General features: G+C 47.1%; 46 protein-coding genes and 1 pseudogene (2 of these 47 only partly in view). 26 read left to right on the forward strand and 21 right to left on the reverse strand.

Features of this window, described 5'->3' with window-relative positions; all coding sequences use genetic code 11:
- Positions 1-557: the 5' portion of a ring-cleaving dioxygenase gene (locus tag MKY42_RS06195; protein WP_339849688.1), read on the reverse strand. The gene continues 418 nt to the left of window position 1, outside the view; the window shows 557 of its 975 coding nt (coding positions 1-557); its start codon is at positions 555-557; its stop codon lies beyond the left edge, outside the window.
- A 284-nt stretch (positions 558-841) separates the two neighbouring features.
- Between MKY42_RS06195 and MKY42_RS06200 the strand changes: the two genes are divergently transcribed.
- Entirely contained in the window at positions 842-1,603 is a 762-nt protein-coding gene (locus tag MKY42_RS06200) for a TIGR02206 family membrane protein (protein WP_339849691.1), read from the forward strand.
- A gap of 569 nt (positions 1,604-2,172) precedes the next feature.
- Here the strand turns inward: MKY42_RS06200 and MKY42_RS06205 are convergent.
- Positions 2,173-2,967 (reverse strand): SDR family NAD(P)-dependent oxidoreductase, encoded by a 795-nt coding sequence (locus MKY42_RS06205; RefSeq protein WP_090894031.1) that lies wholly within the window; start codon positions 2,965-2,967, stop codon positions 2,173-2,175.
- Positions 2,968-3,124: 157 nt separating this feature from the next.
- Positions 3,125-3,382, reverse strand: a complete 258-nt coding sequence (locus MKY42_RS06210) for a YqkE family protein (RefSeq protein WP_024632484.1) — start codon at positions 3,380-3,382, stop codon at positions 3,125-3,127.
- Positions 3,383-3,510: 128 nt separating this feature from the next.
- Here MKY42_RS06210 and MKY42_RS06215 point away from each other — a divergent pair, with 128 nt between their 5' ends.
- Positions 3,511-3,693 (forward strand): hypothetical protein, encoded by a 183-nt coding sequence (locus MKY42_RS06215; RefSeq protein ID WP_024632483.1) that lies wholly within the window; start codon positions 3,511-3,513, stop codon positions 3,691-3,693.
- Positions 3,694-3,875: 182 nt separating this feature from the next.
- Here MKY42_RS06215 and MKY42_RS06220 read toward each other — a convergent pair whose 3' ends face one another.
- Positions 3,876-4,523: a peptidylprolyl isomerase gene (locus MKY42_RS06220; RefSeq protein ID WP_339849699.1), complete on the reverse strand. Its 648-nt coding sequence runs from the start codon at positions 4,521-4,523 to the stop codon at positions 3,876-3,878.
- 257 nt (positions 4,524-4,780) lie between these two features.
- On the opposite strand from MKY42_RS06220, the gene MKY42_RS06225 reads away from it, so the two are divergent.
- Entirely contained in the window at positions 4,781-5,992 is a 1,212-nt protein-coding gene (locus MKY42_RS06225) for an MFS transporter (RefSeq protein ID WP_076290204.1), read from the forward strand.
- 174 nt (positions 5,993-6,166) lie between these two features.
- Here the strand turns inward: MKY42_RS06225 and MKY42_RS06230 are convergent, their stop codons facing one another.
- From MKY42_RS06230 to MKY42_RS06240, 3 genes are all read right to left on the reverse strand, one after another.
- The gene (locus tag MKY42_RS06230; protein ID WP_090894038.1) at positions 6,167-6,361 is read right to left on the reverse strand and encodes a hypothetical protein; all 195 of its coding nucleotides are present in this window, start codon (positions 6,359-6,361) and stop codon (positions 6,167-6,169) included.
- Positions 6,362-6,399: 38 nt separating this feature from the next.
- Complete coding sequence (locus tag MKY42_RS06235; RefSeq protein ID WP_090894040.1) at positions 6,400-6,777, reverse strand: hypothetical protein; 378 nt, start codon at positions 6,775-6,777, stop codon at positions 6,400-6,402.
- A 196-nt stretch (positions 6,778-6,973) separates the two neighbouring features.
- Positions 6,974-7,135: a hypothetical protein gene (locus tag MKY42_RS06240; protein ID WP_017690239.1), complete on the reverse strand. Its 162-nt coding sequence runs from the start codon at positions 7,133-7,135 to the stop codon at positions 6,974-6,976.
- A 146-nt stretch (positions 7,136-7,281) separates the two neighbouring features.
- On the opposite strand from MKY42_RS06240, the gene MKY42_RS06245 reads away from it, so the two are divergent.
- Together MKY42_RS06245 and MKY42_RS06250 are read left to right on the forward strand one after the other, a co-directional pair.
- A complete protein-coding gene (locus MKY42_RS06245) occupies positions 7,282-7,563 on the forward strand; it encodes a hypothetical protein (protein WP_063564602.1) in 282 nt (93 codons plus the stop codon).
- Positions 7,564-7,726: 163 nt separating this feature from the next.
- The gene (locus tag MKY42_RS06250; protein ID WP_090894042.1) at positions 7,727-9,628 is read left to right on the forward strand and encodes a HAMP domain-containing sensor histidine kinase; all 1,902 of its coding nucleotides are present in this window, start codon (positions 7,727-7,729) and stop codon (positions 9,626-9,628) included.
- A 77-nt stretch (positions 9,629-9,705) separates the two neighbouring features.
- Here MKY42_RS06250 and MKY42_RS06255 read toward each other — a convergent pair whose 3' ends face one another.
- Together MKY42_RS06255 and MKY42_RS06260 are read right to left on the reverse strand one after the other, a co-directional pair.
- Positions 9,706-9,948, reverse strand: a complete 243-nt coding sequence (locus MKY42_RS06255) for an NHLP leader peptide family RiPP precursor (protein ID WP_090894046.1) — start codon at positions 9,946-9,948, stop codon at positions 9,706-9,708.
- A 54-nt stretch (positions 9,949-10,002) separates the two neighbouring features.
- Positions 10,003-10,950 (reverse strand): hypothetical protein, encoded by a 948-nt coding sequence (locus MKY42_RS06260; protein ID WP_339849712.1) that lies wholly within the window; start codon positions 10,948-10,950, stop codon positions 10,003-10,005.
- Positions 10,951-11,170: 220 nt separating this feature from the next.
- Between MKY42_RS06260 and MKY42_RS06265 the strand changes: the two genes are divergently transcribed.
- Positions 11,171-11,905 (forward strand): hypothetical protein, encoded by a 735-nt coding sequence (locus MKY42_RS06265; protein WP_090894051.1) that lies wholly within the window; start codon positions 11,171-11,173, stop codon positions 11,903-11,905.
- 50 nt (positions 11,906-11,955) lie between these two features.
- Here MKY42_RS06265 and MKY42_RS06270 read toward each other — a convergent pair whose 3' ends face one another.
- Together MKY42_RS06270 and MKY42_RS06275 are read right to left on the reverse strand one after the other, a co-directional pair.
- Positions 11,956-13,206 carry an acyltransferase gene (locus MKY42_RS06270; RefSeq protein WP_339849715.1) on the reverse strand — a complete coding sequence of 417 codons (1,251 nt, stop codon included), beginning with the start codon at positions 13,204-13,206 and terminating at the stop codon, positions 11,956-11,958.
- A 170-nt stretch (positions 13,207-13,376) separates the two neighbouring features.
- Entirely contained in the window at positions 13,377-14,366 is a 990-nt protein-coding gene (locus MKY42_RS06275; RefSeq protein ID WP_090894055.1) for an LCP family protein, read from the reverse strand.
- Between the two features lie 182 nt (positions 14,367-14,548).
- Here MKY42_RS06275 and MKY42_RS06280 point away from each other — a divergent pair, with 182 nt between their 5' ends.
- The 5 genes from MKY42_RS06280 to MKY42_RS06300 all read left to right on the forward strand — a co-directional run bounded on the left by MKY42_RS06280 (position 14,549) and on the right by MKY42_RS06300 (position 24,930).
- Entirely contained in the window at positions 14,549-15,100 is a 552-nt protein-coding gene (locus MKY42_RS06280; RefSeq protein WP_090894057.1) for an undecaprenyl-diphosphatase, read from the forward strand.
- 213 nt (positions 15,101-15,313) lie between these two features.
- Positions 15,314-17,050 (forward strand): methyl-accepting chemotaxis protein, encoded by a 1,737-nt coding sequence (locus MKY42_RS06285; RefSeq protein ID WP_090894059.1) that lies wholly within the window; start codon positions 15,314-15,316, stop codon positions 17,048-17,050.
- 329 nt (positions 17,051-17,379) lie between these two features.
- On the forward strand, positions 17,380-20,373 hold the full coding sequence (locus MKY42_RS06290) for a glycoside hydrolase family 9 protein (RefSeq protein ID WP_339852748.1): 2,994 nt from the start codon (positions 17,380-17,382) through the stop codon (positions 20,371-20,373).
- A gap of 77 nt (positions 20,374-20,450) precedes the next feature.
- Positions 20,451-23,726 (forward strand): glycoside hydrolase family 48 protein, encoded by a 3,276-nt coding sequence (locus tag MKY42_RS06295; protein ID WP_090894061.1) that lies wholly within the window; start codon positions 20,451-20,453, stop codon positions 23,724-23,726.
- Between the two features lie 424 nt (positions 23,727-24,150).
- On the forward strand, positions 24,151-24,930 hold the full coding sequence (locus MKY42_RS06300; protein ID WP_090894063.1) for an NlpC/P60 family protein: 780 nt from the start codon (positions 24,151-24,153) through the stop codon (positions 24,928-24,930).
- 87 nt (positions 24,931-25,017) lie between these two features.
- Here the strand turns inward: MKY42_RS06300 and MKY42_RS06305 are convergent, their stop codons facing one another.
- Positions 25,018-25,926 (reverse strand): ArsR family transcriptional regulator, encoded by a 909-nt coding sequence (locus MKY42_RS06305; protein WP_090894066.1) that lies wholly within the window; start codon positions 25,924-25,926, stop codon positions 25,018-25,020.
- 376 nt (positions 25,927-26,302) lie between these two features.
- Here MKY42_RS06305 and MKY42_RS06310 point away from each other — a divergent pair, with 376 nt between their 5' ends.
- Positions 26,303-27,808 (forward strand): alpha-N-arabinofuranosidase, encoded by a 1,506-nt coding sequence (locus MKY42_RS06310; protein WP_339849730.1) that lies wholly within the window; start codon positions 26,303-26,305, stop codon positions 27,806-27,808.
- 355 nt (positions 27,809-28,163) lie between these two features.
- Here MKY42_RS06310 and MKY42_RS06315 read toward each other — a convergent pair whose 3' ends face one another.
- A complete protein-coding gene (locus MKY42_RS06315) occupies positions 28,164-28,937 on the reverse strand; it encodes an MBL fold metallo-hydrolase (protein ID WP_090894070.1) in 774 nt (257 codons plus the stop codon).
- Positions 28,938-29,064: 127 nt separating this feature from the next.
- Between MKY42_RS06315 and MKY42_RS06320 the strand changes: the two genes are divergently transcribed.
- Entirely contained in the window at positions 29,065-29,496 is a 432-nt protein-coding gene (locus MKY42_RS06320) for an Lrp/AsnC family transcriptional regulator (protein ID WP_339849734.1), read from the forward strand.
- A 12-nt stretch (positions 29,497-29,508) separates the two neighbouring features.
- On the opposite strand, the gene MKY42_RS06325 is transcribed toward MKY42_RS06320, so the two are convergent.
- The 3 genes from MKY42_RS06325 to MKY42_RS06335 form a co-directional block, all read right to left on the reverse strand.
- Positions 29,509-30,024 carry an STM3941 family protein gene (locus MKY42_RS06325; protein ID WP_339849736.1) on the reverse strand — a complete coding sequence of 172 codons (516 nt, stop codon included), beginning with the start codon at positions 30,022-30,024 and terminating at the stop codon, positions 29,509-29,511.
- Positions 30,025-30,126: 102 nt separating this feature from the next.
- Positions 30,127-31,872 (reverse strand): ABC transporter ATP-binding protein, encoded by a 1,746-nt coding sequence (locus MKY42_RS06330; protein WP_339852750.1) that lies wholly within the window; start codon positions 31,870-31,872, stop codon positions 30,127-30,129.
- A 106-nt stretch (positions 31,873-31,978) separates the two neighbouring features.
- On the reverse strand, positions 31,979-33,721 hold the full coding sequence (locus tag MKY42_RS06335) for an ABC transporter ATP-binding protein (RefSeq protein WP_339849738.1): 1,743 nt from the start codon (positions 33,719-33,721) through the stop codon (positions 31,979-31,981).
- A 357-nt stretch (positions 33,722-34,078) separates the two neighbouring features.
- Here MKY42_RS06335 and MKY42_RS06340 point away from each other — a divergent pair, with 357 nt between their 5' ends.
- From MKY42_RS06340 to MKY42_RS06375, 8 genes are all read left to right on the forward strand, one after another.
- Complete coding sequence (locus MKY42_RS06340; protein WP_179265598.1) at positions 34,079-35,002, forward strand: S-layer homology domain-containing protein; 924 nt, start codon at positions 34,079-34,081, stop codon at positions 35,000-35,002.
- Positions 35,003-36,199: 1,197 nt separating this feature from the next.
- Positions 36,200-37,171 (forward strand): ABC transporter permease subunit, encoded by a 972-nt coding sequence (locus MKY42_RS06345; RefSeq protein ID WP_063564588.1) that lies wholly within the window; start codon positions 36,200-36,202, stop codon positions 37,169-37,171.
- Between the two features lie 16 nt (positions 37,172-37,187).
- On the forward strand, positions 37,188-38,096 hold the full coding sequence (locus MKY42_RS06350) for a carbohydrate ABC transporter permease (protein ID WP_179265597.1): 909 nt from the start codon (positions 37,188-37,190) through the stop codon (positions 38,094-38,096).
- A gap of 41 nt (positions 38,097-38,137) precedes the next feature.
- Complete coding sequence (locus MKY42_RS06355; protein WP_064640230.1) at positions 38,138-39,733, forward strand: extracellular solute-binding protein; 1,596 nt, start codon at positions 38,138-38,140, stop codon at positions 39,731-39,733.
- Positions 39,734-39,766: 33 nt separating this feature from the next.
- Positions 39,767-41,053 (forward strand): alpha-L-fucosidase, encoded by a 1,287-nt coding sequence (locus MKY42_RS06360; protein WP_339849749.1) that lies wholly within the window; start codon positions 39,767-39,769, stop codon positions 41,051-41,053.
- A 63-nt stretch (positions 41,054-41,116) separates the two neighbouring features.
- Positions 41,117-42,139: a carbohydrate-binding family 9-like protein gene (locus tag MKY42_RS06365; RefSeq protein ID WP_339852752.1), complete on the forward strand. Its 1,023-nt coding sequence runs from the start codon at positions 41,117-41,119 to the stop codon at positions 42,137-42,139.
- Between the two features lie 7 nt (positions 42,140-42,146).
- A complete protein-coding gene (locus MKY42_RS06370) occupies positions 42,147-44,780 on the forward strand; it encodes a transglutaminase domain-containing protein (protein ID WP_339849752.1) in 2,634 nt (877 codons plus the stop codon).
- 6 nt (positions 44,781-44,786) lie between these two features.
- Positions 44,787-45,833 carry a glycoside hydrolase family 18 protein gene (locus MKY42_RS06375; RefSeq protein ID WP_179265593.1) on the forward strand — a complete coding sequence of 349 codons (1,047 nt, stop codon included), beginning with the start codon at positions 44,787-44,789 and terminating at the stop codon, positions 45,831-45,833.
- Between the two features lie 114 nt (positions 45,834-45,947).
- Here the strand turns inward: MKY42_RS06375 and MKY42_RS06380 are convergent, their stop codons facing one another.
- The 3 genes from MKY42_RS06380 to MKY42_RS06390 form a co-directional block, all read right to left on the reverse strand.
- A complete protein-coding gene (locus tag MKY42_RS06380) occupies positions 45,948-48,248 on the reverse strand; it encodes a helix-turn-helix domain-containing protein (RefSeq protein ID WP_339849755.1) in 2,301 nt (766 codons plus the stop codon).
- 344 nt (positions 48,249-48,592) lie between these two features.
- A complete protein-coding gene (locus tag MKY42_RS06385) occupies positions 48,593-50,110 on the reverse strand; it encodes a glycoside hydrolase family 43 protein (protein ID WP_339849758.1) in 1,518 nt (505 codons plus the stop codon).
- Positions 50,111-50,119: 9 nt separating this feature from the next.
- On the reverse strand, positions 50,120-51,808 hold the full coding sequence (locus tag MKY42_RS06390; protein WP_339849760.1) for an ABC transporter substrate-binding protein: 1,689 nt from the start codon (positions 51,806-51,808) through the stop codon (positions 50,120-50,122).
- A 254-nt stretch (positions 51,809-52,062) separates the two neighbouring features.
- Between MKY42_RS06390 and MKY42_RS06395 the strand changes: the two genes are divergently transcribed.
- The gene (locus MKY42_RS06395; RefSeq protein WP_339849762.1) at positions 52,063-52,926 is read left to right on the forward strand and encodes a helix-turn-helix domain-containing protein; all 864 of its coding nucleotides are present in this window, start codon (positions 52,063-52,065) and stop codon (positions 52,924-52,926) included.
- A gap of 63 nt (positions 52,927-52,989) precedes the next feature.
- Here the strand turns inward: MKY42_RS06395 and MKY42_RS06400 are convergent.
- A pseudogene (locus tag MKY42_RS06400) lies at positions 52,990-53,127 on the reverse strand (thymidylate synthase); the annotation flags it as partial.
- A gap of 188 nt (positions 53,128-53,315) precedes the next feature.
- On the opposite strand from MKY42_RS06400, the gene MKY42_RS06405 reads away from it, so the two are divergent.
- Positions 53,316-53,663, forward strand: a complete 348-nt coding sequence (locus MKY42_RS06405; RefSeq protein ID WP_074093855.1) for a metalloregulator ArsR/SmtB family transcription factor — start codon at positions 53,316-53,318, stop codon at positions 53,661-53,663.
- A 30-nt stretch (positions 53,664-53,693) separates the two neighbouring features.
- Positions 53,694-54,209, forward strand: coding sequence for an SRPBCC domain-containing protein (locus MKY42_RS06410; protein ID WP_090894100.1), 516 nt, complete (start codon positions 53,694-53,696; stop codon positions 54,207-54,209).
- A gap of 80 nt (positions 54,210-54,289) precedes the next feature.
- On the opposite strand, the gene MKY42_RS06415 is transcribed toward MKY42_RS06410, so the two are convergent.
- Positions 54,290-55,207, reverse strand: a complete 918-nt coding sequence (locus MKY42_RS06415; RefSeq protein ID WP_090894102.1) for a winged helix-turn-helix transcriptional regulator — start codon at positions 55,205-55,207, stop codon at positions 54,290-54,292.
- 354 nt (positions 55,208-55,561) lie between these two features.
- On the opposite strand from MKY42_RS06415, the gene MKY42_RS06420 reads away from it, so the two are divergent.
- A complete protein-coding gene (locus tag MKY42_RS06420) occupies positions 55,562-56,521 on the forward strand; it encodes a glycoside hydrolase family 43 protein (RefSeq protein WP_177185777.1) in 960 nt (319 codons plus the stop codon).
- Between the two features lie 133 nt (positions 56,522-56,654).
- On the forward strand, positions 56,655-57,671 hold the 5' portion of the coding sequence (locus tag MKY42_RS06425; protein WP_339849776.1) for a sugar ABC transporter substrate-binding protein. It continues 324 nt past the right edge of the window; 1,017 of the gene's 1,341 nt are visible here — the first part of the coding sequence; it begins with the start codon at positions 56,655-56,657; the stop codon falls past the right edge of the window.

A 57,671-nucleotide genomic window follows, 5' to 3' on the forward strand; every position in this document is an offset into this window, starting at 1 on the left:
TAACTTCCTTTCGCTCTGAAACCAAGCAGTTCGGTAAGAACCGGAGCGGTAAGGGAAGCATCTCTTACCGTAAGATGGATAGGACCAAGACCTACAATGCCATATTCGGCAGGCACCGGGCTCTGATCCCATGGTTTACCCCCAGCGACACCTGCATTGTTTTCATCCGAGACCAGAATCAGACGTTGTCCTTCAAAATCTGTGAACGAGAGCGTGGCACGACCACCCCGTTCAACGATCTCTCCATGTGGGACTTCGAATTCGTCAAAACGCTGCTGCCAGTACGTAAGTGCAGCATCACTTGGAACACGCAGTGACGTTGCGGAGATGCTGTTTACGCCTTCACGAGTCTGTCCGGCCATCGGAATCTCGAAGAAGGTAAGTTCAGTACCCGGATTGCCTTTTTCATCGCCGTAGAAGAGGTGGTAAACGGACACGTCATCCTGGTTGACTGTTTTTTTGATCAATCGCAATCCCATGACGTTGGTGTAGAACCGATAATTCTCAGCGGCGTGTGCGGTCAGTGCAGATACATGGTGAAGTCCTTTGATTTGCATTATAAATTCCTCCTGGTTATATATGTTCAACTTAATGAGTATTTACCCGTTATCGTGTAAATGTTTAGAAGAACATATATATGCTGTTTTATAATATTTCCGTTAAGATAGTTACTAACTTTTAGTTTGTTTTGTTGTTGAATTTATCTTAACATAAAGATATTTAAAATACAATCCTATTTTAGAATTCCATCTGGACAGTCTGTTCATTCAATGTCAAAATGAAAAAGTTAACATTAAAGAGATATATTGTGTTTGTGTAATGAGAAGGAGGGAAGAGGCGCATGGCTTATCCCCAGTGGCTGGACCCTTACGATGCCGAACCGTTTATGCTGTTTTCCACTTCACACCTGTGGGCGATCAGCCTTATTGCTGCATTAATTATATCGATGTTCCTGTTTCGAAATTTGCTGCGGTCCTGGGCACCGAATACACGCCGTACCTTTCGGATCGCTCTGGCATGTGTCATGTTCGGCTGTGAAATTGTGCTTCAGCTCTGGTATATATATGGGGATGTGTGGAGTCTGCAAACTTCATTGCCACTGGAGCTATGCAGTCTGTCACTATTGTTATCGGCGCTGCTATTGTTGACACGCAGCCGACTGCTGCATTCAGCATTGCTGTTCGCAGGAATAGCAGGAGCCTTGATGGCAATCGTAACGCCTAATCTCGGTTATGCTTATGCACATTTTCGGTTCATTCAATTTTTTACTGCTCACGCTTGTATTATTCTGGCGTTGCTCTATATGACTTGGGTGGAGCAGCTTCGTCCAAGCTGGAGATCTGTGTTGGGTTCGATGATGTTCGTGAATGTGGCTGCGTTGGTTGTATACGGTGTGGATATCGTGCTTGACGCCAATTATATGTTTCTCAGACACAAACCGGATACGCCTTCAGTGCTCGATATGTTGGGTCCCTATCCCTTGTACATTCTTGGGGAGGAGTTGTTAGCAGTAGTCATGTTCTCTCTGATGTACATCCTGCTCTTTGCGATTCCGGAGCGGCTGAATAATCGAGTGAAAAGAGGAAAGAGTTCTGCGCTCTAGGTATGTCTTCAAACTCAGACAAGCTATACAATGATGGAGGTCGGGTTCCAAAAAGTCTTGAAGTCGGGGCTGGCTGATTCTCACCGAATGGCCAGATGATTTTCTAAGGAACACAGGGCGTCTTATTTGGCCTTTAGGCTCTCTTTTTAAATTGTAAAGAACATCAGACACGTTATTTCCCAAAATCTCTTGGCAAAAACGCTGCAACCGGCTTTTTATTCTGATATAACGTGTCTTAAGTTTCTTAGATTTCTGCGGACGCTTCAAATCCTTGAATAAGACGCCTCAGATTCGTTAGCGTTTGCTCGTTCATGATGAAGGGCGCATGCTCGAACATTCAAAATACAGCTCACTTGCGTACGCTGGACACGCTCGGGAACGCTTCTCTATTCAACAGATTTGAAGACAAGCCCTGGTTAACAATTCATTCAAAACCAGGGAGGAAGCGACGAGTTTTTCCTTCGTTCTTCTATATATATTTCAAACCAAACATCCCGCTGCGTTCTGGATATCCAGGCCGTTTGCGGGATGTTCGGTAGTTAACTCCATATGGAGTATGTTCCTAATTTTTATCCGCGGAGCAAAGATTCCGCTCCATCCACGTAAATCCGGGTACCGGTCACATGGGAAGATTCATCGGAAGCGAGGAAGAGCACCAGATTGGCGACTTGCTTCGACGTTCCAGGTTCACCTTTGAGTGGATGTTCATGACCTTCGGGAAATTCAACCGGGATCTGTACTTCTTTTAGATCGTCCGAAGGATAGGTGTTGTCATCGATGTTCGTATCGATGGCTCCCGGGCAAACGGCGTTGACACGGATCTTGTAACGAGCCAGTTCCAATGCAGCCATCTTCGTAAAAGCCGTCTGACCTGCCTTGCTGGAAGCGTATGCAGAGAAGCCAATACCAGAGAATACACGGTTACCGTTGATGGAGCTCGTGATAATAATGCTTCCTCCGCGGTCCTTCAAATGGGGTATGGCGTACTTCACAGTTGCGAACGTGCCGCGCATATTGATGCCCATCGTTTGATCCCAGTCCTCAGGTTCCATCGTTTCAATCGGAGCCATCGTGCCGTTGATGCCCGCATTGGCAAATACAATATCAAGCTGGCCTGCTTGCTCTGCCGCCTGATTGATTGCTTTCTGCACATTGTCCGGTTTGGATATATCACATTCAATAACGTGGGCTTCTCCGCCTGCGTTCTCAATCGTCTGTTTGGTTTCCTCTGCATTCTCCGGGGTCCGGTCCAGCATGAACACTTTGGCTCCGTGCTCAGCGAAACGAATGGCTGTCGCCTGACCAATTCCTGAGCCACCTCCGGTTACAATCGCCACTTTTCCTTGCAAACGTTGTTCAGTCATCCTGATCCCTCCGTATTGTATGAATTATCAGTAACTCTCTATCTCTACATACCCGACTTAAGAGTCATGAATCATACGCATTACACAAAAAAACAGGACCGTTGAACGGCCCTGTATCTATAATTTAGATATCAAGATGATCTGATTGCTGAAAAAGTTACTTGTGTTTCTTCCAGTCCATCGAACTGTTATTCAACAGGTACTCAAAATCATTATCTTTTCGCTTCTGTTCAGCTTTACGCGCTTCTTCCGCCTGCAGGCGCTCCTGCTCTTTGCGGTCTGCCTCGGCAGCCTTGGCTTCATCCGCCTGAGCTTTCAGTTTTTCTAGCACATCACTGCTCAGCAGATCCTTTAGTGTGGTCGGTTTATCCTGTGCTGCTTTGGGAGCAGGGGTGTGTTTTTTGGATTTTGCCATAGAATAATCTCCTCTCAAAAACATAAATCAGCTTCCATTCTCGTTCAGTAAACATATTATATCAGGTTCACCATACCCATTCCATGAAATCGCGGAACAAAAGCAGGAGATAGGGGGTTGCGTGACGAATGAAAACGGGTATAAATTCATATATTATTACCGATACTGCGACTATTCCCTGGAGAAAGGAGTCGTTGTTCGTGGAAGTAAACCGTAGTTTACTGAAAGGGCTTGCATGGGGTGTTGCTTTCAGCTGTCCGCTATGGATTGCGATCATCGGTTGGTTGCGTTTGATGGGATGGATGTATTGAAATCAGCGGGTTGCAGAGCTGCTGCATATAGAGTTGTGCCTGAAGAGGGCATTTTTTATAAAGTCATTCGTGTAAACGCTAACATTGAATAAAGCTCTGCCTTGCGTGCATACGCAGGACAGAGCTTTTGTTTGTCTTACAGGTTGTGAATCAAGATGAATTACTAAGATCCGTTTCAAAGTTTAAGGCATTTTTACCGGTTCAGGATATTCCAGACCGTGGGTGTCAACAGTGACTTTTTTCATCACCTGATCGGTAACCGGTTTGTCTTTTTCGCCTATTTCCTGAGCAGCGATTCCATCAACGACGTCCATACCTTCTGTCACTTTACCGAATGTGGCATAGGCATTATCCAGATAATCAGCATCCGCTAACATGATGAAAAACTGGGAGCCTGCGGAGTCCAAATCATTTGTCCGTGCCATAGAGATGACTCCACGCGTATGATTCAGATGGTTTTTGTGACCATTAGATGTAAACTCACCTTTGATGGTATATCCTGGGCCACCCGAACCATCACCGTTTGGATCGCCACCCTGAATCATGAACCCTGGAATGACGCGGTGAAAGATCAGGCCGTCATAGAAACCTTTATTCGCCAATGAGATGAAATTGTTCACCGTATTTGGAGCAATCTCCGGATAGAGCTCGATGACGATTTTCTGACCATCTGACATTTCAATTGTGGCGACAGGATTTGGGCCAGTAGGCTCCACTGGAGCAGGTGTTTCCGTCGCGCCACTTGAAGGGCGCCCACAACCACTAATGACGATAAGCAGCATCGCTAGAACCAGCGACATAGCTGTTGTTTTTTTCCACCGAAAAGACATGAGAACGTTCCCCCTTGCATCTCTGCATAATATGTTTAGTCCGAATTATTGTCGGATAATTCCTCAACTATCATACCGTTTTTGCGGACAAAATGGCAATGCAAGTCAGGATATTGTGGGCGATAAGGGATGGTGTAAATGCTTACAGAGGTGTAAAATAAGGAAAATGCTTCCGCAGTCAGGGACGTACGGGTCTGTTCCGTCCGCTCCAATACACGGCAGTCCCGGCGTCAGTAACGGAAAGGGCGTGCGGGTATATGGACTTCTCGTGGAAGCGTAATCTGGTGATTTTGTGGATTGGTGTATTTTTTTGCAGCACCGCTTATTCAATCTCCATCCCATTTCTGCCTTTGTTTCTGAGTGGCGATCTGGGCGTTCGTGATCACCTGGAGTTCTGGTCCGGGCTTGCCTTTGGCATTACATTTCTGGCAAGTGCGCTGGTGTCTCCCTTCTGGGGATCACTGGCTGACAAATACGGGCGCAAGCCAATGCTGATCCGGTCGGGATACAGCCTTGCGGTTTTGTATTTGATCAATTATTTTGTGCAGGACCCCTATTCACTAATCGTGGTTCGTTTGTTTCAGGGATTGCTCGCGGGATTTGTTCCCGCAGCGATTGCACTGGTCGGTACCAACACACCGGAAGAGAAGACAGGGTATGCACTCGGTATCATGTCTACAGCCGGAGCAACAGGAGGGATAATTGGCCCGTTAATTGGCGGGGTGGTAAGCCACTATTATGGCAACCGCAATGCGTTTTTATTTTCCAGCATCGTTGTATTGGTCTCGGCGTTGATCGCAACCTTCTGGGTCAAAGAAGAGAATTTTAACCGGAACAAGGCACGTTCTCATGTGATGGACGACATACGCGAAGCCAGGGCCAATCGATTGTTTATTACGGTGCTTGGCATGATGGGTATATGTACCTTCTCCGTGATGATTCTGGAGCCATTATTGACCGTATACGTGATGGAAATGGGCATTCAGCCCGATCGTGCTTCTCTCAGCTCAGGGATAATTTTCTCTGCGGTTGGTGTAGCTACGGTCATTATGGCGCCGCGCTGGGGTAAAATCGGTTCGCGAATCGGGTATGGGAAAGTACTGATCATTGGCCTCGTTGGAGGGGCGATTGGTAACCTGCTGCAGTTTTTCACTACAGGTTATATTGGATTCGGCATATTGCGTTTTGTATATGGATTGTTCTTTGCTGCGGTGTTCCCGGCGATTAATGCAATGATTGTGCAAGTGACCGAACCTGGCTTCCGGGGAAGAGCATTCAGCCTGAATCAATCAGCTTCCCAGATCGGTACGATGGCGGGGCCGATAATTGGTGGTGTTCTTGGTGGCTGGCTGCCGATTCGGTGGATTTTTATCATCAATGGAGTAGCGCTCCTGATTACCGCCATTGTGGCGAAATGGTCCCGACTGGAGGAGAAGTTGCCCGGCTCGGGCAAACCTTTGGCGAAGTAATTAAAAACGCCAAAATATGAAATGGCTATTGGGATAGTAGAAAAGGGATGGCACCGTAAAGCTACGGTAGCCATCTCTTTTTCAGGATAAGTCTTTTACCAGGAAGATAAAAGCAAAAAGAAACCTCTTGACCAAGAGGTTTCCTTATATTCTCATTGGATCTGTAATGCGTTCCTATTCATCTGAGGATGAATCTTTTCGGGAAACGTTTTCCTTCGGGATTGCATGTTCAACAGCATCAAGCTGATCCTCATCCGCTAGGGCATCCGGAAAGGAATCTTCCGTGAACAATCCAAAATTCGGATCAATATCCCGTTCGGTTACCAGATTGTCGGGCTCATGTACTTGTCGCTTGTGATCATCCTTCATCGTGTCTGCACCTCCTAATTCAGGCTGTGACATGAGGATTAACGCCGAGGTGGAATATTATTCTCCGGTTTGGCATCCGCCCCTGCGCCGTTTAGCAAGTCCGTCCCATGAAGGGCATTGGGGTCGGGTGCGGCGGGATCAACCGGACTATTGGGTTGGATAAGATCAGCATCAGGTACGGATTCGAGTGCAGGCTCTGCTGTCCGTGACTCCAATTCCGGTTCTTGTGTAGTCGCTGCCAGGGGCGGATTCACTGTATCGACTGTTTCCTCTGTTTCGATGCGTCTTCCCGTAACTTCATCAAAAGTGTCTATGTCACCTTCAGGCACTTCGGTTTCCAGTGGAATATCACGTGACCTCTGATACCGGTCGTAGTAGCGTTCGCTCTCTTCATTGCTAATCGGTCTGTCTGACATCAATAACACTCCCTTTAAGTGGATTATATTTAATGGTTTTTTTGACGGGGTAGTTATGTTGAAAAGGTTATTATTCGTTGTTACCCAAAGGGCTAACGTTGTAATCTCGCACCCATTAGGATTCCCTTGTGTTCCCCAAATATGAATATAAGATGAAAGTGAACGATGTACGGATTACAGATTCAATCTATATACTTTAAAACTTGGGAAATACATATTTGACCAGAAAGTACAGGAATCCAAAGAAAATAATGATATAAGCCGCATACTTGATAAACGTGGAAGCGACCATACTTGAATCCGATTTGTGTTGAACGTCCTTATGCTCTACCTCTACCGTTCTGTGTGGCTCATTCATTCGAATCATCTCCTCAAGGGTAATTGTTTGCTTTGAGGAACCATTACACCCGGAAGGCACGATTGAATCGCTCAGGTCAGTTTTACAGCTTTTCATCTTTGGCCTATGTTATGATAAAACATGGATATATGAGGGAGGGATTCCAATTGGATTGGTTTACGCTAGGCAATATGATCACTCAAATCCGAATCGGGCAAAAAGCGTCTACGCCTGGGTTTTCCCGTACCGTTATACGCCGCCCGGACGGGCTGTTCTGGGTAGGCGGGATATGGTCAGGACAGATTGTCCAGTTGCGGGATTATCTTTTCTCGGATATATGGACGATCTATGACGATGAGGAAACGGAGCAGTGGCTGGAATATCGCACGAAGATTGAACAGAAAGAGCGCGAAATGATTGAGAACCAGTTCGAGGATCTGCGCGGATAATGGAGAAAACACTCGGATTCTATCAATAAAATGGAAATAAAACTATAAATCTACTAAAATGTGAATTTTCATTTCCCCACAAGAAGGTGACACGTTAAACTGTGGCGAATGATAAATGAGAGAACTTGGGAATAGAGAAAATAAGAACTTTGAGGTGCTGTGAATGAAAAATGTGCCCAAAGCTATCATCATCTTATGGATAAGTATGTTGAATATTCTCTGCTTGCCGCATGGTTTCGTCTCAGCGAATGCAGGAGAAGTTGACAGACCTGTATCCATTACGGGATGGGAAGTAAAGTGGGGGAATGTACACGATCAGGGATTCATCAGTGAGGTTCAAGGTTCGGAGGAGATCTGGGAGAAGCAAGGTGCAGAAAGGCTGGAATACAGCAGTGTAGAAGCTCCTTCGGGTTCCATGTGGACTCGTGTGACCATTCCTAAAATAACCGAAGATAGCTCGGCAATCCGTTTTGAAAATATTAAAGGGAACCACATTGTGATCTATCTGGACGATCGTAAGGTGTACGAGAATTATCATTACAATTATGACAACAATGCTGTGCTGTTACCCTTATCGAGAGAGAATTCAGATAGTAAACTGTATATATGGTCCGAGAATGAGAAAGGCAGACTTGGCATCTACGGAACGGTTCAGGTCGGGCCTTATGCTACATTACAGGAAAAGTATATTCACAATGGACTGCTTGATGTGATATTGGGAGCGACCTTTGTATTCACGGCGCTTACGATGCTGAGCTGCACATTTTTCCTGGGCAAATTCCATAAAGGGTTGTGGATTTCGCTATGTATCGTGATGGGTTCAATCGGAACGATGATTATCACTTATTCACAGTTTTTATATACGTTCTACCAGGTTTATGGTAATCTCTATTCCGTATTGTTTGACCTGGCTATGCTGATGGGCATGCCTGCACTCTGTTATTTTTTTGAACAAATTATCGGACCAGGTCGTTATGGCATCTTTACCAAACTAAGAAAATTCCAATTCATCTATTCTATAGTAGCTGTGGCTGCCCTGATGATTGATTTTATTTCAGGCGGTCAATGGGACATGCTCTATAGTTTGCTGGTTCAGAATGTAATTGGATTCGTTCTCGTGATCCTGTTGAGCATATTAATGATCGGCACCATCGCCAAAGCGCTTCAACGGAGCCGGGAAGCTCTTTTGCTGGCTACGGGATTCGGCACATTTGCCTTAATCAGTGTTGCTGAACTTCTGTGGTATTACCAGCGTAATGGAACATATCATCTGATATGGTGGAAATGGTCCATGGTTGCTTTTATTATCTCACTTATTGCCATACTGGGAAGCCGATTTGCTGAAAAACATACCAAAGTGCTTGAATATTCGAAAGAGTTGGAATTGTTCAATAATGAATTGCAGCGATCCGAGAAAATGGAGATCATTAGCGAACTGGCGGCGTCGGTTGCTCATGAGGTTCGTAATCCGCTGCAGGTGACGCGAGGATTCCTTCAGCTCATGACAGAGCAGGAAGACAACAAAAACAAGGGGTATGTGCGGATTGCTCTGGAGGAACTTGATCGGGCTTCCGGCATTATTACCGACTTCCTCACGTTTGCCAAACCGGAGTTCGATCATATTGTCTCTCTCAATATCGCGGATGAATTTGATCATATTGAAGGTATTCTTGTACCGATGGCTAATCTGGAAGGCGGCAAAATAACAACTGACATTCCACCAGATCTATGGATTAGAGGGAACTCTTCCAAGTTCAAACAGGCTTTTATTAATATTATTAAGAATAGTATAGAAGCGCTGCAAGGAGAGGGTCAGATTGATATTTGGGCTTATGCCCAAGATGGGGTCATCAAGGTACATGTTAGGGATAACGGTGAAGGCATGGATGAGGAAGCGCTGGTACGGCTTGGGGAGCCTTATTTCTCGAATAAAATCAAGGGCACAGGCCTTGGCATGATGGTGACTTTCCGGATCGTTGAAGCCATGCATGGGCAGATCAGCTTTACAAGTACAAAAGGAGTAGGAACAGAAGCCGTTGTATCTTTTGCCGCGTTCGTCGAATGACGAGTGGCAGAAGTGTACGATGGCTTTTTTGTTCGCTACCCCTTGTGTCGTTCCATTACATATTCAATTGAATCCGTTTAGCTTCTCCACGGTCCGCAATTTACGTCATAATTCACTTTGGCTGGATTGGGAGGAATCACGAGAACGTAGTCGTTCTGTTGTTCTTCAACGGTACGGACTTGAATGTGTTCAGGAATATCAATGCCAAATGCTTCGCGAAGCGCTTGCTTCGGGTTGGAGTGCAGTTGTTGTCTGAAGTGCTCATCGGTCCAGGCCTTTTCAATAATATCCTCGTGCAACGTTTTCTCTGATACCATCATCGTCAACATTCCCTTCATATTTAAAATTCAACTGTACCAGCTCTTCTTTTCTGATTAGGACAAATGTTGTTTCTCGCTGATCCAGTAATGAAACCCGCCTTGAAAAAGCATTTTTTTGTGTTGTTCAATGTCCTGAACAGTTTGTCCCAGAATGCCGCATAAGTAAGAATTAAACGCTTCGAGATGCGTAATTCCCGAGTTAGAAGATGTTAGTCTGATGTTATATTGCTGAGCAATGTCTACATAGGAGTTCATCAATTGAGTATTGTATACATTATCATGTATACGTTCGCTTACCGGATGAACCGGGTAGTTGTGTTCCAGTGCTGCGGATATGTGGGAGAGGAAGCTGTTGTAATTTCCATGCACAGCATCTTGTTTCGTGTCTGTGAAGTCATCTGTCATCTGGAGGGTCATCAGTGCAATGTTGACGGCAGAACATACTGGAGTGATGCGATGCTCCTGTTCCAGAAGAAGGAGTGAGCCAGCAGCTCCAAGCTGAAGTGGGGCGGCTTTTTGGGCGATGAATAGCGGGCTTCTCTTGAAATAATCGATGGTGTTCTCACCGTTGACGCTAATGGCCCAATCCTCCACATACTGTCTGAAATACGTCCAGAACGGGGAAGAAAGACGGAATAGCTCTGAATAGGCACAGATCGCATCCACGTAGTAAAGATTACCCAGTGATAATTTCAGTGTCACATCTTCTGGCTGTTCGTCCATAACCTCATCCTGATTCAGAAAATATAGCATATGCAGGAGACAAGCCGTACTCAGTTTGTGTGCCTTCTCTGGAGGCAAACCATCCGAGAGTTGCATCCACAATGGAATAATGTAGCCAATGTAGCTGTGACCCGAATCTCGTAACAACGGATTGACCAAATGAAGTTGTTCTAGTGCATGTTCTGACATTGGTTCAGGATATTTCTGTACCAGCTGCTCTGCTGCAGCGAACACCACCTCCACATCGGATCTAAACGGATCAAACCATTCTCTCCGCATCGTTTGGTTACGCCCTTCCCGTAATAAAGTGATTAAGGACTATTCGACTAGATCATGAAGTTACTTCCAGTATACCGGAAATGAATTGAAAAAAATAGGAGTTTTTGTGATGAATTGTGAAAAAAACAATGACATTTTGTATTTTTATGGCATAAAAAAGCGGAGGTTAGGCTCAAACTAAGAGAGCACAGGATTTTGACATATGAAAGGAAGAAGAAAAATGAAATGCAAATGGAAAAAATGGATGGCAGTCGGACTGGCAGCCGTATTTATAACAGCATCAACCGGCTATACAGCATCCGCTGATCCAAATGGATCTATTGAGGATCAAGTAGCGGCACCATCCTCCTCCACAAACCAGACCAAGCCATGCATGCAAGCAGGTCATGGCCTGTTTATGATAGGAGAAACGGCAGACCTGCTCGGTATTGGGCTCCGTGATTTAAAGGAACAGATGGAGCTTGGCAAAACGTTGACTCAGATTGCCAAGGAGCGCAAGGGACTTAGTGAGGCACAATTGTTAGAGAAGCTGAAGCCTTCGCTCTCTCAGCGAGTGGATAAAGCAGCGGAAGAAGGCTGTCTCACGAAAGAGCAGGCAGCAGCAGCCAAAGCAGGGATGGATACGAAGCTGAAGAAGGTAATCAACACACCACTGCGGGAATTAAGACGTGAGTTCGCTCACCATGGCAACAGACGTCCAATGATGGACAAGGGCGCTATTGCACGCTTTATCGGCATCACTCCGGAGCAGCTCCATCAGCAGCTCCAGAGCGGGAAGTCACTTGCTGAGATTGCTCAGTCAAAAGGCATCAGTGAAACGCAGCTGGTAGACAAGCTGAAGGAGCAGTTGACGGGTGACCTGAAAAGGTTCGTTAATCAGAAGGGCCATACACATCAAGCTCCTGGTCCTCACGAACCTGTACCTGGTCGATCCGCTTCCACAGAAGTGAAGTGAAAAAGAGCGTCTTCCACGAAGGGAGACGCCTTTTCTATATTCAACCAGGATTAGCTGGTTTCCGGACTGCGATTTGCGCTGACTGAAGGATTACGCTCGGATGAACTTGTTCTGCTCGCAGAAACAGTATCATGCAAACGGGAACCCGGGCGTTTCTTCCGCTGTAATCCGATGGTAAAGCGAGAACCAGGAAGCTGGGAAAGTCCCCAACTGATTGCAAGAGACGTTGCTACGGTGACCAGAAACGAAAGCAATGTAACCGGTAGGTGCCATCCAGTTAGTGTAAGTGGCCGGGTGATATACGCGATGCAGTAGATCACCAGTGCATGAACCAGATAGCCACCAAACGAATATCGCCCAATCCATGTCAGGAGACGCTGAAATGGTGTATCTTTGCCTCGCAGAAGTACAAGGAACCCATAGAACATGAACATCTGGGCCATGATGATGATGAATGTTGTTGGCTTCAGATAGGTTGATATATTGAGGTTAACGACATCGTCCGATCCCCGCAGCACGTCATATCCAAGCCAGATGTACATGCCGATAAACAGACAGACCATCCAGGGCAATGCCTTTGCAGTCCAACTTCTCCAGCTATCCACTGACCAGGCACAGACTGCGCCAAGCAAAAAGTAAAACCAGTACATAACCCATGAATAGGAGCGATACTGCAGCAAACCCGACCAGGGTTGGGGTAAGGAAGCTGCCCATCCACCCATATTGTAGTAGGACCATTTCATAAGCACCGTGTATAATGCCATCCCAATGAGAATCAGCGTGATGACGGATTGCATTGGGGTGAAACGTGTAACTTTTTCAATACGTTTCTGAATGAACTTGGCTCCCGCAAGAAACAGGGGAAACAGAATATAGAACTGAAACACCATAATAACAAACCAAAGATGATATCCCGTCTGGGGGAGGAACAGTTCACGAACAAGACTATGGAAATCCGGCATACCCGAAAGCCAGAACTCGGGCGTGAATATCCGGACAAACAACCAATAGATGAACGTCCATACCACAAAGGGCACATAGATATCTCCAAACCGCTTACGGATAAAACGGGGGTAATCCGGTTTGGTGCGACTGTGATGATAGAACAGCATTACACCGGACAGAAAGACAAATGTCGGCGTACCAAAACGAGTCAGATGATAAATCATGGTCAGCATGACGGAATCAGGTTGTTCAATATCGGTGCGATATATATATTCCGCGATGTTATGCTGCATCACAATGGCGAGAAAGGCAAGGCCGCGCAGTTGTGTCCATTCCACGATTCGCGGTTTATTCACGTGTATTCCTCCTTCGTGTAACCGGAATTCATCATTTAAGGGTACCTGTTGAACATTAAGGCTGCATTAAATGGGGAAAAAAGGTACAAAAAAAGATGGCGGCTGCCATCTTTTTAATCAAAGTTATCATTTCGAATTACGATACCATCTTCGTTTTCTTTCCGTTCCATTTAGTTTAAGTCTTGTGCTTTCGCTGATTCATCCTCTGAAGATTTTGCATCTTCCTCGAACAAATTCTGAATGTATGATTGGAGTTTCGGTTTATTTACACCGAGTACCTGGGCAGAACCTGCAAGCTCATTGGTAAGCAGCTTGTTAGGAGGGATCTGCTGTTTATCGATTTCATTCACGTTAATATCAAATCCGAGCGAAGCCAATTTCAACATCTGCGTTGGACTGAGGTCTGTCTCGATATATGGAGCGACAGCTTCCAATATTTCAGGAATTTTGAAGAGTGAAGTGGTGCTTTGCATCTTTTTGGCCAGCTCAGTCATGAAAATCCGTTGCCGTTCGGTACGCGTAAAGTCTGATGTGGCATCATGCCGAAACCGTACATATTGGAGGGCAGTCTTACCGTCCATATGCTGAAGTCCTTTTTTGAGATCAATATCGTACATATGTTTATCTGCTTTACTGGTGTAATACATGTCTTTCTCCACATCAATATCGATCCCGTCTACAGCATCAACCAGCGCCATGAATCCGACAAAATCAGTATACACGTAGTGCTGGATAGGAATGCCGAGCAAGTCACCTACCGTTTGTTTGGTTAATTCCGCTCCGCCGTAGGAGAAGGCCGCGTTGAGTCTGCTCTTGCCATGTCCCGGAATATCAACGTATGTATCACGCAGAACAGAGAAGAGATGGGCTTTCTTGGATAAAGGATCAATGGAAGCGACCATAACCGAATCTGAACGACCGGCATCCTCCCCTCTGGTGTCACCGCCAAGCAGCAAAATGTTAACTCGTTCCTTCCCTTCCCATTTGGGAACAGGGGTGGTTGGGGTGTCCGTATTTTGGTTTGTGTCAGAAGTGGAAGTCTCGGAAGCGGTTGAGATGCTATTGGCAAAATGAACAATCGAGTATCCGTAATATACAATAACGCCGGCTATGGCAAGTGCCAGGGTTAGGGATGTCCCCCATAACCATTTCTTAAGCATAATCTTCACCTTTCTATGAATGAACTATTATGTAACCCAAACTAGTTTAACAAAAAGTAAGAGAAATGTCCTCTTTGATTTCGAAAGTTCGGTTATCAGGCGACATGTTTGACAAATAGTTAGTGTATATTTATTATGTAAAAAATAATCGCGTTTTGTGTAATGGAGGTATTAAACACTTTATGAATCAATCTGTATTTAATTGGATCAACCAGTTTGCAGACCGAATTCCGTTTCTGGACTGGTTTATGATTACATCAGCTGAATATGCGGTTTGGGTAATGATAGGGCTTCTTGTGATTGTGTGGTTTCTTGGCGATCCTTCGAAGCAACGAATTGTGTTTTATGCGTGTGTAGCTTCGATCGTAGCACTTGGTCTGGCAAAATGGGGAATTTCACCTGTGGTAGGTCATCCAAGGCCGTTCATGGAAGGCACGGTGAATCAACTGGTTCCGCATGTGCCAGATCCATCTTTTCCAAGCAAACATGCTTCCTTTGTATTCGCGCTTGCTGCGGCTTCGTTTTTTATCGGGCGCCGCTTCGGAGGATGGATGCTGTTGCTTGCTGTGCTGACAGGAGTGTCGCGTGTCTATGTAGGTGTACATTATCCCGGGGATATTCTGGGCGGATTCATTCTGGGAAGCCTGGTCAGTGTAATCTTGATTGCTACGCGTAATTATACCAAGTCGATTCCCGATTTCTTCATTAAGATTCACCAGCGGGTTTTCCGTTAGAAACGGTTGAATATAGCAGGTATCAGAAGAGAAGTTTCAGATATGAAAACTTTAAGTCTTTGAGGAGCCAAAGACTTAAGGTTTTTTTTGTGTTTATTTCGAAGTTAACTGAAATTTTAAAAATTGAATTCCGATATCTACAATTCATGACGAAAGGTGTCGATATATTATAAATATGTAGTAGTTTATGCACTAAGTTGAGGAGTGGGGAATATGGAAGGTACGCGGGGAAGCGTGATGGGGAAGCTTAGATTTACAATTCGTATGAAATTATTGACCGGATTTTTAATGGTAGTGGGGTTGTTAGCTTTTGTCAGCATTTATGCGCTGACTCAAATCCATGATATGTCTAACAAAGCCGATGATGTGGACAAGACATGGATGCCCAGCGTATCTCTGTTGGGCCAGATGAATGGTGATATTTCCGATGTGGAACGCCTTGCGCTCGCAGTCATTGTGGAACAGGACAAAAATGAAACTGCCAAGTTGAACGAGGCTTTGAATCAGCTTCTTAGCAAGATAGAAGATGAACGAAAACAATTGTTAACTTTCATAAATAGCAATGAAGGGGCAATGAAACTTTACAATGAGTTTAGCACCAACTATGAGGCATATCTGGCAAAGATGCCTGCATTCATTGAACTAGGATTGAAAAACGATTATAACGAGGCCAGTAAACTGCACACAGAGGCTTATTCATTGTGGTATACAGCCAACGATTCCATTGTCAAATTGATTGAAATGGGGAATCAAGGGTCAGATCAAGCTACGAATGGATCGGTTGAGACCGCCGAAAGAGCATTTAATATTATTTTAGGAGTAACCATTGTTGCTTTCCTGATTGCCATGTTTATCGCCTTCTTCATTGCAAGCATCATCTCACGTCCAATTCAGAAGATGAATGCAGCAGCGATGTTGATTGCTAATGGTGACTTGACCAGTGAGAAGATTGTTCTCAAGAACAAGGATGAGCTGGGAACGCTGGCCGATTCCTTCAATGTGATGACTGGCAACCTGCGGGAGATGATTCAATCCGTATCGATGACATCCGAACAGGTAGCCGCTTCCTCGGAAGAACTTCTCGCGAGTGCAGAGCAGAATACAAGGGCATCGGAACAGATCTCCGAGACGGTTGAGGAATTGGCTGTAGGGACATCGGATCAAGTAGATATGGTGAAACGTTCTTCACAGGCGATGAGTGAGATGGCTCTGGGTTCGGAACAGATTGCTGAGCTTGCTCAAAGTGTATCCGTGTCTGCCGTTGATGCAGCAAATCAGTCTGCAGAAGGAAATATGATTATTCAGCAGGCAGTTGAACAGATGGGATCTGTACGCAATTCCATTGCATCACTGACAGAACTGGTTACAGGGCTGGGAGAGCGTTCCGCAGAGATTGGTACCATTACCGAGGTTATCAACAATATTGCTCGTCAGACCAACCTTCTTGCATTGAATGCAGCGATTGAAGCGGCACGAGCAGGAGAGCATGGCAGAGGTTTTGCTGTTGTTGCCGGAGAAGTGCGTAAGCTGGCCGAGGAATCCTCTGAATCTGCTCAAAAAATTACGGATCTCGTGCAATTGATTCAGAAGGATACAGATCATGCCGTGCAGGCTGTGAAAGTAAATAGCAATGAAACAGAGGCAGGCATTGAGATTGTAACCGCGGCGGGACAAGCCTTTGAACAGATTTCGAATGCAGTGAACAAGGTCGCTGGTGAAATCCAGGAAGTATCGGCAGGTTCGGAGGAAATGTCTGCAAGTACGAGTGAAGTGGTAGGGTATGTGGGTCAGATCTCCAACATTGCGGGAGAAGCAGCAGGTGGGGTACATAATGTATCTGCCGCAACCCAGCAGCAGCTGGCTTCGATGGAAGAGATTGCTTCATCTGCAGGCTCATTGTCCAAAATGGCTGAAGAGTTGCAGGAGCAAATCAACAAATTCAGAGTGTAAACGATCCGAAAGAAGGATATTCAGATTGGATAAAGGCTTGATCATAATTTAGTCTGTAGCACGGGGTATACGAAATATCTAGGCTGTTTCTCATATTGCATTCATGCGATATGAGGGGCAGTCTTTTTTGTCATATCACTACCCAAACATGTCACAACAATGTTATTTCAGAAGTCACCAGCGCTGATATTGCAACTGGAACAAAAGGATATAATGGTAATTAATGGTGGAAATACATGGAGTTACACCATAGAAGGGAGCGGGTTATTTCATCAGTGTAATTGAAGAATGACGAGACGACTATTGCCAAAGGAGATGAATGGTTGAAGATGAAGGGAAGCTGGTGGAGACGAATCGCTATTCTTGCGTTATCGGCAGGGCTACTGGCAGGAAGTACATCCATACAGGCATGGAATGGAAAGGCAGATGCGGCTGCCGGGAATCATAACTATGCGGAAGCATTGCAGAAGGCGGTTTATTTCTATGAAACACAGCGTTCAGGGAAATTGCCGGAAGACAATCGGGTGGAATGGCGTGGTGATTCCGGATTAAATGACGGAGCGGATGTTGGGGTTGATTTGACCGGAGGGTGGTACGATGCTGGAGATCATGTGAAATTTGGTCTGCCTATGGCCTATTCGGCTACGATGTTAGCTTGGTCTGTTGTGGAATACCGTGAGGGATACGAGCAGGCAGGGCAACTGGAGGAGATTAAGGATAACTTGAGATGGGCCACAGACTATTTTGTGAAAGCGCATACGAAACCAAATGAATTATGGGGACAGGTTGGAGCAGGCAATACAGACCATGCCTGGTGGGGACCGGCTGAAGTGATGCAGATGAACCGTCCTGCTTATAAGATCGATGCATCCTGTCCGGGAAGTGAACTTGCGGGAGAAACCGCAGCGGCACTCGCTTCTTCATCCATTGTGTTCCGTGACAGTGACCCGGCTTATGCCAACAAACTGCTTCAGCATGCCAAGGAGTTGTACAGCTTCGGTGATACGTATCGAGGCAAATACTCGGATTGCATTACAGATGCTCAATCGTTCTACAATTCATGGACAGGTTACTATGATGAACTTGCCTGGGCTGCAACATGGTTATATATGGCGACAAATGATAGCGCTTACTTGTCCGAAGCGATTGCTACGGCGAATTTGTGGCAGGCGGATGGACAGAACGGGAATTGGGCCTACACATGGACCCAAGGCTGGGATGACAAACATTACGGAGCCCAGATTCTGCTCGCTCGCATTACGTCGAGCCTGAACATGCCAGAAGCGACGCGGTTCATTCAATCCACGGAGCGCAATCTGGATTATTGGTCTGTAGGCACGAATGGACAACGGATCAAGTATACACCGGGCGGGCTTGCCTGGCTTGATACATGGGGATCGCTCCGCTATGCAGCGAATGCATCCTTTATTGCTTTTGTGTACTCTGACTGGGTCAGTGATCCGGTGAAGAAAGCGAGGTATCAGGACTTTGCCGTTTCACAAATGAACTATATCCTGGGGGATAATCCTCGCCAGAGCAGCTATGTGGTCGGTTATGGTCAGAATTCGCCTAAACACCCACATCACCGAACCTCCCACAGTTCATGGATGAATTCTGAAAATACACCATCAGAGCACCGTCACACGTTGTACGGAGCGATGGTTGGTGGACCGGATGAGACGGATGCCTATACCGATTCCATTGGTGACTATGTCAGCAATGAGGTGGCAACCGATTACAATGCAGGCTTTACAGGCGCGTTAGCCAAGATGAATCTGTTATTTGGCCAAAATGATCAGCCCATCGCGAATTTTCCGGCTCCAGAAGTGAAGACGGATGAGTTCTTTGTCGAAGCTGCCGTGAAGGCATCCGGTTCAAATTACACGGAAATCAAGGCTCAACTGAACAATCGTTCGGGCTGGCCTGCGCGGATGGGGGATAAATTGTCTTTTCGCTATTTCGTGGATCTGAGTGAAGTTTACGCTGCAGGATATACCGTATCTGATGTCAAGGTTACAACCGAATACGCCGAGGGCGCTACCGTATCCCAACCGCTTGTGGTTGATGCGGCGAAACGAATCTACGCTGTTACTGCGGACTTTACGGGAACCAAGATCTATCCAGGCGGGGAAGGACATTATCTCAAAGAGGTCCAGTTCCGCATTACCGGCCCGCAAGGCGCCTGGAATGCGAATAACGATCATTCATTCCAGGGCTTGGGCACAGGCAATGTGACGAAGAGCGTATATCTCCCAGTCTACGATGCGGGAATACGGATATACGGTCAGGAACCTGGTGTCACACCGGTCGTCATGCCCGCTGCACCTTCGGGGGTGCAGGCTGTATCGGGGAATGCTCAGGTAATCCTGAACTGGGCAGCATCACCGGGGGCAGAATCGTATACCGTGAAGCGTGCCGAGGTGAATGGGGGTCCATATACTTCTGTAACGACAGGCTTACATGGCTTGACGTATACGAACACGGGGCTCACGAACGGGAAGACCTATTATTATGTGGTGACGGCTGTTAACTCAGCCGGGGAATCGCCCGAATCTGCACAAGCCACTGCCACGCCGCAGGCTGGAACATCGTTGCCTGGCGCACTGACGTTAAGCGGTACAGCAGGGAACGCCCAGTCGATTTTGACCTGGACGGCAGCCACGGGAGCTGAGACTTATAAGGTACAGCGCTCCGTTAGGGGCGGCGCATATGCCGATGTGGCAACTGGATTGGCAGTGTTGAATTATATCGATACCATCGCGGTAAATGGCACGCCGTACAGTTATCGGATCGCCGCCGTGAATGCGAGTGGACAGACGTTGTCCAATATCGTGACGTTGACACCGAGTGCGCCTCCGGCAACGACGGGCACGCTTGAGGTGCAGTATCGTAACGGAGGGTCAGGTGCGTCCGGCAATGCGGTGACTCCGCAGTTTAATCTGAAAAACACAGGAACGCAGGAGATTGATCTGAGTACCGTGAAGCTCCGCTACTATTTTACCAAGGATGGTGCAGGGGATCTGACCTTCTGGTGTGATTATGCCCAGATCGGCACAGCCAATGTTGAAGGCAAATTTGTCACGGTGACTCCGTCAACGGGTACAGCGGATACGTATCTGGAAATCAGCTTCAAATCCGGGGCTGGCAGCCTGGCTGCCGGAGCGGAGACGGGTGTGATCCAGGGGCGCTTTTCCAAGAATAATTGGAGTAATTTTGATCAGAGCAACGACTATTCCTATGATGCAACCAAGACGGCCTTTGCTGCCTGGGATCACGTAACTGGGTTTCAGGGAGGGACGAAAGTCTGGGGCATGGAGCCGTAACCTAAAAGGGAGTTTAACAGCATGCGCAGACCCAAAGTAATTCAAATTGAATTTCACCATTCCAGGGAGGTAAGTACATGTTGAAATCAGCTGCGAAAAAAAGTTTGACGGCCATGCTTGCAGGGACTGTAATGTTGACCGGATACTCCGGGTTATGGGCGGGCCCCCAAACGGCTTATGCCGAAGAGCAGACCATTGATGCTCAGGCGGATGGGATAAACGAAGCTCGATTTTTGCAATTGTATGATCAGCTGAAAGATCCGGCGAACGGTTATTTCTCTCCAGAAGGCCTTCCCTATCATTCCATTGAAACGCTGATGAGCGAGGCACCGGATTATGGACACATGACAACATCCGAGGCATATAGCTACTGGCTCTGGCTGGAAACAATGTATGGTCACTATACGGGAGATTGGTCTCAACTGGAAGCGGCTTGGGACAGCATGGAGAAATATATTATCCCGGTCAACGAAGGTGACGGGAAGGAAGAGCAGCCTACGATGAGCTCATACAACCCGAACAGCCCTGCTACCTATGCGGCGGAAAAACCTTTCCCGGACCAATATCCATCGCCACTTAATGGTCAATATGCAGCGGGTAAAGACCCAATTGATACCGAACTCAAGGCGACCTATGGTGACAATCAGACTTATCTCATGCACTGGCTGGTCGATGTGGATGATTGGTATGGATATGGCAACTTGCTGAATCCATCGCATACGGCTACCTATGTGAACACGTTCCAGCGTGGGGAGCAGGAGTCTGTGTGGGAAGCCATCCCGCATCCATCCCAGGATGATAAATCCTTTGGTAAGGCAAACGAAGGCTTCATGAGCTTGTTCACAAAGGAAAATCAGACACCGTCAGCGCAATGGCGTTACACGAACGCAACGGATGCCGATGCGCGTGCTATACAGGTGCTGTATTGGGCGAAGGAGATGGGATACAACAATACGGAATATCTGGATAAGGCGAAGAAAATGGGGGACTATCTTCGCTATGGCATGTATGATAAATACTTCCAAAAGATTGGAAGTGCCAAGAACGGTACACCAACTCCGGGTACAGGCAAGGATTCCAACATGTATCTCATGGCCTGGTATACGTCATGGGGCGGCGGCTTGGGTCAAGGTGGGGATTGGGCTTGGCGGATTGGAGCGAGTCATACCCATCAGGCATATCAAAATCCGGTGGCAGCCTATGCCTTGTCTGATCCGGCTGGCGGCTTGATTCCGAAATCAGCAACAGCCAAAGCAGATTGGAATGCTACGCTGAAACGTCAGCTTGAATTCTACACTTGGCTACAATCTCATGAAGGAGCTATCGGCGGGGGAGCAACCAACAGTATAGGCGGTTCATATGCAGCTTATCCGGCAGGAACAAGCACATTCTATGACATGGCCTATCAAGAAGCACCAGTATATCGTGACCCGGATTCCAACACCTGGTTTGGATTCCAGGCATGGCCGCTGGAGCGCGTGGCGGAGATGTATTACATTTTGGCCGAAAGCGGGGACCTCAGCTCCGAGAACTTCCAGATGGCCAAAAAAGTCATTACCAAGTGGGTCGACTGGGCCAAGGATTATGTGTTCGTTGATGAGCGTCCAGTGACGGATGCAGAAGGATATTATCTGAACGCGGCAGGTCAACGGATTCTTGGCGGTACCAATGTACAGGTTGCGACTACACCTGCACCGGGCGAATTCTGGATTCCAGGCAGCCAGGAATGGCAGGGGCAACCGGACAAATGGAACGGGTTCAGTTCCTTTACGAACAATCCTAATTTCCATGTGATAACCAAAGATCCTGCTCAGGATACAGGCGTGCTAGGAAGTTATATCAAAACCCTGACGTTCTTTGCAGCGGGAACTCAAGCCGAAGGTGGCGTACTCAGTGCCAAAGGTCAGGCAGCCAAAGATATGGCAGAGAAACTGTTGAACACGGCGTGGGATTACAATGATGGTGTGGGGATTGTGACCGAGGAAGTACGTAAAGACTACTTCCGCTTCTTCGCCAAAGAGATTTATATTCCGGCGAACTGGACGGGAACCTTCGGACAGGGTAACACGATACCGGGTACAGCCGGCGTACCTTCTGACCCGGCCAAGGGTGGTAATGGCGTATACATTGGTTATTCTGACCTGCGTCCAGCCATCAAGCAAGATCCGGCATGGGCTTATCTGGATAATCTGTACAAAACGTCTTATAATCCAACAACAAAAAAATGGGAAAATGGCGCACCAACCTTTACGTATCACCGTTTCTGGTCACAGGTGGATATGGCTACCGCGTATGGCGAATTTGATCGTCTCCTTGGTGACGCAGGAGGCCCAGGGGTCCAAGTGCCAGCAGCTCCGGCCGGTCTGACAGCTGCAGCAGGCAGTGAGCAGGTTGTTCTGAACTGGACCGCATCCACGGGTGCAGCTTCTTACACGGTAAAACGTGCAGAGGTGAACGGTGGCCCGTATACTTCCATAGCAACAGGGGTTACCGGTTCGACCTTCACGGATACAGGACTGACGAATGGAAAAACGTACTATTATGTATTGACGGCAGTGAATACTGCTGGTGAATCTGCACCTTCTGCTCAAGCCTCTGCAACACCGCAAGCGGGAACTTCCATACCGGGCGTGTTAACCCTTACGGGAACGGCAGGCGATAGTCAGGCTGTGCTGACATGGACCGCATCGACCGGAGCTGCAAGTTACAAGGTACAACGCTCGGTAGCAGGTGGAGCCTACGCCGATCTGGCTGCAGGTCTGACGGCACTGACATACACGGATGCCACGGCAGTGAACGGTACTGCATACAATTACCGAGTGGTGGCAGTGAATGCAAGCGGGCAGACCTTGTCCAATGTAGTGACGGTGACACCAACAGCGCCTCCTGTAACAACAGGTGCACTTGAAGTGCAATATCGCAATGGCGGTTCAGGGACGTCAGGCAATGCGGTGACCCCGCAGTTCAATATCAAGAACACAGGCACGACAGCAGTAGATCTGAGTCAGGTGAAGGTGCGGTATTACTTTACGAAGGATAGTGCATCCGATCTGAGTTTCTGGTGTGATTACGCTCAGGTTGGAAGCGCCAACGTTGAAGCTCAATTTGTGACGGTAGATCCGGCCAAAGGCACAGCGGATACGTATCTGGAGATTGGTTTTAAATCCGAAGCAGGCAGTCTGGCTGCGGGAGCAGAGACGGGAATTATCCAAGGTCGCTTCTCGAAGAACAACTGGACGAATTTTGATCAGACCAATGACTATTCCTTCGATGCGACCAAAACGGCCTTCAGCGCCTGGAATAAAGTGACCGCTTATATTGGCGGAGTCAATGCTTGGGGTATTGAGCCATAATTAATTCATATTGAAACGAGTATAGCCGGGGAGATATCTCCGGCTTTTTTGTGATGATTTTAGAAGTATAGGTTTGGATAATCGAGAAATGAATCATAGTAATGTTTACCAAATATAGAATTTAAATATTAAAATATAGGTCATATGTCTCATGTCCCAAGTGATGATGGGTTTAGGCCTCATTTCTGCGTAAAACGAAGCACAGCAAATAGTTACAATAATTTAACCTTTGAAAAAGAAGAGATTTGCGGCAGTTTTAGCCAACGGGTGTGAGGAGTTTCCCTGATTCTTAGTGCTCAAGCCTGCCTGATTGAATACAGGACTTTGGACTGATGATCGTTATGGACAGCCCGTTTTACAATGGGGCAAGCCCGGCGAATGAGGCCAGGTTAAAATTCTGTAACATCAGGGGGAACACGACATCATGAACTGGAAAAGCAAGATCATTACTGCAAGTGTAACAGCAACGATGCTGATGGGAAGTCTGACAACAGGAGCATTAACGACACCTGCATCGGCAGCCGCAGTTGAAAATTCAAAAGTTAAAGTCATCTGGGGAGTAAATTTGCGTACGTCACCATCTTCTTCCGCAAGCATTGTTCGTTTGGTGCCAAAAGGGGAGACCATTACGGTACTGCAAAAATCCGGATCAGGCTGGTATAAAGTTACGGACTCCGGTAAGCGGACAGGATACATATCTTCTTCTTCAAAATATACACAAGCCGTGAAAGGCAACACGACAACAGGAAGTTCAGTTACAGGCAGTGCTTCTGTAGAGAAAGTCATAGCGGCTGGCATGAAGTATTGGGGAACGCCTTATGAATTTGGGGCAAGTCGTAACAGTACGGCTACGTTTGATTGCTCAAGCTTTGTCCGCCAGGCATTTATCGATGCACTTGGAATCAAGCTTCCATCCGATTCGCGTAAACAAGGTGCTTATGTGAAAGCCAACGGTACCGTTCAGACCAATTGGAAAAATCTGAAGCGTGGTGACCTGATGTACTTTATGTCCTACAAAGGCAGTTCGGCTTCATCGTATTCTAGTGTTAACAAATCCACTGCTACGATTACCCACACGGGAATTTATCTGGGTGACGGCAAAATACTGCACACCTATTCCAACGCTGGCGGCGGTGTAACGATTAGTGATATCTCCGGCAAACATTGGGAGTACCGTTTCCTGTTTGGTGGAAGTGCACTTTAAGTTCCAGCATGCTTATTAAATAATGACCACATATAGAACCTTCCATCTCTGCCTATACGGGGGATGGAAGGTTCTTTTTGTTGTTTATTAGTCCTGGTAGTACAGACGGAACAGAATATCCTGATCATAGTTGCCGAATCCTTGACCATACAACGTCAGCCCGCCCACATGCTGCGCATCTTCCTCCACGGAGAGGCGCAATGTCCACTGATTACGTTCCACGGGAATATCGGCAAGCGTAACTTCGGACATATGCTGTCCATCAATAAATGTGCCTTCATGGGTGATCCGCAGCACCTTGAGCATGCCATATTGATTGACACTGTCGCTCCACCAATCCGGGGTAAACATGCCTCGTCCATTTCCCGAATCTCCAGGACTTGTCCATTCACCGAGTCGAATACCATTGAGCATGAATGTAATATCCGAAGGCCAGTTCGGGTTGACCGAAGGGGCCTCTGAACCTATCTCAAGTGACAATTCAATGGCACTGATCTGTTGGCCTAACAAGATATAGTTTGGAATTTTGTATTCCACGAAGCCGCGTCCAAACCAGAGAATATGGGCATGCATTCGCTCGGGATCCAGAAAATAGCGTGGATCATCATACTGTCCAATGACGTGATCGGATGTAGCCAGTCCACAAGTTGGATACACATCAAAATGGGTGTAATGCCCGACTGGGATTGCTACTTCATGAAGCTTGCGGGTGGTGCCCGTTTCCTGTGGCATGGAGATGCCAATCCAGTCGACAGCGAGGCTGTTCATTTTGTGCGTGCCGCCATCCTTGCGAATCATTTTGGATTGAATGATGCCCACATCCTGAAGCTTGCGAACATGCATGGTTACGATTGCACTGCTCAGGCCGAGTGATGCCGCAATGTCCTTCACGTTCATTGGGGTCTCCGCGACAAGCCTGATAATCTGCAGACGGACTTCACTCGCGAGTGCTTCGTAAAGGGGCAGCCATTCTGCATCGGTATTTGCTCTAATCACATCTGTTCCTCCAGGTAATATGAGTTGATTTAGTGTTATTCACACGAGGCCACTACGCTGACAGAATAACCTTCCAATCGCTGTTATCCCCGGATTTCTTTGAATCACTATGAGTAATGGGTGAAATCCGGGGATAAAGGCGACCGCTACGCTTTTACAGTTTTTTTCTGTCCTCTTCGTGCACGTGTGAATATCGAGTTAACTCATATCAATTATTTTTATAGAATTAAGTTAAACATAAATCCAGTCAAAAGAATAACATTTTGCAAAATTCAGGTTGAAATTGCTGCCATAATCGATTTTAATATAAATATGAACGTTGATCCATAGATTATCAATTAATTTTTATATTAATCTTAGGGGGCTGAACTTCACGATGGAAAAAGCAAAAATGACGGTAGACAAGGATTTCACGGTTGGCGTAGTTGATAAACGTTTATACGGTTCATTTATTGAACATCTGGGACGTGCCGTATACGGTGGAATATATGAGCCAGGTCATCCTACAGCGAATGAAGCGGGCTTCCGTGGTGATGTGCTGGAGATGGTTAAGGAGCTGCAGGTTCCGATTGTGCGGTATCCTGGCGGTAACTTTGTATCCGGTTACAACTGGGAAGATTCGGTTGGGCCTGTATCTGAACGCAAACGCAGACTGGAACTAGCCTGGAGAACAATCGAGACCAATGAATTCGGGTTTAACGAATTTGTGGATTGGTCCAAACTGGCGAATTCGGAAGTGATGATGGCCGTCAACTTGGGAACACGGGGTGTAGACGCAGCCCGCAACATCGTGGAGTACAGCAATCATCCGGAAGGTTCCTATTATAGTGATTTGCGTATTAAACATGGATACAAAGAGCCTCATGCCATCAAAACCTGGTGTCTAGGCAACGAAATGGACGGTCCGTGGCAGATTGGTCACAAAACAGCAGAAGAGTATGGACGGATTGCACTTGAAGCGGCAAAAGTGATGAAGTGGACAGATCCAACGATTGAGCTGGTCGCTTGCGGAAGTTCATCCCTGGGTATGCCATCCTTCCCGGAATGGGAAGCAACGGTGTTGGATCATACGTATGATCATGTTGAATATCTGTCGCTTCACCAGTATTACGGTAATGCTGAGCAGGATACGCCAACATTCCTTGCGCGTTCCCTTGAGATGGATCGTTTTATTGAGACGGTAAAAGCGACCTGTGATTATATCAAAGCGAAGAAGCGCAGCAAGAAGACGATGTTCCTTTCCTTTGATGAATGGAATGTCTGGTACCACTCCAATGAAAGTGACAAGAAGTTGGACCCATGGCAGATTGCTCCGCCACAGCTGGAGGACGTATACAACCATGAAGATGCACTGCTTGTGGGCTGTATGCTGATCAGCATGCTGAAACATGCGGACCGAGTCAAGATGGCATGTCTGGCGCAGCTCGTCAACGTGATCGCTCCAATCATGACGGATAATGGCGGTGCTGCATGGAGACAGACGATTTTCTATCCGTTCATGCATGCTTCCGTGTTCGGACGTGGAACAGCACTTGTGCCGTTGATTCAGTCACCGAAATATGATACCAAACAAATTACGGATGTTCCTTATCTGGAGGGCATTGCGGTGCATAACGAGGAGCAGGGTGAAGTAACTGTGTTTGCCGTGAACCGTCATCTGGAAGAATCACTTCCGCTTGAAGTGGATCTGCGCAGCTTTGGGAAGTGCCGCTTGATTGAGCATATTGTGCTGGAAAGTGATGATCTAAAAGCAGCCAATACCGCAGCACAGCCGAATCGTGTTGCTCCGCATAATCGTGGTGATGCAGAAGTATCAGATACATTGATCACGGCAAGCCTGGCCAAAGCATCGTGGAACGTAATCCGATTGAAAGTTCAATAATAGATCAGGAAGATTCATGCGGGTTGCACCGGGAATAAAGGGAACAACGGAACACAGGGCACTCCGATGGCAGAATGATCCCGTATTTCTGTGATCTTAATAAGAAAAAAGGCTGGATGCGAGTTTATACGCATCCAGCCTTTTTTCGTGATATAAAAACGTGTACTATTTCGCCATATAGAGTGTCCCGGGTTCCTTAGATGTTTGGACAAACAGCAACCCTAGACAGTTAACTAACATTGTTCGCTAAACTTTGGAATTCCGATGAAATATTCAAAACAGGCAGTCCCTTATATTCGCGCATACTTAAGACCCGGAGACTGCCTTTTCGGCATAACATGTCTCAACGAAAATTTTACTCCAACCCGGCTCCCGGCCCAAACACAAAGCTCTCGCCATCGCGTGGAATGAGCACCTGTCCGTCCAATTGTTCGGATGCCAGATAACTGGCGAGGTCCATCCGGGACATCATGCAATGGTTAATGGCGTCCATATGCACAGCGATGATATGAGCATCCGGCGCATGGCGTTTCACTTCAGCTACGTCAGGTCCGTCCATCGTGATCGGATCTCCTTGCAGGAAGCGGGCACCGCCGGCATTCACCACAATCACCTCAGGTTGATATTGACGAATGGCCTCGGCTGGCTCTTCACACCAGATGGTATCCCCGGCGATATAGGCGACAGGTTCTTCGTCAGCTTCCAATACAAAACCAGACACCTTGCCCATACGTTCGCCGATTTCTCCGGTTCCATGTTGTCCTGAAGTGCGGGCCAAACGTACAGAATGATACTCATGTTTCTCATTCACGGCGGTAACGTTGGTAAATCCGGCTCCAGTGAACACGGCCTCATCTCCTGGCTGGCACAGCAGAGGTACATCCTTGCGGAGCTGCTTCGCTGCTGCTTCATCCCAGTGATCGGGGTGAGTATGCGTAACGATCACCAGATCCGGATTCACATAATCCGTTTCCGTCTCGGGTAAGGAGACTCTAGGATTGCGTAACTCATTGGGTGTGTTCGGGAAAGCAGGCATTACTTCTTTATCCATCAACATGGGATCAACCAGTATATTCAGACCCCCATATTCCAACCATAATGTAGCATTGCGAATCAATTGAATTTTCATTGAAGCTGCACTCCTTCGGGAATTAATGTTATTATCCTATATGTTATACAACCCGTTTATGGGCGTAAATAACACACTGAAAGAAAACAGACCACTTTAATTTCAAGTTGAAAGGATTGCAAAATAGATGAATGAGACGATTGATGATACAGATATACGCATACTGAAATGCCTGATCCAGGACGCCAAACGCTCTCATAAAGAGATCGGCGAAGAGGTGCATTTGACCGGACAGGCTGTAGGTGCGAGAGTACGCAAGCTGCATGATCTGGGTGTTATTGAAGGGTATACGGTAAAATGGAACCCGGAACGCCTCGGCTTGGGCCTGCAGGCATTTGTAACGATTTTTCTGAATTCCGGCGACCGGCATGCCGCCTTCCGTGAATTTATGGCTGCACGTGAAGACATCGTGGAGGTTCACCGTGTCAGCGGAGAGGGCTGTTATCTGATGATCGTACGCACAGGAACCATGGAGCAGCTTGGCAGTTTGCTGGAAGCCATTTTGCCATATGGGAATTATAGAATGAACCTGTCTGTTGGTATCGAAAAGGCGGAATGATGGGAGCTGGATTCAGATGTCCTGTTGCTGTTTCTCGCGCAGCGTCTCCTGCAGAAGGAGAACTGCCCGATTGAGCTCTTTTTTGGTTAGCAAATGATCGGTCTGGATATGACGCCGGGTGCCGTCTTTCAAATACAGGGCAATCATGGGGGAAGCAGACAATATCCATTTGCTGAAGGCGGGAGAGGCAAGCTCAATTTTACGAATCTCATTCCAGGGAATGGTCCGTTTAAGGATACGAAGCCCTTCATCATTCCAGGATATTAACACAGGGGAACTTGCGATTGCTCGGGACAGAAACATAAAAAATACGGGCCCGATAAACCACATGCCAAGAATGGCTGCGATGGAATAATACAATGTCTCCAGTTGTCCAGCATGATCTTCATAGATGATCCATAACAGGGTGACACATAATAGCAAGAACAGAAGACATATTGCTCCTTTCCATATCGCCGTGAAGCGGCGATAGCCAATCTGTCGATGCTCAAGCTTCGACTCTGATAATTTATATAATTCAGGTTTCATAAGTACGCCTCCTTAACATCATTTCCCAGAAAATATACAAACATGCCGCCTGCATCGCAGAGCGGCACGTTTAACGTTATTTACCCCATTTGGCTCGATGAGCTAGCCAGAAATAGCTGAATCATTACCGGCTTCACGCGCATGGGTGTAGAGATCAGCATAGACCCCATCAGCATCGATCAACTTCTGATGCGAGCCTTCCTCGACAATTTCACCATTCTCCATAACGAGAATCCGATCTGCATGCATGACTGTAGAGAGACGATGCGCAATAACAATCGTTGTTCTTCCCTGAGAGACAGATTCCAACGCCTGTTGTACCAATTGTTCGGTATGCGAATCCAGATTCGCGGTCGCTTCATCCAGGATAAGCACCCGGGGCTGAAAGACCACGATTCGGGCAAACGATATTAGTTGACGCTCTCCGGCGGAAAGACCGCTTCCGCGTTCGGAAAGGCGTGTATCATACCCTTGCGGCAAACGTGAAATCATGGCATGTGCTCCGACGAAACGGCAGGCCTGAATAGCCTGCTCTCTTGTAATATCCTCGCGGAACATTCGTACATTGTCAATGATGGAGCCCGAGAAGAGGAAAGGTTCCTGCTGGATCAGCCCAACGATCCGATGAAGATTGGCTTGCGGGAAATGGCGGATGTCTACGCCATCGATCTCAATGCTGCCCTGATTCACATCGTAAAAGCGATTGAGCAGGGAGATCAATGTACTTTTGCCAGCGCCTGTAGTGCCTACAATACCCACCATTTCACCCGGATACAGATGCAGATTCATATGCTGAATCAGGGGGCGATCTGCCCGATAGCCGAACGAAACATCATTAAAATCAATCTGTCCCATCACGTTCCGTGGTTCAAGTGTGGAGGCAGTCCCGGGTGTGGGGTCAGCGACTTCCGGACGGGTACTCAGAATATTCCAGATGCGATCCATGGATACGGTGGTCGACTGAAATGTGTTCCACTGCATGGTGATCTGGTTAATTGGCTGGAAGAACTGACGGATGTAACTGATAAACGCATACAGCACACCTACCTGCAATGATTCACCCAGCACGGCGCGTCCTCCAAGCCATACCATCATAACAAGCGCCGCATTGCCAAGGATATCAAACGTCCGGTTGAAAATAACATTCGAACGGGCTTGTGTGATATTGGCCTTCAGGTGAAGTTGGTTCTGTTCCGTGAATCGTTTCTTCTGCTCCTCTTCCTGGTGGAACGCCTGGATCAGAAACATGCCGGACAGGTTCTCTGCCGTGAATGCAATCAAACGGGAGAGACGAGTTCGCGCATTCTGATAAGCCCTGCGCAGCTGGCTCCGAAATAATACCGCAACGATGGCGATCACAGGCAACACGATGAGGGAGTACCCTGCGAGTACCGGATCGAGCTGGAACATAAAGACGATAATGAGCACTAGCATCATGCCATCCCGGATGAGACTTAGCAGTACTTGAGTGAAGAAACTGCTGATCGTTTCCGTATCACTGGATACATTCGTCACCAGACTGCCGATATGGAAGCGATCGAAGAAAGACATCGACATTTTGGAGATATGCTTGAACAGGTCTTTACGAATGCGAGAGACGATGTTCTGACCGACATGCTGCAGCAGATTGTTTTGTACATAGGTAAAAATAAAGCTGATTACAGCCAGCCCCAAAAAGATAGCTGCCAGCTGGACAAGAAAGCCTACACTAGTCTGACCAATTGCCAGGTGATCATCAATCGCGATCTTCACCAGATAAGGCTGAAGCAGATCGGCGGAGATGCCAAGCAGCGAACAGAGAAAAATACCTGCAAAGGCCCATTTATGGGGTTTGGCGTAGGACATCATCGCTTTGAAGGAAGTCCGCTTACTCTGGTCTGCACCTGCATCGGAACCGGAACCATGGCCTGACGGTGCTACTGCTCCCGCATCTGAACGAACTTCAGCTTGGCGATCAGTCATGATGTAATCCCTCCTCCTGCAAACGATAGGTTGCAGCATATAACCCTTTTGCAGCCATCAGCCCTGCATGTGTTCCCTGTTCAGCGATGCGGCCTTCATCCAGAACGATGATTTCGTCGGCATGACGGACCGCACTAATTCGGTGAGATATAATCAGCGTTGTTTTTCCTTTGCCGATCTCACGAAGGCTGCGCAGAATGCCACTTTCGGTGACGGCATCCACAGCACTCATGCTGTCATCCAGAATGAGCACCTGCGCTTTTTTGATCAACCCCCGTGCCAGACTGGTGCGCTGACGCTGCCCGCCAGACAAGGTGAGTCCGCGTTCACCCAGCAGGGTATCGAACCGATCGGGGAACCGGATAATGTTCTCGTATATCATCGCTTGTCGTGCACTGTGCTCTACGGTGTCCAGCGGAACCTCACGGTCGCTAAAAGCGATATTGTCCCGAATGGTTGTGCTGAACAGGAACCCATCCTGCGGTACATAGGCAATACGTGATCGCAGACTTTCCAGCGATAGCTGCCGGATGTCGGTGCCATTAATACGGATCGTGCCTTCAGGCGGCTCATATGTACGCAGCAATAGCTTTACAAAGGTACTTTTACCAGAACCTGTCTTACCCACAATGCCCACAGTTCGTCCTGCCTGGATATTCAGACTGATGTTTTTGAGCGCAGGGGATAAACTGCCGGGATAGGAAAAGGACAGATTCTCTATCGTAATGTCGTTCACGGCTTTGAGACTTGTCGCATTGGGAAGCTCGCGCACGTCAGGCACTTCAGTCAACAGATCATTTACCCGCTCCAGTGATGCTCCAGAACGCTGCATGGTGTTGATCACATTACCGATTTGTTGAAGCGGTCCCATGATGATCCGCAAGTATAACGTCAATGCAACAAAACTTCCGAGTGTAATGGAGTTTTGCATCGTCAAAATTCCGCCAACAAGAAGGGAGACAACCAGTGAAATGGCACCCAGCAGCGGTAGCAGGGCTTGAAATAGAGAGGACAGACGGACCAGCCGCAGCTGCTTGCTTTTGATTGCATCTACTGTGATCCCGAATCGTTCACGTGCACTGTCTTCAATGGCAAATGTTTTGGTTACACGAATACCACCCAGCTGTTCCTCTGCGGATTCCGTCATCGTTGCAAGAGCATCCTGCACATCACGAGAGCGCTTGCGAATTCGCGGACCGAAAAAAACGACCAGAAAGGGAATGGCCAGTAAAGGCACAATACTGATCAAAATAAGTCTCATCGGGATTCCGCTGAGCAGCATCATCACGATGCAGGATAATAACAGGAATGTAGCGTTGGTCATCATGGTGACCCCGTTGGAGATGGCTTCACGTACAGAGGTGACATCATTCATGACGTAACTGAGCAGTTTCCCATTTCCTTGCTTAGAGAAATAGTGCTCGCTCAGCTCCGAGAATTTGCCGAAAATGCGCTCACGTGTCATGAACTCGAAACGGCGTCCAAGCTTCATAATCATGAATTGCCCGGTACCGAACAGCAGATTATAAGCGATGGCAATAGCCAAAAGCGAAAGACTGTACCGGATGACTGTATTCATCTGAAGTGTGTTCTGCATGAGCTGATCTGTGAAGCTGCCCAGAATTCGGGGCAAGGACGCCTGACCTACATTGGAGGCAATAATCAGTAGTACAGCGAACAGATATACGGGCCAGTTGGCAATGACATAGCCTCGTAGTAATCCTTTCTTGGACATAAGATTTGTTCTCCTTTGTTCAGGGTGAAAGTTGGTTCGGAAGCGGAGTCAAGAAAAGGGCCGACACCTGATAATAGCGCGTCGTGCCCTCTTACTTTATGCGATCGGGTTTGCTGTTTATCCGTCATTCCATAGAATTCTCTATTCTTATTTTTGCGCTAATCGGTAAGGAAGTCAACGAAGCAAGCAAGCATAATGGAAAGAAAGCAGATCAGCGCCCACAGGGTGAGGGTATATGCAGTATTTCCGTCATTTATTCACCAGATGTCGATTTTACTGAAACATTTCCGGAGAGTCTCCCGTCTGTAGGATTGAAGAGGTCAAAAATGGGTTTACTAAATATGGAGGTGCCAAGAAATGAAACATAAAAAAGGATTGGCTGCAACGCTTGCGCTCTGCGTGTCTTTGACGGCAGGAGGTGCATCGGTACTTGCGTTTTCGGATGTAAAAGATGAAGGACAAAAAACGATTGTGGACTCGTTACATGCCAAAGGTATTGTTAATGGAGTAACGGCGGATCTATTCCGTCCGGATCTCGCATTGTCTGAGCCACAGGGTGTTCAACTGATCGTGAACGCTTTTGGTCTGAAAAATGAATACGCTGCCGCTTCGGCACAAAATAAAATTAGTCCAACGACTTGGTACGCCGATGCCGTTCAGGCTGCAACACAGAATGGTCTGTCCATTCCGGTGGAGCTGAATCCACAGGCCAAAATGACGCGTGAGCAGTTTGCCATTTTGCTCCTTGAAGGGATTAACACAACCGGAGAATATCCGGTCATCATGCTGTATAATGATATTAAAGACGAAAATAAAATCGGTAAGGACGCCAAATCTGCGGTCCAGAACCTGCTGAACATGGACATCATTGAACTGGATAAGGACGGAAACTTCCGTCCAGATCAGTCGCTTACCCGTATGGAGGCTGCAAGCATGATCTTCAATGCACTTGAGTTTGTAGATAAGCACGGCAATGGCGGATCGGCAGAACCTACTCCAACGAATCCAGGCGAAGGCCAACAGGGGATTGTGCCTACCGTGACATCTACCAAAGTGGATGACAAGACGGTAAAAGTTAAACTGACCGCACAAATGCCTCATCCTGGTTATGGATTGAAGATTGAAGATGTGAAACTGGAGAAGGATGGACGTGCCATTGTGCTGTATACGATTATCCAACCTGACCCGGACATGATGTATCCAATGGTGATTACCGATGTAACCGCAGAGACAGACATTCCAACAGGATACACGGCAGAAGCACAGCCTTCTGGAAAATAATCAAGTCTTGCCAGCGTGCTTCGATCCTTGATCGGAGCGCGCTTTTTTTTGATTTCTTTCTGAAACCGACGATCGATATGAAGTATTTGCTAGGGAGATCACCGGTCTTTCAGTCCGAATCGTTTGTAGTCCGACTGAAATGTAATGATTCTATTTGTTTGTGTTATGTTTTATAACTCAAAATAATTTAAAAAATGGAATTAAGCTAAAATATGTAATGTTAAATGACATTAGAATTGTCGTTTATAAGATCTAAATCAATATCTATATAGGCGATAAAGCCGCTTCGTGTTAACGGAGCTGCTTTTTTTTTGGCCTGATTCGGAAATGTTCATTCATTCCAGCTCCCCATGTCATGTGCAAAATCAACATATATGACTGGATATATCCAGTGTTTATCTACGTTTATGCACATTGTAGTCAAGGATAAAAACGACATATTTACCGAGACGGGAAGAAACTCATAGAATAAAGCCAAGCCATAAGGGAGCTTGATGCAGGTGGTAAATGTATGGTAGATAATATTACATTAGTATGTTTGAATTAAATCTATCCTTATTACTTTTCTAAGCATCAAGAGAAAAAAGGCACGCCTCGCCCATTACGAGAGCAGACCGGAAAGACATTGCAAGGACCAATGCATGAGGAGGAGGTCGAAACACAGCAGCAATGAAGAGAAACTTCTATTACATTCAAGATGGCGATGCGCTAAACTTGCTAAGACCTTGCGACCTGTACGACCGATGTGAAACCAGAATGCGACCTGCACACATGGAATACCTCTTTCCTAAACATATGTGGGTTTTGACTTTAAGGTCTGTTGCTCAACTTTCATTCAGTTCGGACATCTCTCAAATTCATGCGAAGCTACTCCAAACGACAACTTCAAGAGGAAAATGGGTCAAAAACCACATGTTTTACTTCTCCAAAATGACAATGACAAGCTGGAACCATAAGTGTAAACCCCCGTTGCAACAGTACTTTCCGTGTTTTTAAGAGTGAGGATCGAAATAGCATATTTACGGATTCGAAAATGATTCATAAACTCAGTATGTAAGCGTTACCAAATTGTGAGGGAAACAAGGGCCTCGCATGATAGAAATGTGGTCCGGGACTCATTCCTTACATTTGAACAGGAGTGTTTCGCTCTTCTTACAAAACGGACGGATTTTCATTTAGAAAAGGAGGAAACAACTGATGCAGCCAGAAGGGAAGTCCGCCTTGTCGCAAAACCTATCGGTATACACGATTCCGAACCGCAAGAAAAATAAATTATGGAGAAGGATGATTCGAAACTGGGAGTTGTATCTGTTTATCGCGCCAGCATTTCTATACTTTCTGATTTTTCATTACGGGCCGATGTACGGCATACAAATTGCATTCAAAAACTTTATCCCGACGCTTGGTGTTACGGGAAGCCCGTGGGTTGGGTTCGATCATTTTATCCGCTTCTTTAATTCGTATTATTTCTGGGATTTGTTATGGAATACCCTCAGTATCAGCTTGTATGAGCTGGCTATAGGTTTTCCGCTGCCGATCATTCTGGCGTTAGCCTTCAATGAAGTAAAGGACTCCTTCTTCAAACGTACCGTACAGACGGTCACGTATGCACCACATTTTATTTCGGTCGTTGTCATGTCGGGGATGATCATTACCTTCTTATCGCCTTCGTCAGGCATGATTGTCAATTTGGTGGAGGCTCTTGGATTTCAGGCCCCTCAATTTCTGACGGACCCTGCGTGGTTCAAGACGGTGTACGTACTCTCAGGAGTCTGGCAGAGTGCAGGCTGGGGCACCATTATATACCTTGCAGCCCTCTCGGGTGTGGACCCGCAACTGCATGAAGCTGCCGTGGTGGATGGTGCGAGCCGGTTTAAACGAATTCTGCATATTAACATTCCAGCGATCATCCCTACGATCACCATTTTGTTAATTCTGAATATGGGCAGTATTTTGGGCGTGGGATTCGAGAAAATCTTGCTGCTGCAAAATCCGTTGAACATGGGTTCATCCGATGTCATCTCGACATTTGTCTATCGGTCCGGTCTGGTCGATGCACAGTACAGTTTCTCCACAGCTGTAGGATTGTTCAACTCGGTCGTTAATGCGATTTTGCTGATTACGGTCAACCAAATTGCACGTCGCACCAGTGAAAACAGCTTGTGGTAAAAGGAGGGGAAAACACATGTCAACCGCGGTTAAGGAAAGCAGAAGCGATAAAGTGTTCTTATGGTGCAACTACATCTATCTGACGATAGCACTCATCATTGTGCTTTACCCGCTGTTATACATCATTAGCGCCTCAATCAGTGATCCCAAATTTGTAAGCTCCGGCGAGATGTGGCTGCTACCCAAAGGAATTACGTTTGAAGGGTATGCCCGCGTCTTTGAGAACACCAACATCTGGATTGGGTACAAAAATACGATCATCTATACCGTCGTAGGTACACTCGTCAACCTGATGGTCACTCTTCCGGCAGCCTACGCGCTCAGCCGTTCTGATTTTGTGGGACGTGGATTCTTCATGGCCATGTTTATGGTAACGATGTTTTTCAGCGGAGGGCTTGTCCCGAGTTACTTGCTGGTTAAGGATCTTGGTATGGTGAACAGCATGTGGGCGCTTATTCTGCCAGGAGCTGCATCCATCTGGAATATTATCGTATGCCGTACGTTTTTCCAATCGACTATTCCCAAGGAGCTGCAGGAAGCGGCCCATATCGACGGATGTACAAACACCCGGTTATTCATCCGAATTGTGCTTCCGCTCTCCATGCCGATCATTGCCGTGATGGCGCTCTTCTACGGCGTCGGACACTGGAACAGCTATTTCAGTGCCATGATCTATTTAAATGATTCCTCGAAGTATCCGCTGCAGCTCTTTCTTCGCCAAATCCTGGTACTTCAGGAGATGGCAGCACAGGGCGGGGGAGCGATCGATACCTCTTCAGCAACGGCGATGAATTCCAAAGCAGAAATTGCTGCGCTGGTCAAATATGCGGTCATTATTGTTTCAACCTTACCTGTGATTGCGATTTATCCATTCCTTCAGCGTTACTTTGTGCAGGGTGTTATGATCGGTTCCGTCAAGGGATGATCTTAAACCATAATCCACACTAAAAAAGGGGAGTTGTCGTCATGAAAAAGCTTCGCAAGGCTTCATCCATTGTACTCTGCCTCACCCTATCCGCAGCATTGCTTGCAGCTTGTGGTTCCAATGAAGATGGAGGTTCTGCGACTTCAAATGTCGAAGGGGTCAAAAAAGAAGGATTCCCGATTGTGGACAAACCACTTACATTAAAGGTCATGTCCCAGGATGCGGGGGTAGCCGACTGGAACACGATGCCAGTCCTGCAAGAGATGGAGAAATTGTCAGGCATCAAGCTGGAGTACCAGCTTTCGCCGATCGACAGCTTTGAAACCAAGAAGAACCTGGTATTCGCAAGCGGCGATTTACCGGATATGTTCTATGCTGCGGATCTCAAGCCAGCTGAGCAGGTTACTTATGGAACTCAAGGCATTCTGATCCCGCTGGAAAAATACATTGATGAGGGTTATGCCCCGAATATTAAGAAGATTCTCGACGAAAACCCGGATGTTCGCAAATCATTTACAACGCCTGACGGACATATGTATGCACTGCCATTTATTGATACGGCTGCCGTGTGGTACAGAGGCCCGATGTGGTATAACGGGGAATTCCTAAAAGCACTTAATGTAGAGGAGCCTAAGACTACGGAGGAATTATATACGTACCTGAAGCGTGTTAAGGAAGAAGACCCTAACGGCAACGGTCAACAAGATGAAATTCCGCTTACTTCTGTAAAACTGGACGATCTTCGTATGTACTTCTTCGGATTCTGGGGGATGTACAACGAAGGAATCTACGCGGATAAGGACGGAAAAGTTCACTATCCTTATCAAGAAGAAGGTTACAAAGGTTATCTGACGTTCATGAACCGCTTGTGGAAAGAAGATTTGCTGGATCATGAGACCTTCTCCCAAACAGGCGATCAGAAAAAAGCAAAAGGCGAAAGCAACAAGCTTGCGCTGTTCAACGACTACCATCCATACTTCACACTCGGCGGCGAGCCTAGCACGAAGCATCCGCTGATGACACCCGTGAAGAGTGAGATCGCAGACTCACCTGTATACGGTAAACACCCGGGTATATCGGCACGTGGAACCTTTGCGATTACGAGCAGCAACCCGTCCCCTGAGGCAACGATGCGTTGGATCGATTATATGTACAGCTATGATGGGGCGACCCTGTTCAATCAAGGTCCTGAAGGTCTGCTGTGGAAATTCAAAGACAAGGAAAATCTCGTAAAAGAGTGGCTGCCTGTTCCTGGCGGAGGGGATCGTGAGGAATATCGCGGTAAAATTACGCCGAACTATGGCATTTTGACACCGGGTATTAATGATCCGGATATAGCGAAAGGTCTTCGAACCGAATTTGATGAATGGCTTGACCAGCAGAATCAAGAGAAGTTGGTGCCTATCGGAAAATCACCATTCCCTAACGTTTATTTAACAAATGAAGAGCAAAGCGAAGCGACCGCTTTATTATCTGATCTGGATACGTACGTCAAGCAGATGGAAGCGAAGTTCGTAACAGGCCAAGAGCCGCTTGAGAACTGGGATAAGTATATTGCACAGATCAAAAAAATGGGCAGCGACCGTATCGTTGAACTGTATCAAGGGGCCTACGATCGCTGGAACACAGGCCAATAAGAACAAGGATTCCAGAAAGAGGTGTGAACAAGGATGCAGAAATGGTTTGAAGAGGCCAAGCTGGGAATATTCATCCACTATGGCATCTATGCTGTGGACGGGGTTTCGGAATCGTGGTCCTTCTATAATGGAAGGATCTCCTACGAAGAGTACATGAAGCAGCTGGACGGCTTTACGGCATCGAAGTTTAATGCGGAGAAGTGGGCGGATTTGATTGAGAAATCGGGAGCCCGATATGCCGTACTGACAACGAAGCATCATGATGGTGTTGCTCTGTGGGATACGCAGTATAGTGACCTCAATGTCGTCAAGCAGACACCAGCGAATCGGGATCTCGTGAGGGAATATGCGGAAGCAATTCGGGAGAAGGGCATACATCTGGGGATGTACTTTTCGCTGATTGATTGGTCGCACCCGGATTATCCTAGTGTGTTTGAAGGTGGAAAGGTACCGGAGGATCTCAGCAGTGTCAATCGGCATTCAAGCCCTGTGGATGGTGTTCAGGATCAGGAGAAATGGAAAAAATTCCTTGAGTTCAATAACCACCAGCTGCGGGAGATCATGACGAATTACGGTAAGGTGGATCTGCTGTGGTTCGATGGGGACTGGGAGCGAAGTGCGGAGCAGTGGAATCTGCCGGAGTTCAAGCATTACCTGCAATCTTTGAACCCGGATGTCATCATCAACTCCCGCCTTCAAGGTTATGGGGATTATAAAACGCCAGAGCAAGGCATCCCGATTACAAGACCGGAGGGACCATGGGAGTTCTGCACCACGATCAACACATCCTGGGGCTATGTACCAACAGACCATAAATACAAATCGTTAAATCAGATCATTCGAATGTTCTGTGATTGTATTTCAATGGGGGGCAATATGCTGCTGGATATCGGTCCGCGCGAGGATGGCACCATTGATAAGAGGCAGGAGGATATTCTGCTAGGACTGGGAGCTTGGATCCGAACCCATGAAGAGGCCGTCTTCGGAACGGGTGAAGGTATTATGCCTCGCTATTATTTGGGGGGAAGCACCGTATCCGAGGACAGAAAGACATTGTATCTGTTTGTTTATGACGATCCAAAAGAGAATGTATGCATCAAGGGACTATGCAATAAGATCAAGAAGATTACTGTGCTGCATTCGGGCAAAGAACTTAACCATGAGATTCATGGGGGCGTGCCTTGGTTCAATATCCCGGGGACAACGTGGATCCAAATGACCCCGGAGGACACACATGAGCAGGTGACGGTTCTTAAGCTCGAATTCGACGAGGAACTGGAAATGTACGGCGGTTCAGGAGCCGTTGTTACCCATAACTAACATTACGGGAGGGCATGCACTTATAGATGCATGCCCTCCCTCATGAAGGGGAGAGAGAGCGATATGAATCGAAGTGGAGTACCTGAGCCGAAGATTGAGTATGCTCCCAAACATTATATATGCAAGCGTGCGTTGGAACCGCTGGTGCTCGACGGTCGCGTAGATAAGGCATTCTGGGATGCGGCCGATTGGACGGATGATTTCGTTGATATCGAAGGCGATTTTCGTCCAAAGCCCGGAAAGCAGACACGGGTAAAAATGCTGTGGGATGACGATTATTTCTACTTTGCTGCCGAGTTGATTGAAGATCAGATATGGGCTACGTTGACAGAGCGGGATTCTGTTATTTTCTATGACAATGATTTTGAGATTTTTATCGATCCCGACGGGGATACCCATCAATATTATGAGTTCGAGATCAATGCGCTGAATACGGTATGGGACCTGTTATTGGTGAAGCCATATCGGGATGGTGGACCTCCGGTTAACGGTTGGGATATCAGCGGTCTCAAGACAGCCGTACATATCGATGGGGAGCTGAACACACCTGGCGCCGATAACCGAAAATGGAGCGTCGAGGTCGCAATTCCCTGGACCAGCCTAAAGGAATGTGCCGAAGGTAACCGTCCTCCTGCACCGGGTGAGTTCTGGCGTGTCAACTTCTCGCGGGTGGAATGGCAGACCGAGGTGCAGGATGGTGAGTACCGCAAGGTGGTGAATCCGGATACAGGCAAACCTTATCCGGAGGACAACTGGGTCTGGTCGCCCATGGGTATTATCAACATGCATTATCCGGAGCTATGGGGATATGTCGTATTTTCGAATGACGGAACGGATCAGCCCTTTGAGCTGCCAGAAGACGAACGAATCAAATGGGAACTACGCAGACTCTACTACCGTGAACGCAATTATTTTGAAGCCCATGGTGAATTTACACAGGATATGAAGTTAATTATGGGTGAGGAAACATTGATTTGCCAGCCTGTAATTGAAACGACCCGTAGCCTATTCCAGATTAGTACGCCTTCCTCGGACGGCACTACCTTAATCTGTATTCGGGAAGACGGAAAGCTGTGGAAGGAGTGAGCTAGCGATGACCAGCCAAACCTTGGTGTTCTCGATGGATGCACAGTCTTTGGAGCGGATCGAGCAGAAATTCCAGGAGAAGTTAAACTTTGCGTATACCCGCAAAGATAAACTGTTTCATGTGTTTCAGCAGCCATTAACTGAAGAAGAGGCATGGGCTTTGAAATATGTGTATGCCTACATGCCGGTGAACGACCTGGCTGATTATGATGGGGAACTGTTCCTCAGTCATGTGCGTTGGGCACTGGACATTCGCAAGCGTGTGCCTTGGGGGGAACGTGTACCAGATCATCTGTTTCTGCATTATGTGCTTCCCTATCGAATCAATACAGAGAATATTGAAGATTTCCGTGGCATTATCTTTGACGAGTTGGCCGACCGGACAGCGAAGTTATCCATGGCGGATGCCATTCTGGAGACCAATTACTGGTGTCATGAGAAAGCGACTTATATTGGGAGCGATCTGCGAACGATATCGCCACTGACGATGATTCGGAATGCCCGCGGCCGTTGTGGAGAAGAATCCACGCTGGCGGTAGCCGCTCTTCGCAGCATCGGCATACCTGCCCGTCAGGTCTACACACCACGCTGGGCACATTGTGACAGCAATCACGCTTGGGTAGAAGCCTGGGCGGATGGCCAGTGGTATTACATTGGGGCATGCGAACCGGAAGCCGGATTGAATCAAGGGTGGTTCAGTCCTCCAGCCCGCAGGGCCATGCTGATTAATACGAGGATATTTGCCGACTATCCGGGACCGGAGGATATAACACTCTCCGAGAAGGGATATACGGAGATCAATTTACTGGAGAACTATGCGCCTGCGCATACCATCTGCGTGAAGGTGATAAATGAGCAGGGTGCGCCCGTGCCTGAAGCGAGTGTCCGCTTTGAGCTATACAATAGTGCTGAATTTTATCCGATCGCCGAAATCAAGACGGATACACTAGGAGAGGCTTCCTTTAAGACAGGTCATGGCGACCTAGTGATTCGTGCGGTTAGTGGTGGCAAGTGGGGTGAAATGCTATTCAAAGCTCAGGACGGCGATCATGTTGAGCTCGTGTTGGATTCGTCTGAGCAGCCATCAGGGATCGCGGATTTTGATATGGTTCCTCCTCCGGAAGGGGAGGGAGAAGTAGTGGCTTCGTTACCGGAAGAGAAGATTCGGGAACACAACCGCCGCCTGGAGGAAGGCACGAAGATTCGGAGTGAATATGAGGATACATTCCTGAGTGAAGAAGAGGCCTTAGCATTGGCTCATACAACTGGACTGCCTCCGGAGCGCGTACGGGATATTCTACAGAAGGCACGGGGCAACAGCCGCGAAATCGCTGCTTTCCTAGAGGAACGTTCCGGTGAATTTGGTGAGTGGCCACTACAGTTGCTGGAGTCGATGAACGAAAAAGACTTGATCGATACTCTTCGGCCGACACTGGACGATCATCTTATAGGTTCTCTTTCGCAGCGAGGACAATGGGCAGAAGAGACGTTTGTGAAGTACATTCTGTGCCCGAGGGTCTCTTATGAAATGGTGGTGCCTTATCGATCCGTATTCCAGAATGCTTATTCCGAGGAAGAAGCAGCGGTGTTCAGGAAAGATCCTTTGATGCTTGCATGCAATCTGGAACAGAGCTATACGTATTATGAGGATCTTCCTAACCTGAAAGGCAAGGGAAACCCTATAGGTACGTACAGTCTGATGAAGGGAGATTCACAGTCGCTCGATATTCTGTTTGTGGCGGTGTGCCGCAGTTTGGGCGTTCCGGCCCGATTGCATCCGAGCGAGCAGAAACCGCAGTATCTTAGTGACAAAGGCTGGGAGGATGCGGTGTTCAGTCTCACCTCTTCTCGAAATCAGGAGAGCTCAAGCTGGGGAATGCTGCAACTTCTCAAGGATTCAGAGGCTCGGGAGGATGCGCCGTTAGCATCCTATGCGGAGAATTTCTCGTTGGCCCGTCTGGAGGATGGCGTGTACAAAACGCTGATTTATCCATATGGTCACACCGATATCTATAGCGAACCATTTGAGGTTGAACCGGGAGCTTATCGCTTAACGACCGGCATCCGTCTGAAAGACGGAACGGTAAGAGTCCGCTTCATTTACTGCACCGTTCGGGCTGGAGACACCACGGAGGTAGTACTGACTTATCGGGAGACGGTGGTAGACATCCCTGTGCTGGGCAATCTGTCAACCGGCAATGAGCTGACTCGTCTGGATGGTTCAGAGGTGGTATTGAAGGACCTTCTGGGATCAGAGGGGGCCATTGCCGCGTGGATTGAACCAGAACGGGAACCGACCAAACATCTGATTCGTGAGCTGTGTGAGCTGGCTGAGCCGTTGGATAAGCTGGGCGTGCCTATCGTGCTGGTGATCGGAGATACAGAATGGAACGCCTCCTTTGACTCTGGGGCTCATTCGAGGCTGCCGGTACGTACGATTTTTGTACGGGATTCAAGCTATGCGGCCTTGTCCGGTTTCATTTCGAAACCTGCCGCTCACGAAGCGGGCTATCCGCATCTGTTCGTGCTGGATCATCAGGATCAAATCCGATACTCGGCCTCAGGGTACAAGATTGGTACAGGCAAGGAAGCTCTGCAGATTGCTGCTGCGATATCTCAATCATGGAATGGATCGGAGTGAAAGCGGATGACGAAATATATTGCTGCTGGTTATGTCGTCGATTCTGTTCTTCCCGACATGACGGATGAGGATCTGTTAAAGTTGACACATCTGAATGTAGCCTTTGGTCATGTCAAGAATGATGAAATCACCACCGAGCATTTAAAAAACGGAGAGGTTATCCGGAATATTAAGCGGGAGCATCCAAATCTAACGGTGCTGCTGTCCGTGGGCGGATGGAGCGCTGGTGGTTTCTCTGAAGCCGCCTCAACCCAGTCGGGAAGGGACAGTATGGCCGCATCAGCGGTTAGGGTGCTGGAGGAATATCCTTTTGACGGAATCGATCTGGACTGGGAGTATCCTTGTTACGGTGAAGCCGGTATCGCATCCAGTCCTGATGATAAACGGAATTTCACCTTACTTCTCAAAACGATCCGGGAAACGCTGGATGCCAAGGGCTCCGAGGATGGCCGTCATTATCTGCTCACCATTGCGGCAGGGGCTGATCAATACTACGTCGACGGTACAGAGATGGCTGAGGTGCAGCAGTACCTGGATTTTGTGCAGTTGATGACCTATGATATGCGCGGCGGTTTTCAGGTTCTGACCGGACATCATACGAATCTGTATACACCAACCGGTGATCTGTTCCGAATTAGTACAGATGCTTCCGTAAATCTGTTCGTCCGCGCCGGTGTTCCGAAGGAGAAGATTGTTATCGGCGCTGCGTTCTACTCCCGGATCTGGACTGAGGTTCCTGACCGAAACCACGGCCTTCACCAAATGGCCGGTAGCACAGGCGGCTACGGTCCGGCATTTGCCGAACTGGAAGCGAAGTACATCAACAAGAATGGTTATATCCGTTATTGGGATGAGGAAGCCTGTGCACCGTTTCTGTTTAATGGGTCGAGCTTAATATCGTATGATGATGAAGAATCGATTCAGCACAAATGCGATTACGTGAAGGATCAGGGACTGTCCGGCATTATGTTCTGGGAATACGGCTGTGATCCGACCCATCGTCTGCTGGGTGCAATACATCAAGGGCTTCAAGATGTTCCGGTAGGGAAATAGAAGAAAAGAGCTGGATGCCGATGCATCGAATTGTCTATACGAGTAGAAAACATACAAAACCTCCCCTAACCAAAAGGTTGGGGGAGGTTTATATTTATTTTACGAATCCATCCATTAACCAAGGCATTCCTCGTCATCGTCATCCGGGGAATCGGAGGAGTCGTTGGGACGGTGCATTTTGCGGTACTGTCCTGGGGTATAACCCGTCTCTTTCTTGAATTTGCGGATGAAGTTCGGTGTGTCCAGATAACCGACGCGCGTGATGATATCTTTTAACGGGTCGGTCGTATGCAGCAGCAGCCTTATGACCTCATCCATGCGTTTCTGCCAGATATATTGGGTGAAATTCATGCCGATCTTCTCTTTGAAGGAACGGCTGAAATACGATGAAGAGATCGTGAATTTCGATGAAATCGTACCCAGGCTGAGGTCATAATCCGAGAAATTGGCATCAATATAAGCAACGATTTCATCCATCAGGGAGCTTTCTTCCGTCTCGCTCTTCGCCTCGACATGAGCACAGATCTCGGCGGCAAGTCCTGTCAGTTTTTTCTCCAAATCCTCCAACGAGTCGTAGGAAGTGATCCTTGGAAGCTGATTAACCACGTGATGAATGCCAAGCTCCGAGGCCGTTTTGAGCATCGTATTCAGAATATCGAAGCAGATGCAGCGCAGCAGAGGTACAGACGGCATTTCGGATTTCAGCGTATTCAACGCGGTTGATACCATCTGAACCGCCACATCGTAACTGCCCTGTTTCAAGCTCTGAACCAGTTTCAGCAGCACATCCTTAGGGACCCAGAAGGAAGAATCCTCTTCACTAGAGCCGGAAAGGGCGTTGAAGAAGGTACTGCTGCCTTGTCCGTGCAGCATAGACGCTTCCAGCGCGGTTGATGCCTCGATATAGGATTGGTTCAGCTGTAATGGAGAATTATAGCTGTTGCCGATCCCGATCGCGGGAGCGATTCCGACGTGCTCTGTCACCATTAATTGCAGTGATTCAACAATAGATTCCATACGAGCATTCAAGCTGGATTCATGCCCGACTTCGGCATCAAATCCGACGATGAGGGCTACTTGGTCTGGCTGTGGAAGCTCCACGCCGTAAGCAAAAGCCGACAACTCCGGCAGTTCCATATCGTTGATCAGCTGCATAACAGTACGCTGTTCAGGATGATCTACGATGGGAAAAGCATGCATTTCCCATCCCAAAGTCATGACAAAATAATGGGACCGGTTAAAGCGTATGCCGAGATTATCCGTAAACTCAGAGGGGAGCTCTCCGGTATGACCATGCTTCAGTAACATGAGCAGAATATGATTACGAGCGTAGGGCTCTTGAAGGTCCACACGCTGGCTGTAATCATGCAGCGTTTTCTTGATCCATTCCAGCTCGTTGCTGGTTGTGGATGGTTCAGGATGATTTTTTAAACGAATGAACTCCATCAAGTCTGAAATCGGATGATATTGTCTTCGGGCCAACATAATGGCGAGGAAGGTGCCCATTACCACCATGAAGGAGAAAACAAGAACAACAAAGGTACGAATATGGACAATTCGGCTGAAAAATTGATTGCTTGGCATCGCGGTTACATAAGTCCAGCCCGCGTCTGATTTGACGGATACAACCGAATGCGGTTCTTGATTCAAGGAGAGGCTGTGTGTTCCCGGCTCAAGTTCAAACAGAGCTTTGACTTCCTGTTCGGTAATGGTCTCCCCCTTATAATTGGCGGCCAGCACCTGCCCATAATTATCGAAAATATAAGTCATCCCATGGTAATCGCTGAGAATGGAATCAATCAATCCGGTCAGATTGGACTCGTGAATCAGGTACATGACAGTGCCGTGGGCGGGCGTATTATTAGGTGCAATCGGTACAAGGTAGGCCAGCATGGAATTGGGTACTTTGGTTCCTTGAACGACTTGCTCGGCTGGTCGTATCGTGGGAAACTGAACGTTATTCAAATCCCGGATCATATCCGTTTTGTTCCATGTATTAAATTTGTAGCGGCCCGTGAATACATCCAGGTTCTCAGAGCCCTGAGACGAGTAGATGCTATCATCTCCGCGGAAGAACAGAAATAGCTCATCGATAATGGAACTGGTGGCTTTGTATTTGACCAAGGCAGCAATTGATTCCCGGCTATAGTACGGATGGTGAGTCCAATAGCGGGTCAGCTGCTCATCATAGGCGATACGAAATGCGATGTCCTGCAATTCCTTCATGCGGTCATCAATGACCGTTTTGGCTTGGGTCAACTGATTGACATTGGTCTGTTCGATCTCTGAGCGGAGTGTGTCCACAGCATTGTGATAAATAATGATGGTTAATATAACAAGAGGGATAAGGAAAATGGAGATATAGGATAGTGTGTACTTAAGCAGAAGCTTGGACTTGAAGTGATTCCATTTCATATCTGCAACCTCCCGTTTTTCTTTAGAGCTGCAGCGATAGCGCTCTCATAAAGACAGTGAAGTATGACCAAGATGCCGAGCTGCTGGGTGTTCCTACTAAAAATATTAGGAGAACTTCTCTAATAAATCAATGAATCTTTTCTGAGATTTAAAAGGAGTCATGCAGAACGTTTCTTGAGCGGATCGAGGGATTTAGCCATAGCAAAATCCCCTTCAAGTTCACTCCTTTCCTTATGTTACCACACAAGGCTTTTTAAAGAGTATCTACTTGAAGGGGATGATTGTAATAGAGGTTATATTATAGTTTTTACATTTAAATATAAATTCGAAGATTACACCATTATTTAATCCAGTGGTTCATAATCAAACCAATCGAACAGGCTGGGTGCACCTTCTCCTGATGGATTGTGGGCATACATGGCAATGATGACTCCTGTGAAGCCGCCCGCCACTTCAGTAGAGAGCAGATGGGTTTCGCCAGAGCCGAGGAAAGAGTCAGTTGTTGAATCTTGCTGTACGGAGAAAGTGAACATATCACGTTGGGCCTGAATCTGTAATATCGCAGGTCCAGCTTCACAATCCCGAATTACTTCGGTTCTTAAAGAACCAACCGTTCGTCGGAATATCAATTTTTTGTGACCATCAATCCGCGTAATAGCCAGATCATAATGATATTTCTCATTCATATAGACGGTCAATCCCGCTTCGTCGCCATCATGCGTTGGTTCAAAGCTCAGTTTGGCAGCCATGCTGCATAAGAAATGGCTCAAGCGACGACCTACAAAGGCGGGATTTCCACCATCATTGAGAGATACGGGGTTTCCTCGCAGAACAAGATGGCCCGGGTGCTCTGTGAGTGACCAACTGTCTGGAGCTGGATTCCGCAGGAAGATCCAGTCCAGGCCAAGTGTGGACACATTGAAATCATCCCGGATTTCCTTGCGGGGCCATTGGACTTCAGGCAGCTGCGGCCCGGTCATGACAGGCTCAATATGTCCTTCATGACCGATTATAGGCCATCCGTCACTCGTCCAGTTCACGGGTGCCAGAAACGTCTCGCGTCCCAAGTGATGCCGCATGGGGTAGGCTGCCGGACGGAAGCCAAGACATACCGCCCACCAGCTCCCGTCTTGTGCTTGCACCAGATCCGCATGACCGGTGGCATGGATACTGGTTTTCATGCTGCGATTCGACAGGATCGGATTGTGAGGGCAGGGTTCGAATGGCCCGTATGGATCTGTGCTTCGCGCAATGGTTTCCATATGCCCGTATTCGGTTCCCCCTTCGGCAATCATTAGATAATAATAGTCATTTATTTTGTACAAGTGCGGGGCCTCAGGTGCAGCACCGCCGGTTCCCCTCCAGATGAACTGGCTCTCTGTCAGCTTGTTTCCCGTCAAGATGTCGATCTCACATTGATAGATCCCTTCGCCTTCATCGCCATTACAGGCGGATTGAAAGTAAATACGACCATCATCGTTAAAGAATAGGGAGGGGTCTATACCGTCCTGGGCAACAAAAATAGGATTCGACCAAGGTCCTTCAGGTTGCTTGCTTCGTACATAGAAGTTGCCACCTCCGCTTACATTGGTAGTTGTCATGTAGAACCAGCCATCATGGTGGCGTAGTGTCGGTGCGTAAATGCCCCCGGAGCTGCCTGCTTTAGCAAGTGGAAGCTGTTCGACAGAAGTGAGAACATGGCCGATTTGGCGCCAATTCACAAGATCTTTGCTGTGGAAAATGGGAACACCCGGGAAATATTCAAATGTGCTGGTTACGAGATAATAATCTTCGTCTACCCGACAGATGCTGGGGTCTGGATAGAAGCCCGGAATCACGGGATTGCTGTAGTTCGTCATCATGTAGTACTCCTATTCATTCCAGAGTTTAACGCGATCCTGGACGTATTTAGTGAATCCATGCTCCATTTTTTCGACACCTGCATCAACAAGCTTCTGCTGATAGTCATTCCAGATGGCATCGAATTCTTCCGGTTTGGCCATGACGGCCTGCGGAATCTGCTTCCATGTAATATCCTTCACCTTATTAGCTATAATGTTGATTTCATCATCACTTGGCACAGAGATATTCCATACTGCTCCCCATGGTTTTACCGGGAAATCCTTCTCATTCGGAAACAGATCCATCCAGGTCGTTGCATCATAAGCTTTAAGAGTCTCTTTATCTACATCCGTGTAATTCTCAATAATCTGTTCCGGGAAGTTCTTGGTATAATAATTGCCAGTAGAGTCTTTCACGCCATCCCCGTAATGACCACCCATATTGGTGTAAAGGCCTACGCCGGATTCTCTGCTAAAGGCGATATTGTCATTGATAATGCGCTGCTGCACTTCCGCAGGTACAACACGCTTACCATCCTCCATCGTATATTGCTTACCTTCTACGCCCCAATAATTAAGGATTTGGCCTTCTTCAGAAGCGAGGAAATCCAGAAATTTAATGGCTCGGACCGGATCTTCAGCGCTTTCAGTTATGCCTACTCCCCAGCCTGCCATGAACCCAGTAGACTGATATCGGTTGTCCTTGTAATGGTCAGACAGCATGACAGAATAATGTCCATAGGTTTGATCATTTTTGCCTGCCGCCTTCAGTGCCTTCTCTCCATCAGAGTAGCCCCAGTCTGCATCAATCAGACCAATAACGCGACCAGAAGCGATTTTGGCCAGATATTGGTCGTTTTTCTGAACAAAAGACTCCTGATCAAGCAACCCGGTATTATACATGTGGTTAAGCCACTGAAAGTACTCTTTCTCACCTTCCGTGCGGAAATGGTAGGTTGCTTCATGCGTTTCCGGATCAATGTAGTACTCTCCATCACCGGATTTACCAGTGGTTTCAGCTGCAGGATTTGTCACGGTAATTTGAATGTGCCAGTCATCAGCGTTTAATGTCATTCCGATATTTTTGTTGCCATTCTCATCGGTAGGGTGCTTCTCCAGATAGGATCGAATGACATTCTCATAATCTTGCAGTGTCTTGATCTGTGGGTACCCGACCTCCTTCACAGCACGATGCTGGAGCTCAAAACCTGCACCAGCCACAAAGTTGACTCCGTCAATGGCTGAGTAGGTTGGGATGACATAAATGGAAGGATCGTCGTTACTGTAGCGCAGACGTTTGATTTGGTCACCGAAGAGTTTCTTGATGTTTGGCGCATATTGGTCGATCAGATCCGTAAGATCCAGCATTGCCCCTGCATCAACCAATTTGTCCAAATCCCCCTTGGGACTGATCAGATCGGGGTAATCACCACTTGCTGCAATCAGTGCCAGTCTCTGAGCGGGGTCCGATACTGCGAATTCGGCATCCAGTGTGATACCTGTCTGCTTGGTAATCTCCTTGCCGACATCATCCTGCATCTTATTCCAGTTCGCGTTGGAATCTGCTCCGAAGAATGTCAACGTCATCGGTGAAGTATCACTGGCATTTCCTTCTTTACTTTCCGAGCTTTCATTGCTACTACTGCACCCTGCCAGCAAACTTAATGAAAGTGTGAGTGCGACGGAATAGTTTACAATCTTTCTCATCGAATGAACCATAATAACCCCCCTGATAATATCCGTTATTGTATTGAATGCGTTTACAATTGTGGATTTAAAAAAAGCCTTTGCACCCGACAAATAAATCATATAATCGGGTTTTCACGACTAATGACACCCCCTCGATTTGTGCTGTTTTTGCATCGCTACATGAGGAATTATAGAGAACCAATGATCGGCAAACCTTGATTTTTCGGTCATGGAGTAGCATGATATAGACATTCATCCCAACATGAATCATGGAGGGCGAACTGTTGAGCAACGCCTATTTGAATTGGTTTACAGCTGATCTGGAATTTCCGTTCTATATTCAATATGGAGGACATGAGGAAGACACCGAACTTCACAAGCATGTGGACTTTTCGGAACTTGTCATTGTCCTGAATGGCAATGCGACACATGTTGTCAATACGGAGGAATTTTTTGTTAAGAAGGGCAATGTATTTGTGATTAATGGTTCAACTCCCCATGCCTACAGAGATCCTCATGATTTTCAGATATGCAATATTATGTTCAGACCGGAAATGCTTGCTTCTGCCGGACCGGATCTGAGAAAATCCAAGGGGTTTCAGGCTTTGTTTGTTTTGGAGCCATTTTATCGCAGTATTCATTCCTATCCGAGTAAAATGGCCTTGCCTATTCCCAACCTGGAGTACGTGGAATCGCTAATCACTGTCATGATTGAGGAGTATAGAAGCAGGCAGCAAGGATATCAGACGATGCTGATCTCCCGTTTTACGGAGATGGTTGTTTATTTGTCGAGGCATTATGAGACACAGGAGAAGGGAATTGAGGGCACTAATCTGATGCATCTGGCGAATGCCATTTCATATATTGAGGATCATTATCTGGAGCCCCTGACCTTGGATGACATTGCAGGGAAGTCGAATGTTTCTATAAGGCATCTGAACCGGATATTTCGATCCTATTATCAGATGACGCCCATTTCATATTTACAGAAGCTGCGTCTGGAAAAGGCATGTTATCTGTTAAAACAGGGGAACCTGTCCATTACCGAAATTTCTTATGAATGCGGGTTTAACGACAGTAATTATTTTACCCGGCAGTTCACAAAGGCGTATGGCATGTCTCCCAAAACGTACAGGCAGAATCATTAATATTGGAAACATCAAAACAGGGCCTCCTTATAGGGAGGTCCTGTCTGCTGTCTCAGGGAAAATTTAATAGTCCAATAGCCGTCCGTTGTCATGCCACTGACCGTACATTTTATTTTCCTTCGTGTTGGTTATGAATTTATCCAATCTGATCTGGAATAATGCTGGCTGATGTTTAACACTTTGAATCGTATCGATTGGAACGTTCAGTATTTCCATCGGGATGTAGTATACATCATTCGGAATTATTTAATAAAAGTTATAATTATTTCGATAATATTCCTTTACAGGAATATTCCTTATGGGGTATGCTTTGAATATCAGGAAGAAGAACATTTTGGTGAAGGAGATGAGATTCTACCTATACACATTAACTGAATGAGGTGAACAGCATGTCAGGACACAATCCGGGTATGGATATGGCCTTGCTGGGCGCTTTGGCTGAACCGAATCGTATGCATATCGTCGAATTATTACGTGATGGTCCTCTTACTGTGGGGGAAATTGCTGAACAGCTGGGATTACGTCAACCTCAAGCTTCGAAGCATTTGAAAGTGCTCAGTGATCATGGCATTTTGGATGTAAAGGCCGTGGCCAACCGCAGGATTTACAAGCTCCGTCCAGAACCTTTTCAAACATTGGATGAGTGGGTGCAGTCGTTTCAGAATATCATGGAAGACCGTTTTGACAATCTGGATCATTATTTGCGTGAACTGCAAAGTAAGAAAGACAAACCATAGGTATTCGCTAACTCATAAGGAGGAATGACAATGTTAAACAACGGAATGGCGTCGAGTGTGGAAAATGAAAAGGTACTTGTACTTGAGCGTGTATTTGACGCACCTCGTGAGCTTGTGTTCAGCATGTTCAAGGAAGCGGAACATCTTCAGCACTGGTGGGGACCGAGAGGTTGGGCCATTCCTGTCTGTAATGTGGATTTTCGACCAGGCGGTGTTTGGCATTACTGCATGAAATGTGAGGATAAGAACCAGGGAGATTTTTACGGTATGGAATCTTGGGGAAAAGGTGTGTATAAGGAAATTGTTGAGCCGGAACGGATTGTTTATATCGATTATTTCTCGGACGCCGAAGGCAACACAGATGAGAACCTGCCGACAACCGAAGTAACCATGCTATTCATTGATCTTGGGGGCAAGACAAAGATCGTTAATCGATCAGAGTATGTATCCGCAGAGGCATTGCAAACCGTCATGGATATGGGGATGTTGCAGGGAATTACGGAAACCTGGGACCGTTTGGCGGAACGTCTGAACGAAGTGAAGTAACAGAAAATGAAAACAGCCGTCCGTTTTTTAACTGGGCGGCTGTTTGTTGATTTTTGAGGTGTAACGCAGTTTATACTCAACTATTCCTCTTGCACATTATAAAGTACACGCGCAAGCAGGTTCTGCCCGTAATTGCCGAAATTTTTGCCAAAGATCGTCAATCCCCGTTTATTCACGGGTTCGTCCGTTACTGCAATCCGAAAGTGGATATCGCTTTTGTAATCAAGGCCAATCTGGTCCAGAGTAACATCGGAGATGCGGCATCCATCAATATAGCTGCCCTCTTGAGTGATGCGGATCAGCTTCAGCATCCCGTATTGATTCAGATGCGGCGGCCACCAGTCTGGATTGAACGTACCCCGGGTATTGCCAAAATCGCCTGGACTCGTCCAACAGCCAATCTCGATGCCGTTGACGTAGAAAAAAATATCCGAAGGGTAATTATCGCAAAAACCTGGCGCTTCTGAACCCAATTCCATGGACAACTGGATTTCGCTGAACGTCTGATTAGGCTTAAGGTAGTTGGGAATACGATACTCCAGATAACCTTCGGCCAGCCAGATCATCTCTGCATCAATACGGAGTGGGTCAGCAAAGTAGCGCGGATCATCGAACTCACCGACGATGCTGTCTCGGGTGGCGAGACCACATGTAGGAGCTGCCTGATAATCGCTATAATGACCTACCTGAATTTCAACCTCGTATCGGTTAAAAATCTCCTGTGAACGCAGGTCCACCATTAGTTTTTCCTCATTGAGATAACAAATCTTCTGAATTCCATGTTTGCCAACCGCAGTGTTGATCTCAATCAGGCCGCTTTCTTCCAATTTCTTAATATGCATTGTAATGGCGCCATTGCTGAGCCCCAGTTTGGTTGCGAGATCATTGAGGTTAAGACTCTGGTTCTTGGCAAGCAACTCAATAATCTGAATCCGGATTTCGGAACTGAGTGCTTTGAAAATATTAACGCCAGACATCAGATCTTTAATATAAATCATAGGTGGTTTTCCTTTCCACGTTCTGAACAAAGCCCTTCTGAGTTCCAGGCTTCTGTACATTTATATGGTTTGTTTTAGATAATTATAAATGATTACCCGATGGAAGGGAAGGGCAGAGAAAAGGAAGCCAAATCCCGTGTATACATAGCATAAATGAGCGTAATATTCATAAAATGTTGAATATTTACTTTAAAAAATAACTTGAATCATTTCATATATATTTGAAATATACCATTGAAATGTGATGTAACCGCTTTTATAATCCTAGTATACCTAAATTGATTTAATACTTCATGAACCAAATTAACTATTTGATCAGGAGAGGTGGGATTCGATTTGGAAAAGTTCAAAGGAATGACAAGATTCAGGAAGAAGCGTTGGGCATTGCCTGCACTACTTGTACTTGTTTTGCTATTGGCGGGTCAGTCCCGGGCATTCGCGGCATTTTGGAATCTGAGCGGAGATATTGCCGTCCACGATCCATCCATCATCAAAGAAGGAAACTCATGGTATACCTTCTCAACAGGTCCTGGCATTCAGGTACTGAAATCGGATAACGGGTCATCATGGTATCGGGTTCCACAGATTTTCCTGAGTAAGCCATCCTGGTGGGCCTCTGCCGTTCCGGGACAGAGCGGTCTGGATGTATGGGCACCTGACGTTGAGCAGTACAACGGAAAAGTGTGGCTGTATTATTCCATCTCTACCTTTGGCTCCAACAGATCTGCGATCGGGCTTGCGTCTGCAACCAGCATTGGAGCAGGTCAGTGGAAGGATGAGGGATTAGTGCTTCAAACCACAACCGCCAACAATTATAACGCTATTGATCCGAATCTGGTCATCGATGCTTCAGGCAACCCGTGGCTAGCTTTCGGTTCTTTCTGGAGCGGTCTGAAGATTGTGAAACTCGACAAAAACACAATGAAACCGACCGGAAGCATATCCTCCATTGCGGCGCGTCCGAATAATGGTGGTGCCATTGAAGCTCCAAGTATTGTGTATCGGAATGGCTATTATTACTTGTTTGCCTCGATTGATTCTTGCTGCCAGGGCGTAAATAGCACGTACAAAATGGTCTATGGACGTTCAACGAGTATTACAGGTCCTTATGTGGACAAAAACGGTATGAGCATGTTGAATGGCGGCGGAACGATATTGGACTCGGGGAACGTCAAGTGGAAGGGACCCGGTGGTCAGGATGTGTATAACGGTAATGTGATTGCGCGCCACGCCTATGATGCTGATGATAATGGCAATCCAAAATTGCTAATCAACGACTTGCTATGGGATTCCAGCGGATGGCCAACATACTAATTTATTTTAAATAAATATAAAATGTTTTAATAAAGTATTGACTAAAGTGATCTGGGTTTGATAAATTTAACAACAGAAATCTTATTTCCAGCTACTTGAATACGGTTACAAATCCAGATCAGGAGGGGTTCAGATGGTAAAGAAAAAGAGTTTGGTTACGATAATGCTTCTTATGCTTGTAAGCGCAATCGTGTTTGCAGGCTGCGGTGGCAGCAGCGGTTCAAGCGGGGACAAGGAACTGACGTTTATGTTCCGGGGCGGAACAGATGAACAGAAGGCATATCAAGCCGTTGTTAAGAAATTCGAAGAAGAGCATCCAGGTGTCAAAGTCAAAATTATCGTAACAGCTGCGGATCAGTACGCAACCAAATTGAGAGCTGCTATTACAGGCAACAGCTTGCCAGACGTATTCTATTTTAACCCTGGCGATGTGAAAGCCTATGTGAACAGCAATGTGTTGATGAATCTGACACCTTACGTTGAAAATAATGCGGATGTAGATCTCGATAACATCTGGAAATATGGTGTGGATCTGTATCGCTATGATGGCAAAATGGCAGGTCAGGGCGATCTCTACGGCATGCCGAAAGATCTGGGTCCGTTTGCACTCGGTTATAACAAAACTTTATTTGAAAAAGAAGGCATTCCATTCCCTGACAAGGACAAGCCATATACATGGGATGAGTTCATTAAGGTAAATCAGCAAGCGACCAAGGATACGAATGGAGACGGCAAACCGGACGTATTTGGTACAGGCTTTAACGTACAGTGGGCCTTGCAAGCTTTTGTATGGAGCAATGGCGCCGACTGGCTGGATGAAACGAAAACAAAAGTGACCATTGATGATCCGAAATTCGCGGAAGCACTGCAATTCTTTGCGGACATGCAAAACAAATACAAAATCACGCCTTCCATTGAGGAAGCGCAAACATTGGATACGTACCAACGCTGGATGAAAGGGGAAATGGCTTTCTTCCCTGTAGCTCCATGGGATATGAGTACATTCGAGAAACTGCCTTTCGAGTATGACCTGCTGCCTTTCCCTGCGGGCTCTACCGGAAAATCCGCAACGTGGATCGGTTCACTCGGTATCGGTGTATCGGCCAAAACGAAATATCCAGAAGAAGCTGCAGCATTGGTTAATTACCTC

It is taken from the genome of Paenibacillus sp. FSL W7-1088 (assembly GCF_037969855.1).
Taxonomy (GTDB): Bacteria; Bacillota; Bacilli; order Paenibacillales; family Paenibacillaceae; genus Paenibacillus.

Coding starts and splice junctions, on each gene's coding strand:
- MKY42_RS06250 (WP_090894042.1), top strand. CDS start 7,727: ATGAAAAATGTGCCCAAAGCTATCATCATCTTATGGATAAGTATGTTG.
- MKY42_RS06220 (WP_339849699.1), bottom strand. CDS start 4,523: ATGTCTTTTCGGTGGAAAAAAACAACAGCTATGTCGCTGGTTCTAGCG.
- MKY42_RS06235 (WP_090894040.1), bottom strand. CDS start 6,777: ATGTCAGACAGACCGATTAGCAATGAAGAGAGCGAACGCTACTACGAC.
- MKY42_RS06355 (WP_064640230.1), top strand. CDS start 38,138: ATGAAAAAGCTTCGCAAGGCTTCATCCATTGTACTCTGCCTCACCCTA.
- MKY42_RS06215 (WP_024632483.1), top strand. CDS start 3,511: ATGAAAACGGGTATAAATTCATATATTATTACCGATACTGCGACTATT.
- MKY42_RS06325 (WP_339849736.1), bottom strand. CDS start 30,024: ATGAAACCTGAATTATATAAATTATCAGAGTCGAAGCTTGAGCATCGA.
- MKY42_RS06375 (WP_179265593.1), top strand. CDS start 44,787: ATGACGAAATATATTGCTGCTGGTTATGTCGTCGATTCTGTTCTTCCC.
- MKY42_RS06370 (WP_339849752.1), top strand. CDS start 42,147: ATGACCAGCCAAACCTTGGTGTTCTCGATGGATGCACAGTCTTTGGAG.
- MKY42_RS06405 (WP_074093855.1), top strand. CDS start 53,316: ATGTCAGGACACAATCCGGGTATGGATATGGCCTTGCTGGGCGCTTTG.
- MKY42_RS06285 (WP_090894059.1), top strand. CDS start 15,314: ATGGAAGGTACGCGGGGAAGCGTGATGGGGAAGCTTAGATTTACAATT.
- MKY42_RS06265 (WP_090894051.1), top strand. CDS start 11,171: ATGAAATGCAAATGGAAAAAATGGATGGCAGTCGGACTGGCAGCCGTA.
- MKY42_RS06230 (WP_090894038.1), bottom strand. CDS start 6,361: ATGAAGGATGATCACAAGCGACAAGTACATGAGCCCGACAATCTGGTA.
- MKY42_RS06300 (WP_090894063.1), top strand. CDS start 24,151: ATGAACTGGAAAAGCAAGATCATTACTGCAAGTGTAACAGCAACGATG.
- MKY42_RS06200 (WP_339849691.1), top strand. CDS start 842: ATGGCTTATCCCCAGTGGCTGGACCCTTACGATGCCGAACCGTTTATG.
- MKY42_RS06255 (WP_090894046.1), bottom strand. CDS start 9,948: ATGATGGTATCAGAGAAAACGTTGCACGAGGATATTATTGAAAAGGCC.
- MKY42_RS06350 (WP_179265597.1), top strand. CDS start 37,188: ATGTCAACCGCGGTTAAGGAAAGCAGAAGCGATAAAGTGTTCTTATGG.
- MKY42_RS06315 (WP_090894070.1), bottom strand. CDS start 28,937: ATGAAAATTCAATTGATTCGCAATGCTACATTATGGTTGGAATATGGG.
- MKY42_RS06260 (WP_339849712.1), bottom strand. CDS start 10,950: ATGCGGAGAGAATGGTTTGATCCGTTTAGATCCGATGTGGAGGTGGTG.
- MKY42_RS06415 (WP_090894102.1), bottom strand. CDS start 55,207: ATGATTTATATTAAAGATCTGATGTCTGGCGTTAATATTTTCAAAGCA.
- MKY42_RS06295 (WP_090894061.1), top strand. CDS start 20,451: ATGTTGAAATCAGCTGCGAAAAAAAGTTTGACGGCCATGCTTGCAGGG.
- MKY42_RS06205 (WP_090894031.1), bottom strand. CDS start 2,967: ATGACTGAACAACGTTTGCAAGGAAAAGTGGCGATTGTAACCGGAGGT.
- MKY42_RS06410 (WP_090894100.1), top strand. CDS start 53,694: ATGTTAAACAACGGAATGGCGTCGAGTGTGGAAAATGAAAAGGTACTT.
- MKY42_RS06335 (WP_339849738.1), bottom strand. CDS start 33,721: ATGTCCAAGAAAGGATTACTACGAGGCTATGTCATTGCCAACTGGCCC.
- MKY42_RS06365 (WP_339852752.1), top strand. CDS start 41,117: ATGAATCGAAGTGGAGTACCTGAGCCGAAGATTGAGTATGCTCCCAAA.
- MKY42_RS06330 (WP_339852750.1), bottom strand. CDS start 31,872: ATGATGTCCTACGCCAAACCCCATAAATGGGCCTTTGCAGGTATTTTT.
- MKY42_RS06320 (WP_339849734.1), top strand. CDS start 29,065: ATGAATGAGACGATTGATGATACAGATATACGCATACTGAAATGCCTG.
- MKY42_RS06385 (WP_339849758.1), bottom strand. CDS start 50,110: ATGATGACGAACTACAGCAATCCCGTGATTCCGGGCTTCTATCCAGAC.
- MKY42_RS06345 (WP_063564588.1), top strand. CDS start 36,200: ATGCAGCCAGAAGGGAAGTCCGCCTTGTCGCAAAACCTATCGGTATAC.
- MKY42_RS06360 (WP_339849749.1), top strand. CDS start 39,767: ATGCAGAAATGGTTTGAAGAGGCCAAGCTGGGAATATTCATCCACTAT.
- MKY42_RS06390 (WP_339849760.1), bottom strand. CDS start 51,808: ATGGTTCATTCGATGAGAAAGATTGTAAACTATTCCGTCGCACTCACA.
- MKY42_RS06290 (WP_339852748.1), top strand. CDS start 17,380: ATGAAGGGAAGCTGGTGGAGACGAATCGCTATTCTTGCGTTATCGGCA.
- MKY42_RS06310 (WP_339849730.1), top strand. CDS start 26,303: ATGGAAAAAGCAAAAATGACGGTAGACAAGGATTTCACGGTTGGCGTA.
- MKY42_RS06210 (WP_024632484.1), bottom strand. CDS start 3,382: ATGGCAAAATCCAAAAAACACACCCCTGCTCCCAAAGCAGCACAGGAT.
- MKY42_RS06280 (WP_090894057.1), top strand. CDS start 14,549: ATGAATCAATCTGTATTTAATTGGATCAACCAGTTTGCAGACCGAATT.
- MKY42_RS06225 (WP_076290204.1), top strand. CDS start 4,781: ATGGACTTCTCGTGGAAGCGTAATCTGGTGATTTTGTGGATTGGTGTA.
- MKY42_RS06240 (WP_017690239.1), bottom strand. CDS start 7,135: ATGAATGAGCCACACAGAACGGTAGAGGTAGAGCATAAGGACGTTCAA.
- MKY42_RS06420 (WP_177185777.1), top strand. CDS start 55,562: ATGACAAGATTCAGGAAGAAGCGTTGGGCATTGCCTGCACTACTTGTA.
- MKY42_RS06275 (WP_090894055.1), bottom strand. CDS start 14,366: ATGCTTAAGAAATGGTTATGGGGGACATCCCTAACCCTGGCACTTGCC.
- MKY42_RS06340 (WP_179265598.1), top strand. CDS start 34,079: ATGAAACATAAAAAAGGATTGGCTGCAACGCTTGCGCTCTGCGTGTCT.
- MKY42_RS06380 (WP_339849755.1), bottom strand. CDS start 48,248: ATGAAATGGAATCACTTCAAGTCCAAGCTTCTGCTTAAGTACACACTA.